Origin of the sequence: Clostridium saccharoperbutylacetonicum N1-4(HMT) (assembly GCF_000340885.1) — a bacterium.
In the GTDB taxonomy this organism is placed as follows: Bacteria; Bacillota; Clostridia; order Clostridiales; family Clostridiaceae; genus Clostridium; species Clostridium saccharoperbutylacetonicum.
In genome coordinates, this window is the sequence record NC_020291.1 from 4784332 (window position 1) to 4842002 (window position 57671).

37 protein-coding genes (2 of these 37 only partly in view) are annotated in these 57671 nt (G+C 30.1%); 7 read left to right on the plus strand and 30 right to left on the minus strand.

Going from position 1 to position 57671, the window contains the following annotated elements; genetic code table 11:
* Positions 1-2764: the 5' portion of an N-acetylmuramoyl-L-alanine amidase family protein gene (locus tag CSPA_RS21375; protein WP_015394466.1), read on the minus strand. It extends 377 nt beyond the left edge of the window; only the first 2764 of its 3141 coding nucleotides appear in the window; it begins with the start codon at positions 2762-2764; its stop codon lies off the left edge, out of view.
* Positions 2765-3133: 369 nt separating this feature from the next.
* Between CSPA_RS21375 and CSPA_RS21380 the strand changes: the two genes are divergently transcribed.
* On the plus strand, positions 3134-3979 hold the full coding sequence (locus CSPA_RS21380; protein ID WP_015394467.1) for a PHP domain-containing protein: 846 nt from the start codon (positions 3134-3136) through the stop codon (positions 3977-3979).
* 91 nt (positions 3980-4070) lie between these two features.
* Here CSPA_RS21380 and hprK read toward each other — a convergent pair whose 3' ends face one another.
* Positions 4071-4976 carry an HPr(Ser) kinase/phosphatase gene (gene hprK, locus CSPA_RS21385; protein WP_015394468.1) on the minus strand — a complete coding sequence of 302 codons (906 nt, stop codon included), beginning with the start codon at positions 4974-4976 and terminating at the stop codon, positions 4071-4073.
* Positions 4977-4982: 6 nt separating this feature from the next.
* Complete coding sequence (locus CSPA_RS21390; RefSeq protein ID WP_015394469.1) at positions 4983-5180, minus strand: DUF896 domain-containing protein; 198 nt, start codon at positions 5178-5180, stop codon at positions 4983-4985.
* Between the two features lie 307 nt (positions 5181-5487).
* Here CSPA_RS21390 and CSPA_RS21395 point away from each other — a divergent pair, with 307 nt between their 5' ends.
* Complete coding sequence (locus CSPA_RS21395; protein ID WP_015394470.1) at positions 5488-5700, plus strand: hypothetical protein; 213 nt, start codon at positions 5488-5490, stop codon at positions 5698-5700.
* Between the two features lie 417 nt (positions 5701-6117).
* On the opposite strand, the gene CSPA_RS21400 is transcribed toward CSPA_RS21395, so the two are convergent.
* The 3 genes from CSPA_RS21400 to CSPA_RS21410 all read right to left on the minus strand — a co-directional run bounded on the left by CSPA_RS21400 (position 6118) and on the right by CSPA_RS21410 (position 7588).
* Positions 6118-6516: a hypothetical protein gene (locus CSPA_RS21400; RefSeq protein WP_015394471.1), complete on the minus strand. Its 399-nt coding sequence runs from the start codon at positions 6514-6516 to the stop codon at positions 6118-6120.
* A gap of 21 nt (positions 6517-6537) precedes the next feature.
* The gene (locus CSPA_RS21405) at positions 6538-6783 is read right to left on the minus strand and encodes a DUF1292 domain-containing protein (RefSeq protein ID WP_015394472.1); all 246 of its coding nucleotides are present in this window, start codon (positions 6781-6783) and stop codon (positions 6538-6540) included.
* 253 nt (positions 6784-7036) lie between these two features.
* A complete protein-coding gene (locus CSPA_RS21410) occupies positions 7037-7588 on the minus strand; it encodes a hypothetical protein (protein WP_015394473.1) in 552 nt (183 codons plus the stop codon).
* 239 nt (positions 7589-7827) lie between these two features.
* On the opposite strand from CSPA_RS21410, the gene CSPA_RS21415 reads away from it, so the two are divergent.
* Entirely contained in the window at positions 7828-8631 is an 804-nt protein-coding gene (locus CSPA_RS21415; RefSeq protein WP_015394474.1) for an MBL fold metallo-hydrolase, read from the plus strand.
* A 65-nt stretch (positions 8632-8696) separates the two neighbouring features.
* Here the strand turns inward: CSPA_RS21415 and CSPA_RS21420 are convergent, their stop codons facing one another.
* Complete coding sequence (locus CSPA_RS21420) at positions 8697-9905, minus strand: NADP-dependent isocitrate dehydrogenase (protein ID WP_015394475.1); 1209 nt, start codon at positions 9903-9905, stop codon at positions 8697-8699.
* 361 nt (positions 9906-10266) lie between these two features.
* Positions 10267-10413, minus strand: coding sequence for a hypothetical protein (locus CSPA_RS30325; protein WP_015394476.1), 147 nt, complete (start codon positions 10411-10413; stop codon positions 10267-10269).
* Between the two features lie 438 nt (positions 10414-10851).
* Here CSPA_RS30325 and CSPA_RS21425 point away from each other — a divergent pair, with 438 nt between their 5' ends.
* The gene (locus CSPA_RS21425; protein ID WP_015394477.1) at positions 10852-11865 is read left to right on the plus strand and encodes an MBL fold metallo-hydrolase; all 1014 of its coding nucleotides are present in this window, start codon (positions 10852-10854) and stop codon (positions 11863-11865) included.
* 87 nt (positions 11866-11952) lie between these two features.
* Here the strand turns inward: CSPA_RS21425 and CSPA_RS21430 are convergent, their stop codons facing one another.
* The gene (locus CSPA_RS21430; RefSeq protein ID WP_015394478.1) at positions 11953-13890 is read right to left on the minus strand and encodes an aconitate hydratase; all 1938 of its coding nucleotides are present in this window, start codon (positions 13888-13890) and stop codon (positions 11953-11955) included.
* Positions 13891-14035: 145 nt separating this feature from the next.
* On the minus strand, positions 14036-15346 hold the full coding sequence (locus tag CSPA_RS21435; RefSeq protein ID WP_015394479.1) for an SLC13 family permease: 1311 nt from the start codon (positions 15344-15346) through the stop codon (positions 14036-14038).
* Between the two features lie 453 nt (positions 15347-15799).
* Between CSPA_RS21435 and CSPA_RS21440 the strand changes: the two genes are divergently transcribed.
* A complete protein-coding gene (locus tag CSPA_RS21440) occupies positions 15800-17776 on the plus strand; it encodes a sigma-54-dependent Fis family transcriptional regulator (RefSeq protein WP_015394480.1) in 1977 nt (658 codons plus the stop codon).
* A gap of 557 nt (positions 17777-18333) precedes the next feature.
* Here the strand turns inward: CSPA_RS21440 and citX are convergent.
* From citX to CSPA_RS21475, 7 genes are all read right to left on the minus strand, one after another.
* Entirely contained in the window at positions 18334-18855 is a 522-nt protein-coding gene (gene citX, locus CSPA_RS21445) for a citrate lyase holo-[acyl-carrier protein] synthase (protein ID WP_015394481.1), read from the minus strand.
* A 19-nt stretch (positions 18856-18874) separates the two neighbouring features.
* Positions 18875-20416: a citrate lyase subunit alpha gene (citF, locus tag CSPA_RS21450; protein WP_015394482.1), complete on the minus strand. Its 1542-nt coding sequence runs from the start codon at positions 20414-20416 to the stop codon at positions 18875-18877.
* Complete coding sequence (gene citE, locus CSPA_RS21455) at positions 20409-21308, minus strand: citrate (pro-3S)-lyase subunit beta (RefSeq protein WP_015394483.1); 900 nt, start codon at positions 21306-21308, stop codon at positions 20409-20411. The genes citF and citE overlap by 8 nt, the downstream gene beginning before the upstream one ends.
* Entirely contained in the window at positions 21308-21604 is a 297-nt protein-coding gene (gene citD / locus CSPA_RS21460) for a citrate lyase acyl carrier protein (protein ID WP_015394484.1), read from the minus strand. The genes citE and citD overlap by 1 nt, the downstream gene beginning before the upstream one ends.
* Positions 21605-21648: 44 nt before the next feature.
* Positions 21649-22674, minus strand: a complete 1026-nt coding sequence (citC, locus tag CSPA_RS21465) for a [citrate (pro-3S)-lyase] ligase (RefSeq protein WP_015394485.1) — start codon at positions 22672-22674, stop codon at positions 21649-21651.
* A gap of 78 nt (positions 22675-22752) precedes the next feature.
* Positions 22753-23940 carry an NAD(P)-dependent malic enzyme gene (locus CSPA_RS21470; protein WP_015394486.1) on the minus strand — a complete coding sequence of 396 codons (1188 nt, stop codon included), beginning with the start codon at positions 23938-23940 and terminating at the stop codon, positions 22753-22755.
* A 286-nt stretch (positions 23941-24226) separates the two neighbouring features.
* Entirely contained in the window at positions 24227-25570 is a 1344-nt protein-coding gene (locus tag CSPA_RS21475; RefSeq protein WP_015394487.1) for a 2-hydroxycarboxylate transporter family protein, read from the minus strand.
* Positions 25571-26369: 799 nt separating this feature from the next.
* Here CSPA_RS21475 and CSPA_RS21480 point away from each other — a divergent pair.
* Positions 26370-27275, plus strand: a complete 906-nt coding sequence (locus CSPA_RS21480) for a sugar-binding transcriptional regulator (protein WP_241393374.1) — start codon at positions 26370-26372, stop codon at positions 27273-27275.
* A 285-nt stretch (positions 27276-27560) separates the two neighbouring features.
* Here the strand turns inward: CSPA_RS21480 and pckA are convergent, their stop codons facing one another.
* The 9 genes from pckA to glnA form a co-directional block, all read right to left on the minus strand.
* Positions 27561-29138 (minus strand): phosphoenolpyruvate carboxykinase (ATP), encoded by a 1578-nt coding sequence (gene pckA / locus CSPA_RS21485; RefSeq protein ID WP_015394489.1) that lies wholly within the window; start codon positions 29136-29138, stop codon positions 27561-27563.
* Positions 29139-29580: 442 nt separating this feature from the next.
* On the minus strand, positions 29581-30921 hold the full coding sequence (locus CSPA_RS21490; protein ID WP_015394490.1) for a 2-hydroxycarboxylate transporter family protein: 1341 nt from the start codon (positions 30919-30921) through the stop codon (positions 29581-29583).
* Positions 30922-31521: 600 nt separating this feature from the next.
* Complete coding sequence (locus tag CSPA_RS21495; RefSeq protein WP_015394491.1) at positions 31522-33615, minus strand: glutamine synthetase III family protein; 2094 nt, start codon at positions 33613-33615, stop codon at positions 31522-31524.
* A gap of 376 nt (positions 33616-33991) precedes the next feature.
* Entirely contained in the window at positions 33992-34279 is a 288-nt protein-coding gene (locus CSPA_RS21500; protein ID WP_015394492.1) for a hypothetical protein, read from the minus strand.
* A 176-nt stretch (positions 34280-34455) separates the two neighbouring features.
* Positions 34456-35367, minus strand: a complete 912-nt coding sequence (locus CSPA_RS21505) for a CPBP family intramembrane glutamic endopeptidase (RefSeq protein WP_015394493.1) — start codon at positions 35365-35367, stop codon at positions 34456-34458.
* A 182-nt stretch (positions 35368-35549) separates the two neighbouring features.
* Complete coding sequence (locus tag CSPA_RS21510) at positions 35550-37025, minus strand: glutamate synthase subunit beta (protein WP_015394494.1); 1476 nt, start codon at positions 37023-37025, stop codon at positions 35550-35552.
* A 13-nt stretch (positions 37026-37038) separates the two neighbouring features.
* On the minus strand, positions 37039-41616 hold the full coding sequence (gene gltB, locus CSPA_RS21515) for a glutamate synthase large subunit (RefSeq protein ID WP_015394495.1): 4578 nt from the start codon (positions 41614-41616) through the stop codon (positions 37039-37041).
* Positions 41617-41795: 179 nt separating this feature from the next.
* The gene (locus tag CSPA_RS21520) at positions 41796-42356 is read right to left on the minus strand and encodes an ANTAR domain-containing response regulator (protein WP_015394496.1); all 561 of its coding nucleotides are present in this window, start codon (positions 42354-42356) and stop codon (positions 41796-41798) included.
* Between the two features lie 41 nt (positions 42357-42397).
* Positions 42398-43729 carry a type I glutamate--ammonia ligase gene (glnA, locus tag CSPA_RS21525; RefSeq protein WP_015394497.1) on the minus strand — a complete coding sequence of 444 codons (1332 nt, stop codon included), beginning with the start codon at positions 43727-43729 and terminating at the stop codon, positions 42398-42400.
* Positions 43730-44335: 606 nt separating this feature from the next.
* On the opposite strand from glnA, the gene CSPA_RS21530 reads away from it, so the two are divergent.
* Positions 44336-45649: an aspartate kinase gene (locus tag CSPA_RS21530; RefSeq protein ID WP_015394498.1), complete on the plus strand. Its 1314-nt coding sequence runs from the start codon at positions 44336-44338 to the stop codon at positions 45647-45649.
* A 144-nt stretch (positions 45650-45793) separates the two neighbouring features.
* Here CSPA_RS21530 and CSPA_RS21535 read toward each other — a convergent pair whose 3' ends face one another.
* The 4 genes from CSPA_RS21535 to CSPA_RS21550 all read right to left on the minus strand — a co-directional run.
* Positions 45794-54073, minus strand: a complete 8280-nt coding sequence (locus CSPA_RS21535; RefSeq protein ID WP_015394499.1) for a non-ribosomal peptide synthetase — start codon at positions 54071-54073, stop codon at positions 45794-45796.
* 403 nt (positions 54074-54476) lie between these two features.
* Entirely contained in the window at positions 54477-56687 is a 2211-nt protein-coding gene (locus CSPA_RS21540; RefSeq protein ID WP_015394500.1) for an ABC transporter permease, read from the minus strand.
* Between the two features lie 91 nt (positions 56688-56778).
* Positions 56779-57477 carry an ABC transporter ATP-binding protein gene (locus CSPA_RS21545; protein WP_015394501.1) on the minus strand — a complete coding sequence of 233 codons (699 nt, stop codon included), beginning with the start codon at positions 57475-57477 and terminating at the stop codon, positions 56779-56781.
* A gap of 12 nt (positions 57478-57489) precedes the next feature.
* A protein-coding gene (locus CSPA_RS21550; protein WP_015394502.1) for an HlyD family secretion protein crosses the window boundary here: on the minus strand, positions 57490-57671 show its end. Its footprint extends 1237 nt past the window's final position; 182 of the gene's 1419 nt are visible here — the last part of the coding sequence; its start codon lies beyond the right edge, outside the window; it ends in the stop codon at positions 57490-57492.

Genomic DNA, 57671 nt, shown 5'->3' on the forward strand with positions numbered 1-57671 from the left:
TATTAACTTTATCTATTTTAACTTTATCTGTTACTTTTACATATTTATTTAGTTGTGGTACAAATTTATAAACTTCTGCAACTTCTCCAATAGCTGTATCTAATTTAATAGTTTCTAATGGACTAGACTTCTCAACTGCTATTACTAAACCTGTATTTTTACCGTTATTAGCCAAAGCCGTTAAAGATAATTTATTTCCATCTGAAGTTTGTACTTCCTTAGAGGTGCCAACTTGTGTTCCTTCTCCTAAAATTGAACTTAATTTAGATATTACTTGTTTTTCTATCTCTTTATTAGCCAAAGCACTGCTACTTTGTCCAACAGTTAAATCTGCTTCAGTTGTTTTTGCAATATCTGTTTTTGAGTTTACAGCTGTACCATAATCATTAGTTACATGATTATGGTGATGCCCACCAGATGAATTATTACTTATCACTGGTTCATTAACTGGATCCATATAATTAGGCCAAACTATTTTACCAGTATCATCTCTGTAAATTGCTTTTGGCATTTCAACACTTTTAAAGTAATCTTTTGTAATCTCTGTACCACCCTTATTTATTGATTTTACACCATCGCAGAAGTAGTTGTTATCACTAAGGACCATATCTGGAATATTATCTTGTTCTCCTGCCACGGTTCTAAATGAAATATCATTTTTCAAATCATAATCCAAAACTGCACCAGTATAGTAATCTAATCCATAATTAGCATGCTTATTATCTACTGAAGTAGAATTTTCCACCACAGCAGCTGGATTACTATTTCCAGTAATGCCTACCGCATTATTATTAAAGGATAACGAATTTTTCAAAGTATGTTTGATAGCTATTCCTTCTCCACCTAGTTTAAACCCATTACCATCACCTTTAGTAACTGTACCATCTGTAAGAGTACCATTTCCGTAAGCTATACAATTTTCTATAGTTACTGCTCCGATTTTTCCATTTTCAAGCTTTGAGTATAAATCCCAACCATCATCGCAGTTATTATGAGAAACACATCCTCTAAACACATTACCATATCCGCAAGAAATTTTAGCTGCAAATCCATCAGCATTGTTCATAGCTGCATCCATATTATCGTAAGATTCACAATTTAAAATAAGATTGTTGTTTGGCCAATTAGCTATTTTATCATTAATGTCTCCACTTATTTGTAAGCCTGAATCTCCATTTTTATAAGTCTTTACATTTTCCACTAAATTATTACTTCCTGAAATAGTAATTCCATGTTGTTTATCCAAAGTGTTAGTAACGTCTATTCCATATATCCTCCAATAATTTGCATAGGTTGTGAGTCCTCCAGATTTTTTACCAAAATCAAATATTGGTCTTTGTCCATCATAAGCTGTAAGAGTCTTCATTTTATCTTTAGTTCCACTATTAGTATTATCTATTATGATTGGACTTGTAAGATTGTATATACCACCTTTGACCTTTATTGTTTGTCCTGCATTAGTATATTTAATTGCTGAATATATGTCTAATGGACTATCTTCAGTTCCTTTCCCGGCATCTGTTCCATTAGGTGAAACATAAACCTCACCATTTTCAACCCCATAAGTTTTCATGTTTACTGTTTGAGTTTTGTCAATAACTGCTGCTCCTGCTTGACTAGGTGTATATTTTATATCAAAAATATTATCTCCATTTCCTAAAACAGAAGGAATCTTTAAAGGTACACTATTTTTAATTTCACCATCATATAATATCCTTCCACCAAGTTTAACGTTAACATTCCCATCAATATTAGATTTTAATGTTAAATCATAATTTGATGTTCCAGAAGTAGCTGAAGAGGTTACACTTATCGCTGGTGTTATTACTATAGGCGGCTCTTTCACTCCTTCAGGATCAGTAGCTACATTTGACTCTCTCAAATCTATATTTGAAACTGTTATTGAAGCTACACGAGCTGCAAAGAATCCAAGGTAAATCCTATTACCATCTAAAACTTCTAATTGCTTTGGTCTGTAATAAGTAACCTCTTCTCCATCATTTACCGAAGCAATATATCCGGTATTAGTCTTTTTTAGTTTTAATTTATAAGTTGCAGTACCATCATTTGCAGGACGATTCCCAAATTTATGGCAGCCTTCCATTACTATTGGCTCACTAAAATCTTTAGTTACCCCGTTTCTAAATACAGATTGAACAAGTCCATTATATCCTCCTACCAAACACATATTTGATGGAGATATAGATGAATCATTTTCTGTTCCTATAGTATCTCTTGCCATTATTCCAAATCCTGCTTGATTATCAGGTTTTGCTTTTTCAAAAAAGTTTACTTTTACATCTGCTGAAAGTTCAAAATTCTGAGAGGGATCTATTACAGTATAATAATAAGACATTCCATCTTGTGCTCCTGTAACTTTTCCTCCTGTAGCCTTACCATCTTTACTTCCTGCTATCAATGTAACTGTTTTATTTGCACTATCTACACTTATAGTATTATTTTGTAGTGATGTAGTAGTACCAAATCTAGTAGATTTCCATTCAACTTGTTCAGCAACATTACCTATTGATACTGCTGATCCAGTTGTTGTAACTGCTGGTCCTGTTGTTCCACCTATACTATTTTCAATTGATGATAAAGTGTCTTTTGTGGTACTGTCACTTGCCGTTAATAAAGTATTTTCATTAATATTTTTAGCTGCAGACTCTCCAGAATTTTCTCCATTTACCGCAGCAGAAATAACTGATAATTGTGATGTAGCTACTGCTGTAGAAATTAATATTGATAAAACCTTTTTTTTCATTTACTAGCTCCCCTTTTCTGTTAACGTTAACAAATAAATGTTAACGTGTTCATTTCTAAAATATACTTCACTAATCCAAAATCGTTTTCATCTATATATTACTATTCATAATTTATTTATGCAATAGTATTTTCTAATTTTTTCATTATTCTCCATAATAATAATTAATATGGAAAATAAAAAGCATATTATTTAATATATATATTTAATTCAAATTAATAATATGATATTATCTTGTTTATAGATGTCTAAAAAGCAACTCTATTAACAATAACAACTTGCTCATAGCAAATTAATAAAAAGGTATAATTTCAAACTTGTTTATTTATACTTATTATAAAAAATTAAATACATTAGGGAGTGATTTATGTGGTTAAAGTAGACTTTCATGTTCATACTAACTCTTCAGATGGAATTCTTTCTCCCTCGGAGGTTGTTAAGAGAGCTTACAAAAATAACGTTAAATATTTATCCATAACCGATCATGATACAGTAAGTGGCTTAAGTGAAGCTATTGATGAAAGCCTTAAGTATAATATTACTTTAATTCCTGGAATTGAACTATCAACTCAGCATAATAATGAAAGTGTGCATATTTTAGGTTTCTTTAATGATAACAATTTCAGAAATGATAATCTTATAAAAGAATTAGCTAAAATAACTAACCATAGGGTAGTTAGGGCAAAAAAAATGATTAGTAAACTTAAAGAAGAATTTAATATAGAAATTAATTTCGAAAAAATTTCCAAAGAAACTAATGATACTATTGCAAGACCACATATTGCTAGAGAAATAGTAAAATCTGGCTACCCTTACACCCATAATGAAATATTTGATAATTTTATTGGTAAAGGCTGCAAAGCTTATGTACCGACCTTAAAATTATCAACTATAGATGGTTTAAAGCTATTAAAAGACTATAATGCCACAGTGTTTTTAGCTCACCCAAAACTAATTAAGAACACTAAGATAGAAGAGTTTCTTTCAATGGATTTTGATGGTATAGAAGCAATATATTTTCAAAATACTCCTGAAGAAAATCAAAAATTTATAAAAATAGCAAAGGATAATAATCTTCTTGTTTCTTGTGGTTCTGATTTCCATGGAGATTTAAAAAATGATGATCGACACGGTGATATCGGTTCAATTGAATTGCCTTTTGAATATTTATCAAAACTTCTTAATACCTTAGACATAGAATTTACCTATTCATAAAATTTCACTTTTGATTATCTACATAAAAATAAAGTGTACTCTAGAAGAAATGATTCATTTTATTGAACAATCTTCTAGAATACACTTTTCTTTAATTAATATCATTCATTCTACTCTCAATTACATCAACTGGTGTAACTTTTGACATTAAAGCATGTCTATAATTTACTGCTGCTGCTTCAATAATTACAGCAATATTTCTTCCTGGCCTAATTGGAACTGTTAACTTTTTCACGTTTATACCTAATATATTCATGTATTCATTATCTATTCCTAATCTGTCATAGTCATTATCATCTTTCCAGTGTTCAAAATGCATAATTAATCTAATTTCTTTTTCCTGAACAACTGAACTTAATCCATATAAAGTTGTGACATCTATAATACCAAGCCCTCTAACTTCAAGCATTCCAACTGTAATACTAGGTGATCTTCCTATTAATTGACCATCAATTTCCTTTATGTCAACAGCATCATCTGTAACAAGTCTATGTCCTCTTTTTATTAATTCTAATGCAGTTTCACTTTTACCAATTCCACTTTCTCCAGTAATTAATATCCCTATACCAGAGACATCAACCAATACCCCATGTAGTCTTGTTTCAGGTGCAAGTTTATCAGCTAGATATACTGTGGTTTTACTTATAAAATGCGTACTTACTAGGTTGCTTCTAACAAACCAGATATTATGTTTTTGAGCTTCTTTTATAAATTCCGGATGTGGTTCAAGCCCTCTAGTTATAATTAAACAATTTATATCAAAACTAAAATACTTTTTAACTCTCTTTTTTCTAAGCTCAATCTGCATATCATCTAAAAAGCTCCACTCAGCTTTTCCTATAACTTGTATTCTTTCTGGAGCAAAATAATTATAAAAACCAGCAAGTTGAAGTCCTGGCCTATTTATATCATTAACGGATATCTCAACATCTTCTTTACCTTCAACTAATACTTCCAAATTCAAATCATCTACTAGTTTTTTTACTAAAACACCCATTTCATACTACCCCTTTGTACTTTTTTTAGGTTCTATTTGATCCAACTGCGCTCTAAAATTTCTTTTAACATTATCTATGTATCTTTTTCTAAGTTTCTGTTGCAATTCCTTTTCTTCATCAGTAAGTCCTCTCTCCTGACTAAGCTTGTATAATAAATTTATCTTCTCTACAACTTCCTCTATTTTAGCGTTTTCAATATCCATTTATATTGTCATCCTTTCTACTTATATATCAATAATTTTACCATTTAAATTAATATAATCAACATGAAATAATTCGACATAAAATAAAACATAATAAAATACCTGTCGAACGTTTTAAATGTAAAATATATACATTTCTGTTATCATATGGTGTATTTTCTTTAGAAATATTTGTTTTCTCATACATTCTTCCAATATCTTGCTGCTTGTTGTCATTAATTGTTATATGAAATATTTTTACAAATTCTTCTTTGTTGTTTATAATTATTATATATTAAAAACCAGCTATGGTGAAAGAGGTGTAATTATGAGGACTTGGTTTATTTCTAAATTAAAATATAATGTTATGATTAGGACACATCTACTTAATCTATTATTATTGTTTTTTTCTCCAAGGAATAAATTTATAATTGCTTTATCTCAAAATTTGGACAAATACATTGTTTTATATCAAGAAGAATTACTTTCTTTACATCATAAGCAACATAATTCCAAAGCTGTTGATGAGATTGCAGCTTAGTCATTCTTAATATACAAATTTGTTACTCCTTTATTTGAAAATAACAGTATATTATAATATATAATTAATTATAAAATATTAAAGGTTTCTGAATTAAAATCAAAAATCACATATAAATAATTGATTTTGTCAATACAAAAACACCTCATTACTGAGGTGTTAAATCCAATTAATAGTTCCCAACATGCCGTTCACTTATATATTCAAATCCTGCGCCTCGCAGGTGGGTTAAACTCAATTCACTCCTGCCTTCTACTGCCACATTTGTGATAAAAGAAGCCTGACATTTATGAATATGTTGTAAATCCCGATAATGTCATGTAGGTTGAATATCATAAGCTTTGCGCACATCTCAGGAATTCTATGTCTTTATTATATCATAAAACACCATATTTTCAATAGTATTTTATGGGATTTTTACTTATGGTAATCGTTTAAAACATCTTCCATTTCTTCATCTGTTAGTTCATCTGAAAAGACTGCAATAAATTTATAATACCCATTCTCTACGTTTTCCATTCCAAATTCTTTGTACTTACCTTCTATCTCTAATTCATCAGATATTTCATCTATAATTGATTCAACATTATCTACAGCAATATCTCTTAAATATGGAATGTAGCATTCATTATACCATTCGTCAGTTTCAGGTTCAAAATCACTTTCTTCAGTTGAATAAGCTTTTGCAGCACTTATTTCTTCATTATCAAAATCATAATAAAATTTTATTATTACATAATTACTTTTTTGCTTTATCTCCTCTACATCAGCTAAGTCATTATCTTCTAAATATTCTATTATTTCAGAACTCTTCATAAAATCCGTGCCCCCTTAAACTTAATATAATAATTTTTTATATTCTTTTTTAATTTCTTCAAATTCCTTGTCATCTTCAACAAGATTTAATTCTTCATTTCCTTCTTCATTTATGTCTATTCTAAAAGCAAACATATCATCACTTTCTTCATCAACTGGTGATAATAATAAATAGCCTTGTTCTTCTAAATATATTTTTGCTATAGCTTCAAAGTCTACCTTGTTTCCATCTTCATCTCTAAAGGACATTATTTCTTTTTCTTCCAAATTGTTCACCTCATCTTAATATTTGCTTACAACCATGCAGTTGCAAACTCAATAATTTCGTTAAACTTTTATTCGTTAACTTTCAAATTATTATATCCTTATTATATGATATTTCATACTTTTGTCTATAGATTTTAATAATTTTCTATAAGTTTTACTACTACGCTGCAAAAAGCTCAATGCATTTTAAAATTATACATTGAGCTTTAAAATCTAAGAATATTCTATTATTTATTATAAAAAAAATTCCTTACTATACTGAACTATATTGATGTTTGCTTTTAAAATCCCCAAAAACATTATAAATACTTTTCTTACTAGCCTTTGCAACTGCTTTAACTATTGCATAAGCTATGATACTATCTGCTGTATGATGTATTATTGCTCCAACAACTGTTGTTATCAAAGATATATAAACAGCTGGTCCAAATCCTACAAATGGAATTGTTACTAGCGCTTCTAATATTCCATGAATAGGTGCTGTTACAGCTACTGCTTTAACATAACTTTTATATTTTAAAATCATCATTGCCCCAACATATCCAACAATAATATGTGTTGCAGCTCTTGCAACTACAGGTAAAGGCAATCCAGCCATTAAAAAGCCAATAGTTGAACCTATTCCAACTACAACTGCCACAAATGGTGATATTAACATTGATAACATCATTGGTACATGCGCTGCTAAAGTTGCTGTATAATATGGTGGAATAACTATTCTTAAGATTCCAAATTGAATAGGAATTATAATTGCCAGTGCTGTAAGCAATCCTGCATATACCATTTGCCTAATTTTATTATTCATTTATTATTTCCTCCTCTTGTCTTGCTGTATATACACTAGTATATACCATGCGCACACATAAGTAAATGCTCTATTTAAATAATCTTAAGACACATTTTTGCACAATAAATAACTTTTTCTTTTCTAACCATAAACTTGTTTTTATTTCATATAACTTTTATAATAAAACTTAGCATGACTATACATGACCTTTACTTATATTATCTTTAAAATTCTTATATTTATTCAAGGAGATTACAATGGAAAAAATACATATACTCGGAACAGGATCAGCCATGGTTACAAAATGTTATAATACTTGCTTTACTTTATCAAAGGATGATGAACATTTTCTAGTCGATGCTGGTGGAGGAAATACTATTTTAACTAATTTAGAAAAATCAAATATATCCATTACACAAATACATAACATGTTTATATCTCATAATCATAATGATCATATTCTAGGCAGTGTTTGGGTAATTCGTGCAGTCACACAAAGTATATTAAACGAAAAATATATTGGAAATTTAAATATTTATTGTCACAATGAATCCATTACTGCAATAAAATCAATTTGCTCTTTTGTTTTACAAAAGAAATTTTTGAAATTATTCGATTCTAGAATCATTTTTAATGAGATTAATGATGGTTATAAGCTAAAAATATTGGACAGAGAAACTACTTTCTTCAACATTCATAGCACCAAGGATTTGCAACATGGTTTTAAAACCATACTTAGTAATGGTAAAACACTAACTTTTTTAGGAGATGAGCCCTATAGAGAAACTGTAAAAAATTATTGTGAAAGTGTTGATTACTTATTTCATGAAGCCTTTTGCCTTTATTCTCAAAAAGACATCTTTAAACCTTATGAAAAGCATCATGCTACTGCAAAAGACGCATGTAAAAACGCTAAAGATTTGAATGTTAAAAATGTTATTTTATATCATACAGAAGATAAAAATTTAGACAATAGAAAAGAACTTTACATTAATGAAGGACTTAAGGAATTTGATGGTAATATATTTATGCCTGATGATTTAGATATCATAGAATTGTAGAAAAAAAGAATGTACACTTGAGTAAACCTTTTGTGTACATTCTTTATATTACTTTTATATTATTCTTAAAGCATTTCTGTTAATGTAGCTCTAATTGCTTTTATAAAATCAAATGTGTTTAAAGTTTGAATATTATCATGTTCTGCAAGTACTGACAAGTCACCTGTCATTTTCCCATCTTCAATAGTTTTTATCGAAGCTTTTTCTAACTTATCCGCAAATTCCACCAACTCTAAATTATTATCAAGTTCTCCTCTTTTTCTTAATGCTCCAGACCATGAAAATATTGTTGCTACAGAATTAGTTGATGTTTCCTTACCATTTAAATGACTATAATATTGATCCTGCACTGTTCCATGCGCTGCTTCAAATTCATAATTTCCGTCTGGCGAAACTAATACTGAAGACATCATTGCAATTGAACCAAACGCAGCTGCTACCATATCACTCATTACATCTCCATCATAATTTTTACAAGCCCAAATAACTCCACCTTCACATTTCATTATATTAGCTACTGCCGCATCTATTAAATTATAAACATATTTAATCCCAGCTTCTTCAAATTTTATTTTATATTCATCATCAAATAATTTTTGAAAAATTTCTTTAAAGGTAGTATCATATTTCTTTAATATTGTATCTTTGCTTGAGAACCATAAATCTTGCTTAACATCTAATGCAAAATTAAAACAACTTCTTGCAAAATTTTCGATAGAATCGTTTAAATTATGCATTCCCATGACAACACCAGCTTCTGAAAAGTTGTGTATTAATTCTCTCTTTTCTTCACCATTTTCAGACGTAAGTACAAGTTCACATTTGCTTTTCGCTTCTACTATCATTTCTTTAGATTTATAAATATCACCATATGCATGTCTTACTATTGTAATTGGCTTCTTCCATGATCTAACATATGGCTTTACGCAATTAACAATGATTGGAACTCTAAAAACAGTCCCCCCTAAAATTGATCTAATAGTACCATTAGGACTTTTCCACATTTCTTTTAAATTATACTCTTCCATTCTTGCTACATTTGCTGTAATAGTAGCACATTTTACCCCAACTTTGTGTTTCTTAATAGCTTCTGCAGAATCTATAGTAACTTGATCACAAGTTTCATTTCTGTGCACCAAACCAAGATCATAGTATTCTGTTTTCAAATCAATAAATGGTTCTAATAATTCCTTTTTAATTTCGCCCCAAACAATTCTTGTCATTTCGTCTCCATCCATTTCAACTATTGGATTAGACATTTTTATTTTTTGCATGTTTTTGCCCCCTTGTATTGCTTATATCCACTTTAATTAGATAATAACATTATACATCACCATTATATTTTTTTCAACTTTTTTGCATGATTATTCAATATAACTTGCAAAATTTTAAACTTTTCCTATATTTTCATAACACAAGAGTTGTTTACAACCAATTTAATGCAACAGCTTTATATTTGCAATTCAATTTTCTCTTTACCGAACAAAAGTTTTTTCACTCTGCATTTATTATGATATAAATTGTTAATTTTTTAGATTTTATTAAACTTCCAAATCTATAATATATAAATAAAAAAATCTGAAAGATATGATGCAGATTCTTTTCTACATTAATCTTACAGAGTAAGATAGTATATTAAAATTTTAATTTTTCTCCTTCGAAGTTACTTCCACTAATCATAATTGCACGTAGATACCAAAAATCATTTTCTCCAACCTCAAGCCTTTCAGGACAATCTACTTTTAATTCCATAATTAATTCTGCATCTAATTTAGTAATCATATTTTAACCTTCTTTCTTGATTGAAATAATGTTATAATCTCCTCTAAATAAACTTTTATGGTATAGTGTTTTAATCAAAAATCACTATACCATAAAGTAATGATTTGATAATGGACTAATCTTTCCTCATATCCTAAAGGCCTCATATTTATTATAATATTATCCAATTTCAAAACACTTGTTTTGTCTTCAAAACACTTGTACAACAAAAAATATAATGTTTTAGATTAAAAATTCATTCTATACTTTTATAATCAATTTTTACGCGTGACTTTATGCTTGCATTGACAAACTTCTTACTATATTCCATAAAATTAAATAACAAAAATACACACTTTGGCATAAATATTGCTTTAAAATAATAATGGAATCAACTTAATTTTCTAACAGTATCGTCAATCACTTAGAAAGATTAAACTTATTTAGGAGGAAAATTTTATGGAAAAAGAAATCAATTCGTTAAACAATGAAACGATAAATAAAAATCAAAAAGTTAAAGCTTCTGAAATTCTTGATAAAGATATGGCTATATCTACTTGGGATGAAAATTCGCTGCCTTCAGTGCGTATCAAATGGAATGGTTATGCTTTCAATGAAATCAAACTTCCAAATGGTAAAACTATTGTTATAGATCCTTACTATCACAATGTAGATAATAAATATGTACTTGATAAAACAAAAACTGCTGCTGATATTGTTGATAGTTGTGACTATGTGCTATTTACACACACTCACTTTGATCACAGCCAAGACTTTCCATACATATTAAAAAAATACCCATTGGTACCAGTTGTTATGCCTGAATCAGCTATAACTCCATTTAACTATGTCTATGAGATCATGAGTTTAAATTATAATGTTCAAGGTGTTTCAAATAATGATAAACTTGAATTTCCTGATTTCACTCTAGAAACCTTCTTAGGAAAACACACAACTAGAAAGGATATATCTAAAGATCCTAAAACTATTCCAATTTATTTCAACAAGGATGGAGAATTTGATCCCTTTGTATTTGAATTTTTCGAGACAGGAACTATTGTATTGAACTATAAAATAACAACAAAAGAAGGTTTTACTATACTTATTTGGGGTGGACAACTACCATCTGAATATAGAAAATACAATTATTTAGGAACTAATCCTGATTTAATGTTCTATCAAATGGCAGCTAATAATCTAGGGGATGGAACAACCTTTAACACTGGTAATAGAGAAAATCCAGTAGCTACTATGCTTGGCGATTTTATAGCTTCTGTTAATCCTAAAGCAGCTGTACCTTATCATCAAGAAAAATTTAGTATGGATGATCTTAATTCTATTGGCAAGCAATGTGCCGAACGAGGAAATTTAAAAGGTACAGCAACTAGCTTTGTTTCACCTAAAACTCATAAATGGTACCGCTTCGCTAAAGATCCATCTAACAATGTAATTGTAACTTCCGTAGAAAAATAAGACTTATTAATAAAAAAATATAAATATTATGTAAAAAGAGCCGTAGCACTAAAAATTAGTGTACGGCTCTTTTTAATTATTTATTAACTACAGTAACTTTTTGATATAGTTTAATTGACCACCATCTAACAGCACATCTTTTTGTCTATCTGAAAGTGTTGCATAAGCTTCTATTTTTGCATTCTTCGTTTTATTTATAATTATAAATTCACCATTTCTAAGTTGATCCTTTGCATTTTCAATAACTAAAACATCATCTTGGCTAATATTGTCATAATCAGATTGATCCTTAAATCTTAATGGCAATATACCGTAGTTTATTAAATTATCATGATGAATTCTTGCAAATGACTTGGCCAAAATAGCTTTTACTCCAAGATACATAGGTGCAAGTGCTGCATGTTCTCTAGATGATCCTTGTCCATAATTAACTCCACCAACAACAATTCCGCCATTGTTTTCTTTAGCTCTTTGAGCAAATGCAGTATCTATGCCATTAAACACATATTGAGATATTGCTGGCACATTTGATCTAAGTGGAAGAATTTTCGAACCGGCTGGCATAATATCATCAGTTGTAATATCATCTCCAACTTTCAATAATACTTTACCCCCAATCTCATCTTCCATTTCATCTCTCACTGGTAATGGTCTAATATTTGGTCCTCTTCTTACAACAATATCCTCTGTATTTTCTACTGGTGCTTGTATCATTCTATCATCTATGATACGCTCTTCTGATTCTTTAACTTCCTTTAATTTCTCTACATTAAATCCGTCTAAATCTCTAGGGTCAGTAATTACTCCAGTTATAGCACTAGCTGCTGCAACTTCTGGACTAGCTAAATAAATTTGACCATCAGCAGTTCCACTTCTTCCTATAAAGTTTCTATTGTTTGTTCTTAGGGATACTCCACCAGATTGAGGCGATTGACCAATTCCAATACATGGTCCACATGCACTTTCTAGAATTCTCGCTCCTGCTGAAATTAATTTTTGAAGTATTCCATCTCTAGCTATCATTTCAAAAACTTGTCTTGATCCTGGTGCTATACAAAGACTCACATCAGGATGAACAAACTTTCCATCTAAAATGATTGCAGCTTTAGCTAAATCTGAATAAGATGAATTCGTACAGCTTCCAATGAATACTTGAGTAACTTTTACATCACTTGCTTCTTTAACTTTAATTACTTTATCTGGCATATGAGGCTTAGCAACCATTGCATCTAATTCGTCAAGATTTATTTCAATTAATCCATCATATTCTGCATCATCATCTGCTTTAAGTTCTGTCCAATCAACTTCTCTGCATTGAGACTTCATAAATTCATATGTAAGCTTGTCACTTGGGAATATTGATGTAGTAACCCCTAGTTCTGCTCCCATATTAGTTATAGTACATCTTTCAGGTATACTTAGTGTTTCTACACCTGGTCCTGTATACTCTATTACTTTTCCTACTCCGTTTTTAACCGTCATTCTTCTTAAAAGTTCTAATATTATATCCTTAGCTGCAACACCAGCTCTTAACTGTCCAGTTAATCTGACATTAATTACTTCTGGCATAACTAATGGAAATGGTTGACCTGCCATAGCCATAGCAACACTCATACCTCCAGCACCTATAGCTATCATTCCCAAAGCACTAGATGTAGGTGTATGACTATCTGATCCTAAAAGAGTTTTTCCTGGTACTGCAAATCTTTCTGAATGTACCTGATGACATATTCCATTTCCAGGCCTTGAACAGTGTATACCATATTTTGCAGCAATAGTTTGTAAAAATGCATGATCATCTGCATTTTCAAAACCTGTTTGTAAAGTATTATGATCTATATAACTTACCGACACCTCTGTTCTAACTCTTGGAAGTCCTAATGCTTCAAAAGATAAATATGCCATTGTACCAGTAGCATCTTGTGTTAATGTTTGATCAATTTTTATTGATATCTCTTCTCCAGCAATCATATTACCTTCTACTAAATGACTTTTTAAAATTTTTCTAGTTATATTTTCTTTCATTATTAATTTCCTACCTTTCGTTAAAGAATATAATATATATCAAACAAATTTGAACATTTAAATTTCAAAACTTGTTTTAAACTAATTCATATAAAATATTCTGATTTTTTATTTATCAGAAAAGCATATCTTAATCAATTTTCTACTATCTAATAACTCCAAATACAAATCCAATAAGAATAACCAAAATATTTGATATTGTTTGTACCGGAACCGCTAACTTACAATATTCTTCAACATCCATTTCTAATAAACTTGCTCCTACATGAGTAGTTGGAGTTAATGTTGAAGACCCTGTTGCAAAAGCTAAATTAGTTACAAAAGGCGCAATAATTATTATGCCATCTAATCCAAAAGACGCACCAATAGAAATTAAAAGTGGGTATAGCGAATTGTAAAGTTGATATGGCACAAATCTAATGACAATAACACATAGCGCTAATAAAATCAAATGCATATATCTCGCTAAAAATCCCGGAAAAATCCATACTATGAATTGAGAAATACCTTTCACCATTCCTGTTGAATTAAAGATACCAACAAAAATTGAAATACCTATTAACATAAGTAATGTATTATAAAAAGTATGTCCAGATTTTTCCCATATAGCTTTATAATCCTTTGGTTTTGGATAATTAATCAAAGTAGTAATAAGTGTCGCAAAAATAAACACTATATATGAAGGAATCAAGAAATATGATAGTGCGACTACAGATCCAATAAATACAATCAAATTAATCCAAAAAAATTGCGGTCTTTCATTTGATTCCACATTATTTTTATCAGATTCTATAGTATTCTCTGTACCATCTTCTACTTCCACAAACGCCCCTACTAATTTCTTATGACGCCTTCCAAAATATATCCATTGCAATATAATTACTGGAATAAAACATAAAGAAATAGGAAGAACTCGCTGTGATAATTGTAACGGATCTACCTTTGCAAAAACAGACGAATTTGCTATTCCAATTCCCCATGGCAAAAAACTCATAGCAGCCACTGTAGTTTGGACAATAATCATAGCAGCTTTTCTATCAAAGTTGAATCTTTTATATAACGATAACATAACTGGGAATACAATTAAATAACATGAAACTGGTGTTGCTGTTGCCATTCCTATCGCAGCTACAATTGTTGTCATAATCATAAGAGTATAAACATTAAATTTACCTCTTGTTAATTTCATTATTCCCTGAACAATAACATTAAACATACCTGTTTCTGATAATAAAGTAAAATACATCAAACCAAATAACAGCATATATCCTACAGACTTCATAGTATTATTAGTTTGTTCTATCATAGCATTACTTAAGTCAGTTAATTTAACTCCTAAAAGCAAAGCGCAAATCATTGGAACAACTGCTAATACAAACTGAATCGGAATTTTTTTCAAAAATATACATACAATAATAATACATAACATAACAATTGCCATAATTGTTGTTGTCATTGGTAATTCCCCCTTTTTTTAAGTAATTCAACTATTTGCCTTCGGTTCTATCTACTAACTCGTATGTGTATAACAATATTATTAATATAACAAGTTGTACACCAACTTTCGATACTTTATCGAAAGTATAATTTTAGTAGATTTATTTACTATTATTTTTACTTCTATATAATCCCACCCACTTTTCTAACATTAGTAATTAACTTCAAAATAATAAACGTTTTCCTCTAACGCCCATTCATTTTTTACTATACTAAAATTTATATAGCAAGATTAATGCCAACTTTCTGGTCTCTATATAAATAAACTTTCACATAGATAAATCAAAGCTTTTTCAGTTCAATATTTTATTATTTCGTGTTCATTGTGTTTCCTTTTATAAACAATATTTGATTTTTCGAAATAAATGTTTTAAAATACAAATATATCTATAGAAATCGGAGTGGTATATTCATGGCAAAAATATTATTCATTGTTCCAACACAAAAAATCAAAGCTATTATTTATAATTACATAGAAGAATATTCAAATTACTATACTTCAATGTTTAATGAGAAACAACATTCAGAAATAGAAATAATCGTCTCCCCATCTTTAGAAAAAATTGATCTTCTTATTTATAATGCTGATATTTTTGTTGCTCGTGGAGCTACAGCTATACAAATAAAAAAGCTTTATCCTAATACTCCTGTTGTAGAAATCCCCGTTACAACTATGGATGTTGTATCATCTGTTATATCGCTACAAAAAGAAAACACTAACAATTCTCCAATTGCATTGGTGGGCTTTGGTAATATTTCATATCAATCACATTTTGCAAGTCAACTTTGCAATACACCTGTAATTCCTTTTCATTTTTCATACCATGACATTAGCACTAACCATATTTCAAAATTGTTAGATAAAATAGATTCTGATGGATTTAAATATATTATAGGCGGCATAAGAATAATAAATATAGCTCAACAAAAAAATATAATTTCTACTTGTCTGCACTGGGAAAGAGAAGCCATTTGGATTGCAATAAGGGAAGCACAACACACATCTGGCATACGTCACCAAGAACGTAAACGTGCTGTGTATTTCGAAAATATTCTAAATCATTCTCACGAGGGTATAATTTCAACAGATGCAAACAATAAAATTATACATATAAATTCATCTGCCGGGAAAATCTTAGATATTAATCCTCCTTTATGTACAGGTGAAAATTTAGAGACTATCATTCCAGATTCCAAATTTAAATCAATTCTTAATAATACTGAAGATTACTCAGACGAGTTAATAAAAACAAAAAATATTAATATTATATTAAACAAAGTTAACACTTCCCTGGGAAATGAAACGCTTGGTAATGTTATAACCTTTCAAAATGTTAACAATATATACAATACAGAATTAAAAATTCGAAAAAAACTCTATAACAAAGGTCTTATAGCTAAATACAATTTTACAAATATAATCGGCCACAGTGCTGCATTACAAGACGCAATAAAAAAAGCTAAAACCTTTGCAAAAACACCTTCAAATATATTAATTACAGGAGCCTCTGGAACTGGTAAAGAACTTTTTTCACAAAGTATACATAATTACAGCACAAGAAAAAGCGGATCATTTGTAGCTGTAAACTGTGCTGCGATTCCAGAAAATCTTATGGAAAGCGAATTTTTTGGCTATTCAGGAGGTGCTTTCACTGGCGCTTCCAAAGACGGAAAAATGGGATACTTTGAACTTGCTCACGAGGGAACAATCTTTTTAGATGAAATTTCTGAAATCCCATTAAACTTACAAGGTAAATTGCTTAGAGTAATTCAAGAAAATGAAATTATGCGTATTGGAGATGACAAAGTAGTTCCAATAAATATCAGAATTATTTGTGCAACAAATAAAGATTTGAAAATGCTTGTAAACCAAGGAAAATTCAGAGAAGATTTATATTATAGACTATGTGTCTTGCAATTACGCCTCCCTCCTCTTCGTGAACGTGGAGAAGATATTTTAAAAATTGCTAATCATTATATAGACCAATATGCTTATACAATTGCACAAAAACCTCCACTTTTATCTTCAGAAGCTGGCGAGCTATTTTTAAAATACTCTTGGGATGGTAACATTAGAGAACTTCGCAATATTTGCGAACAATTAGTAGTTTTAAATGAAACAGGAATAATATCTGATAAAGAAGTATCAGCTATACTTCCTATTGATACAAGTAAAGATATTGAAGAACCACTCATATTTAAAACACCTATATCAGATGATCTTTCGGCTAATAGAAAGAATTTTGAAAAAGATTTAATAATAAAAACTCTTGAAGAATGTAATTCAAATAAAACTAAAGCTGCTTCAATTCTTGGCATAAGCCGCTCTACTTTATGGAAAAAATTAAAGTATTACAATATAAAATCTAATACCACTTTTAACAAATAGCTCAATTTTCACAGATAAAATCAGCTTAAACTCTTTTATTTTAAGCTATAGGTATCCAACGCAAGAATTAAACTTATGTGGTGACTTACCGAAATCAGATACATATTCATTCCAGCGGACTAATGAAATTTTCGCTGGATGAGTTCTAAGTGGAAGGTTGCACCCATTTCTGCATGTTCCTAAAGTAAATTTATGACAAGCAGAAAGTGGAACAACCTTCCACTAATAACCATCACAGCTTAATTTCATATGCCGCTTGCACAAATATGTATCTAATTTCTAGTGTAATGTTACGATTATAATTTCTCGATAATGCATACATATTCCATTTATAAGTTTGATTATTAATTTGGATGTCTATAATAAAAATAGCAACATTTTACTTTTACATAGAAATATTTTATTATAAATCTCAAATTCATAAAATTTGAGATTTACTTTTTACACAAAAAGAGCTGTACACTAATTAGTGCACAGCTCTTTCTTTATAAATTAAATATTAATATCTTTAATTTATATACTTCCCTAGAAAAGTTTTTATTATGTTTAATCATTATTTAATCAATAGCGGAGGAGTTAATTATATATTTGACCTTATTCATTAACTCCTCCATTGAATGCTCTCTGCTTCTGGCACATGCTTTGGCACTATTGCTGCAAAGTAAACATCTTCTGGCATGAAGGCCTATTCCAATTCTACTAGTCAGTTCTCCATTTTCATTAAATACATCAATATCAAATAATCTTCCCAATCTATGATTTTCTTCAATAGATGTAGTTATCCTTTTTGTGCACCATGAACCTGCATCAACAACTAGGAATGCTTCATCACCACCCGCTGCAACTCTAACTGTTTTATGAAGCACTTTTATGTTTTTCTTTTCTAATTCTTCTTCTAATAATTTAATGCCCTTTTCATGAACTTTAGTAAAAGTCGAATTACACTTTTCTGTTCCTGGAATATTTAATGTAAAAGAAATCAAAGTATTTTTATAAGTTTCAATTAAATTCCGCTGCATTTCTGCTCGTTTTTCTCTTGCGTTAAGTATTTCTATAAGTACTTGGTTTTCTTCTTTCATATTAATTCCTCATTTTAATTTATTTTACTTGCTTTATAACGTCGATGATTGTTCCATCTCTGTATTCTACTAAACCAACTATCTTATCAGCAAATTCAATAGCCTTAGGCTTTCCAACAACACTTTCTGCCTTTTCTTTTAATTCTTCTATTGTGCATAAAGGTAATTTAGCCTTTGTGAATTTTTCTATTAAATCTTTTCTTAATGGATTTACTGCTATTCCTCTATCAGTTACTACTACATCAATAGTTTCTCCTGGAGTTATTACAGTAGTTACCTTTTCAACAATAGTAGGTATTCTTCCTCTGATTAATGGGCAGACTATCATTGCAAGTTTTGCTCCTGCTGCAGTATCACAGTGTCCACCAGAAGCACCTCTAATCACTCCATCAGAACCAGTAATTACATTAACATTGAAATCTGTATCTACTTCTAAAGCACTTAAGATAACTATGTCTAATTTATTAACAACACATCCTCTATTATGTGAATTAGCATATAAAGATGCACTAATTTCATAGTGATCTGGATTTTCCCCAATTGATTTTGCCGCTGTTAAATCAAAACCTTGAACATCACAAATCTTAGAAATCAATCCTTCTTGCTGCATTTCTACGAATTGTCCTGTTATTCCACCTAGTGCAAAGCTAGCCTTAATATCTTTTTCAATCATTGTCTTCTTTAAGAATCTTGCTACTGCAAGTGATGCTCCACCAGTACCACTTTGAATAGAAAATCCTGGTTTGAAATATCCCGAAGCTTCAATAGCTGATGCCGCGTTTTTAGCAATCAAAAGTTCTCTTGGATTCTTTGTATATCTTGTTGCTCCAGATACTATTCCATTTGGATCTCCAATTGCATCTACTGTTACTACATAATCTACATTAGTTTGTTCAATACTTGCAGGTACGTTTGGATATGGTACTAAGTTATCTGTAATAAGTACTACCTTATCTGCATATTCTGCATCTTGCTTAGCATATCCTAAAGAACCACAGAAAGATTTTCCGCTGTATCCATTAGCATTTCCGTATTCATCAGTACTAGGTGCACCTAAGAATGCTACGTCTATTTTTAATTCTCCTGATTCTATTGCTCTTGCTCTACCACCATGAGAACGGATTATAATTGGTGTATCTAAAATCCCACCTGATATAGCTTCTGCTAAAGCTCCTCTAACACCACTAGTTGTAATTTTGCTTATTACTCCGTTTTTAATATGCTCTACTACTGGTGCATGTACTCCACTTAAAGAACTCGGAGCTAATGTTAAGTTCTTGATTCCAAGTTTAGCTATAACATCTAGTACCATATTTAAAATATAGTCCCCTTCTCTTAGGTGGTGATGGAATGATATTGTCATGCCATCCTTAAGTCCAGTTGCAATTACAGCCTTTTCAATACTATCTAATAATTTACTATCTCCTGGTTTTGTTTGTGCTATTTGTCTTCCAAATTTACGAGTTTCAGGTTCATAGCTAAATGGTCCATTATAAGGTTTTAACTCCCCAATTCCTTCTACAACTTCTGGTACTTCTCTTCCAACTTTATTCTTAAGCATTTTCGTCCCCTCCTTCATTTACATATACGCCTGCAGCTTCTGCTAACATCAGTGCTCTTTGAGCTCTTTCTATTATTGGCTTATCTACCATTTTTCCGTCTAGAGACACAACCCCAGATCCTCTTTTCTTAGCTTCTTCAGCTGCTTTTATTACTCTTATTGATTTATTTATTTCTTTTTCTGATGGTGTATATATTTCATGAACTGGTCCAATTTGTCTTGGATTGATTACTGATTTTCCATCAAAACCTAATTGCTTAATTAATCTAACTTCATTTTCGAAGCCTTCTTCATTGTTTACATCTGAGTAAACTGTGTCAAAAGCATATATTCCTGCCGCTCTTGCTGCAAGTATTATTTGGCTTCTTCCAAATAATAATTCTATTCCTTCTGGTGAACGTGTTGTCTTTAAATCAGTTACATAATCTTCTGCTCCAATTGCTATACCCATAAGTCTTTTGCTAGCTGTTGCTATTTCTCTTGCATTCATTACTCCTAATGCACCTTCAACTGCTGCCATCATCTTTGTCTTTCCTACTGGGATTCCAGCTTCTTTTTCTATTCTTGCTATTTCATTTTCTACATCTATAATATCTTGTGCACTTTCTGTCTTTGGAAGTCTTATAACATCTGGCTGTGCTCTAACTATAGCTTCTAAATCTTCCATTCCACATGTGTCTAATCCATTTATTCTTACTACTGTTTCAACACCTTCATAATCTATAGTCTTTAATGCATTATATACTAAAAATCTAGCAGCATCTTTTTCATTTATTGATACAGAATCTTCTAAGTCAAACATTATTGAATCTGCTCCATAAATGTGTCCATCCTTTATCATTCCTGGGTTATTTCCTGGTATATACATCATTGTTCTTCTTAACTTGTACATTATTTTTCTCCTCCCCAGTTAAAGTTAGTTTCTTCTGCTGCTCTTAAAACTGCTGTTTGTACTCTTGCTTTTATAACGCAATCTAAAGCACCTTTGTCATCTGCTTTAACAGTAGCACTTTCAACATTCAGCTCTTTCAAAGTATCTGAAATGACCTTCTTTATTTGGTCACCATATTGCTTTTCTACAGAACTCTTTAATTGTATCATTATGTTTTTTTCTTGATTTGGCTCTATTACTACTGCAATATCGCTAGATTCTAATGTTCCAGCCATAGCCACTTTTTTAATTTCCATAATTGACCTCCTATGTTTTATTTCTAATTATTTATATATTAATTTTAGATTTTGCTGATTATATCTTTGCCCTCTGCAGACATCAAAAATTTATATGTTGTTTCTGGAACCATTTTTTTAACACCTAAAAATTTTTCTTCCATAATAAGCTGCCTAACTTTTGATGCACTTGTTATATATCCACCATAAGCAACCCTTGGAACCTCAATAACTTCTACATTATAATAAGGCATCCTTTCTTTCATAGTCTCATTATAAGTTCTGGTTACCTCACAGGTTGGTTCCTCACCTACATACCTTCTATTAATCCCCAATGCAGGCACTATGTATTTTGCGAAAATTTCAATATCTAATAATGTATGACTTTTTACTACTTCATCAGGCTTTTTTATAAAATATGATGGAAATGTCGCATTTGAAATAATATAATCTCCACATTTATGTAATACTACATTGTTTAAATGGCTTGTTCCTTCCTGAACTAATCTATATCTTACTTCTGCTGGGAAAATAGATCTGTCCTCAGAAACTACGAACACATGAACCACATCACTTTCTCTTGAAGCTTTTTCTATTAATGCTTTATGCCCCAAGGTAAAAGGATTACAATTCATGACCACACTAGATATTATATTTCCATCCACTTTCTTAGACTTTATCCCATCTACAAAATCACTTATACCAAAAGGATTGTTTTCAAGCAAAACTACTTTATTAGGCACTTCTGCTATTTTATAAAAGCCTAAATTTTTAAATATCTCTTGATTCTTTGGCTTTGTATAAACAAATAAGTGCATGTTTCCTCTTCTATATTGTTCACTTACTAAAGTAGATACTATTTTATTTGAAATTCCCATTCCTTTATAGCAACTATCAACAGCTATACACTTTAATATTTTTCCATCAAAAGAACCAGTGCCTATGACTTTATCATCGTCATATAAGGCAACTGTATACTGTATACTCTCATCAAATTTTAAATCCTGATCCTCAAGGAAATCCTTAACTTCATCTATTTCTTTAGAACCCATATCTTCAATAATTATTTCTTCTAAGTTAAGACATTCCATAAATATCACTTCCTTGTTTGTAACATAATAAATTTCTCTTATCTAATTTATGTTAGGTATAATAACAAAACTTTTTCGCTATCTTACCATTAAATATTCTCTAGTAAATCCTTGTTCGTTAGCTATATCAACAACCGCCTTTGAAACAGCTTCACAAACTTCTTTATTGAAAACACTAGGTATTATATAATCTTCTTTTAATTCATCTTTTGATACTAAATTAGCAATTCCTTTAGCTGCTGCAATTTTCATATCATCACATATTTCTTTTGCTCTGACCTTCAAAACTCCATTAAATATTCCCGGAAAAACTAGTACATTATTAATTTGATTTGGAAAATCTGATCTTCCTGTAGCTACAACCTTAGCTCCTCCAGCCTTTGCCTCCGCTGGCATTATCTCTGGAACAGGATTTGCTAATGCAAATACAATGCTATCTTTATTCATTGTTTCAACCATTTCCTTTGTTAATACATTTCCATCTGAAACTCCAACAAACACGTCTTTATCCTTTATAACATCTGATAAAGAGCCTTTTTCAAAGCCTCTATTAGTTACTTTTGCTATTTTTGCTTGAGCTTCATTTAAAGTGTCATCACCTTCAACTACTGCTCCATTTAAATCGCATAAAACTATATTTTGAACTCCAGCTGACATTAAAAGTTTCGCTACAGCAATTCCAGATGCTCCAGCACCATTTATGACAACTTTAATATCTTTTATATCCTTCTTAACTAATTTTAAAGCATTATATAAACCTGCTAACACTGCAATCGCAGTTCCATGCTGATCATCATGATAGACTGGTATATCTAATAACTCTTTTAATTTATCTTCAATATAAAAACATTCTGGTGCTTTTATATCTTCTAAATGAATTCCTCCAAAGCCAGGCGAAATGTTTTTTATAGTATTTACTATATCGTCAGGATCAATTGAATCTAAGCTTATTGGAATAGCATCAACATTACCAAACCTCTTTAATAACAGCGCCTTACCTTCTACTACAGGAAGTCCTGCTTCTGGCCCAATGTTTCCAAGTCCAAGAACCGCTGTCCCATTTGTTATTACTGCCACAGTTTTTCCTTTAATTGTGTACTGATAAGCATTATCTTTGTTTTTAGCTATCTCTAAACAAGGTTCTGCTACACCTGGAGTATAAGCTAGTGCTAAATCTTCGCCATTCGTTATTGGCATTGTACCTATAATTTCTAATTTACCTCTTTTTTCTCTATGCAATCTTAAAGATTCTTCCCTTACATTCATAGCTTTCTGCCTCCACTTTCCTTCCTTATTATAATAATATACTATCAGTTTTTTTGTTTTTTGTCAAAACATTTGTTATATTTTTAAACATATGTTTAAAGCATTCATTAGATTTTAACTTATTCATCGCAATATAGCTATTAATTATCGCATTAATATAAAAGTAGTCCATAAACATATGTTATTAAATTTTACATATGTTTATGGACTGCTTTGTTTTCATTTATGTATTTCAACAAATCCTACTATTATAAATTCTTTATTAACAAAAAATTTTATAAAGTTCTTACTTAATCATCTTAAGTAAAGCTATAGCTAATGTTACAGTTACTGCTCCTCCAATTCTTGTAGCAAGTTGACCAAAAGGCATAAGTTCTAATCTGTCACCAGATGTAAGTATAGATACAACTCCTGTTCCTCCTTGACCACTATTACATGCTGTAACCATAGCTGCTTCAACAGGATTCATTCCAACTAACTTACCAACAAACCATCCAACAACAACAATAGTAATAACTGTACATGTTATCACTATTAAATATCTAGGATTAGTAAAAACAACTACAAGGTTTTTCCATGGCGTCATAGCTACACCAACTCCAAACAACAAAGGTGTTGTTACACCTGTTACAATAAACCTAAAAAGTGAATATCCACCTTTTTCAATACTACTTGGAATAACTCCCACTACTTTAGCCATAACAACAGCAATAAGCATAACAATTGGTGCAGGCAATCCAACTAAAGAATTCACATATACACCAGCCATATAAAGGGCAAAAGATAAAATACCAGCAACTGTTAGTTGTGCCAAATCATGATGTGTATTAGCTTTATCTTTTTCGCCTTGTTGTGCAAGTTCTAGTATTTCATCATCTCCTCCAACTTTCAGTAATGTACCATTACCTGAATATTGAGGATATTTTTCTCCGATTCGCTTCAATAAACCCGCAAGAAGTATAGCCACCAAGCTTCCCAACATTACACACGGAAGAACCTGAGCAAACAAACCATCTTGGCTCTGTTGTAATACTGCTGAGTATCCCATAGATAAAGGCAATGCTCCTTCACCTACTCCACCCGCCATAACTGGTGCAATTATGAAAAAGTACGCTTCATAAGGACTAATCCCACACACAAAAGCTACAGCTATACCAACAAAAGATCCAATTACTAAAGACGAAACCATAGGTATGAATATTTTTACAAAAGCCTTCATTAAAACCTTTCTATTCATACTAAGAATACTTCCAACTATTATACATGCAATAAAAACATATAAAAAATTAGTCTGTTTCATAAATGTTGTTACTGAATCCGAAGCCATTTTAGGTATAAGATTAGCATACACCATATAAGATGGCAAAAATGTCGCCATAATAACCTTACCACCAATATGTTTGATTATAGGTATTCTTTTGCCTATTTCTTCACAAGTGAAACCATACAATATCATAATACATGCTGCCCCCAACATATCATTGGGTAATATATTCCTCGACAGCAACGCAATTACAACCACCAAAAGTGACAAATACACTCCAAGTGGCATAACTCCAATTTTCACACTAAAGATTCTTTTAAAAATCCTATGTTTTTCTACATTTCCTTCACTAACAAAACTAGCCATATCAAAGCCTCCAAACTCATTATTAATTAACTGATAAGTTATAATATTTAGTTTTAAAATCAATGTTAACATTAAATTTATTTATACCTTCATACCGTAAATCTTCAATACCATTATATATGATATCAATTTTTTTCAGATAAGTCAAAACATTTGTTAAATTACAACACAAATGTTAAAGGTATTTCTAGAATCTATTTACACTTTAAAGCCTTTTCAGAGGAAATGTCAGCTATTTTTCATAATAGTCATAATTTCTTCATTCAAATGTCTTTTCAAACACTTAACAAATGTTTATATATTAAACATTTGTTGATAACTCTGGTTCTACTTACTCTAAATAAACAATAACTGTTATAATTCTATAGCTTCATCATTGACTTTATTTTTTTACTTTTGATCAATTATTTTTTATATATTATTAATTTTTTTGAATTTTGCATAAAAACCTTTATTATTTTTTTCATTTTTCAGAATATTGCAATGCAATGCATTTTATTATACATTGCAAACACTCCTGCTCTTTAAGCAGTCTTACTCGAATTTAATCCTTTTTATTTCATCACAAAAAAATACATATATATAAGAAAAAAAGATTTTACGCCAATCTCTGATCATCATTTTATTGAAATACAACTTGAAAATACAATAATTTTACTCTATAATTAATATTATTTTACATTTGAAGAACTACTCACACAATATTTGGAGGTACACTATGTACGAATACGAAAAAATGAATGAGACAGAAAAATTAAACTTTCTAGCACAACTCTCCAATCTGTACTACGAATTAAACATGACACAATCAGAAATAGCAAATAAATTTTCAACTTCACGTTTCAAGATTTCAAAACTCTTGCAAGAAGCTCGTGATAGAAATGTAGTTGAAATAACTATAAACAATCCACACACTAGAGTAAACGAATTAGAGAATCTATTAAAAAGCAACTTTAATCTAAAGCACGTTATTGTCTTAGACAACAAGTCCCTTCCTTTAGAAGAAACTTTATCTTCTCTTGCCAAGTTGGGAGCAGAATATCTAGATTCAATAATTACTGAAAACTCAATAGTAGGAGTTTTATGGGGAAAAACAATTTCTAATGTAGTAAAACGGCTCAAACCCAAGAAAAAGTTACCTATAACTGTTGTTCAGGTTATGGGTGCAGCAGCTAAAGACGACCCATTAATTGATGCTCCAGAACTTATTCGTAAATTCGCAAATTCTTATGGAGGCAAGTATAAATACCTTTATGCCCCTTTATATATAGATAATGATTATGCAAGAAAAGCAATACTGCAGGAACCTGTTATTAATGATACTCTTTTTTTTGCTAACAAAGCAGACATAATACTAACCGGAATAGGAACTGTAGATGCTGTATTCGCTTCTACTTTGTGGTCAAAATATGTACTAGCAAATCAGCACAGTAGCAATTTAGCTTCATCAAAAGCTGTTGGTTGTGCCTTCGCACGCCTATACGACAACTCCGGTCAGGAGGCTGTTATTGATGTGAATTCAAAGATAGTAGGTATAGATTTAGAAGCAATTCATGCTGCAAATCATGTGATAGGTGTTGCAGCAGGAAAATTTAAAGCTGAAGCTATTTTAGGTGCACTTAGAGGCAAGTACATAAATGTACTTATCACAGATGATGACACAGCATTAAAAGTACTTTCCTTGGCTCAAATTGAAGTTAAATAAGTTTCCACACAAATATCTTTTTGCAGCTGCTTCACTCCAAGTCAAAGCAGCTGCGTTATACCTTTCAGACTCACCTTTCAATTAATAAAATTCTATCAACCTTCCTCAGTCCCCCTTTTTCCAACATAGTAGATTTCCTCAAACCATCAATTTACTAAAAACAATGCCTTTTTGTACAAAAAGAAGATCTAACAAAGTCCTATTTCTAACTTCATTAAATCTTCTCTATTTCTATAATATCTATTCTTCTTTCAGCTTGTCAATCTAGTACAACTGATACTTTGTTTATACTAGAATCTTATTCAATCCTGCTTCTAAGATATTTTCTGGCACATTATTGAATTTGCTAAAGTTTTCTTCAAATTTATCTGCCAACTCAAATGCTTTTCTATCATAAGCATCTTTATCTTCCCATAATTCTCTAGGATTTAATACCTCATCCGGAACACCAGGGCATTGCTTTGGTATTAATAAATTGAATACTGGATGCTCATAATATTCAACTTTACCAAGTTCACCAGAAATTATGCCTGTAACCATAGCTCTAGTATATGACAAGTTAATTCTCTTTCCTATGCCATATACTCCACCTATCCAACCTGTATTTACAAGGTATACTTCAGTGTCATGTTTATCTATTTTTTCCCCTAACAATTTAGCATAAACTGCTGGATTCAAAAGCATGAAAGGTTCTCCAAAGCAAGCTGAAAATGTAATCATAGGTTCTGTTATTCCTCTTTCTGTTCCAGCTACTTTACTTGTATATCCAGACATAAAGTGATACATTGCTGCTTCTTTAGTCAACTTACTTACAGGAGGCATTATTCCAAATGCATCTGCAGTTAAGAAAATAATTTTACTTGGGTTATTTCCAGTACCACTAACTTTAATATTATCTATAAATTCTATAGGATAAGCAGTTCTAGTATTTTCAGTCAGACTTCCATCTTTGTAATCTGGGACACCATTTTCATCCACTACAACATTTTCAAGGACAGCTCCAAATTTAATAGCGTTATATATTTCTTTTTCTTTTTCTTTATCCAATCCTATAGTCTTAGCATAACAGCCACCTTCAAAGTTAAACACTCCATCTTCACACCAACCGTGCTCATCATCACCTATAAGTTTTCTTTCAGGATCTGTAGATAAAGTTGTTTTTCCCGTTCCAGACAACCCAAAGAATACAACTGTCTGTCCATCATCACCTATATTAGCTGAACAATGCATTGGTAATACTCCTTTTTGCGGAAGTAAGAAATTCATTACCGAAAATATAGACTTCTTAATTTCACCCGAGTATGCAGTTCCACCTATAAGTATTATTTTCTTAGAAAAATTCATTAATACAAACGCTTCAGAATTCACTCCATCCTCTACGCCATCAGCTTTAAAACCTGGTGCAGAAATAACATTAAATTCCGGTATATGTTTTGCAAGTTGTTCCTCAGTAGGTCTTCTAAACATTTGTGTCGAAAACATAGCTTGATAAGCACATTCACACACAACTCGTATAGGCATTGAATATTCTTCCATAGCTCCTACATAACCATCAAATACAAACAATTCTTTTTCTTCAATATATTTTACAACTTTATTATAAAGTTTATCAAATACATCTTCTCCTATAGGAAGACATACTTCTCCCCAATTAACTGTATTTTCTGTAGTCTCATCTCTTACAATAAATCTATCTTTAGGAGATCTTCCTGTATACTTCCCTGTATTAACCACTAGAGCTCCCTTATCAGAAAGAGAAGCTTCTCCTCTAGCTAAAGCAAATTTCACTAATTCAGGTATTCCAGCATTTCTATATAATCCATTATGTTTCTTAATATTCAAGTAATCTAAACTTATATTCATAAAGTATTCTTCCTCCTCAGTCACATTTCTTATTTTTAATCACACTTATACAATTGTTAGTATAAGAATATCAAATAGCATTTACTTTGTCAAACATTTGTTATTATTACAAACATTTGTGCAGGATATTTTTTCTTTCAATCAGAAGTACTTTCCTTATATACAAATTAGTTTAATTATCAATTGTGGCTTATTAGAATTCTATATCCAGCATCTTTTTAATTACATTTGTCTTTCATTTAAACATATGTTAACAAAAAAATTGTTTTGCATAAAATAATACAATTTATTTTATTGTATTTTGCGAAAGTTCTTTATCATTGATATTCTTGTACACACAGAAAAAAACAAATCCTAAAAGTTAGCTTAATGCTCTTAGGATTTGTTATAACTTTAGCTTAACAATTATTTAATATATCACCGTATCTGATGCTCATTATTATTAGTTCAACATTCTCAACAATGAAATAGCTAAAGTAACTGTAGCTGCTCCTCCAAGTCTTGTAGCAACTTGAGCAAACGGAAGAAGTTCCAATCTATTTCCTGATGTAAGTATAGCTATATCCCCTGTTCCACCTTGTCCACTGTTACAAGATGTTACCATAGCAGCTTCAACCGGATACATTTTCATCGCTTTACCAACAAACCATCCTGTTACTACTACTGTTGTAACTGTACATACTATTACTATTAAATATTTTGGATTAGTAATAACTGCAACAAGATTTTCCCATGGTGTATTAGCAATACCAACTCCAAGTAACAACGGTACTGTAACAGCTGTTGTTATAAATTTAAATAGTGCATATCCACCTTGTTCTATATTGCTTGGAATAACTCCTGCTGCTTTAGCTATTACAACTGATAATAACATAACTATAGGTGCTGGTAATCCAATTAAAGAGTTTACGTATACTCCTAGCAAGTAAAGTGCGAAAGCTAGTACACCTGTTGCTGCCATTTTAGATATATCGATTTTTATTTCTCCTTTGGCTTTATTTCCTGCTTTTGCTGCTTCTAATACATCATCATCTCCAGATTTCAATAAAGCTCCATTACCTGAATACTCAGGATATTTTTCACCTATACGTTTTAACACACCAGCATAAATTATAGCAGTTAAGCTTCCTAACATTACACATGGAAGAACTGATGCAAACAAAGCATCTTGTTCTTGTCCTAAAACAGCTGCATACCCCATAGACAAAGGAAGTGCACCTTCTCCAACACCACCAGCCATAATTGGTGCTACAATAAAGAAATATGTTTTATATGCTCCAATCCCAAGTATCATCCCTACTCCAACGCCTACTACAGTAGCTGCAACCGCGCTTATAATAAGTGGTACAAACATTTTAAAGAAAGCTTTAATAAGAACCTGTCTGTTCATACTACAAATACTTCCTACTATTATGCATGCAATAAAAACATATAAGAAATTAGTACCTTTCATAAAAGTAATAACCGCATCACTTGCTTGCTTTGGTATAAGATGCGCATATAGCAAGTATGAAGGTAAAAACGTCGCCATGATAACCTTACCACCAATATTCTTAAAAATAGGTATTCTTTGCCCTATTTCTGCACAGCCATAACCATAAAGTACCATGATAGCTGCTGCTCCAATCATATCCTTAGGGAATATTTGTTTTTGAAGCAATCCTGTAACAATAAGTAATAAAATTCCATACACTCCTAAAGGCATAAATGCAATTTTGTAACCTAATACCTTTTTTAACATAGACGTTTGACTTGTGTTTTTTTCAACGTTTGAAATATCCATTTTGGATCCTCCCCTTGTTATTTCTGAATTTTTTATCTTCTTTTCGCAATGTTTAATATCATCATTTAACCTAAACGTTTTCCATATATTTAGTTATAAGCCGCAAACTATTAAAGCACCATATTTATTATTCATGAAAATATTTATAATTTCAAATTCAACCCACAGTGTTAATGTTTACATGCGTTACATAAAAACCTTATATTAAATAAACGATAATTTCATCACTACTCCTTTAAAGTATTTTGTACTATCATGTTATCATCTTTTTTTTACTTTGTCAAACAAATGTTAAAAATTATAACAATTGTTTGAATTATTATTCTATTTTTTTATTTTTATTAAGCTAAAGCAGCATATTAATTATCTGTTATACTACTTTCTTTAACATCTTTCTTTACATATGTTACTTAAATAAACATTTGATTTATTTTCTTGATATTTATTCTACTAATTATTATTATTTGATTAATCTATTCCTTACCCTGTCTTTATTTAATAGATATACTGTATCTTCTTTTGACTTCTAAAATTTAAATATTTAAAACAAAAAAATGAAGCGCTTTATTTCTAAAGCACTTCATTTATTAAAACTATATATTAAACATTGAATAACATATCACTATAAGTTGGTAATGGCCAGAAATCTTCATCAACTATAGTTTCAAGCTTGTCAGCATCTTCTCTTAAAGTATTCATTTGTTCAAACACTTCGTATCTGTACATCATTCCTAAGTCGAATATATCGCCTTTGAAGTTATCAGCTTTTCCAACTAATTCTTCAAGAAGTTTTACATTTTTACTCAATGAAGCTGTTAACTTAGAAACTTCAGTTAATAATTCAGTTTGAACAGATACATCAGCACCTACGCCAGTAGCTTTAATAGTATTTATTGATTCAGCTAGACTTGTAGTAAATTGAATTACTGCAGGTATAATTTGGCGTTTTGCCATTTCAAGTGTTGTTAAAGCTTCTATATTTATAATCTTATTATAGTTTTCAAGAGTTATTTCATAACGAGATTCTGCTTCAACTTTTGTTAATACTCCATGTTTCTCAAGAACTGCTTGGTTCTTTTCAGAAATCATAGCTTTAGCAGCTTCTACAGTAGACTTAATGTTTGGAAGTCCTCTCTTTTCTGCTTCAACAACCCATTCATCAGAATATCCATTACCATTAAAGATAATTCTCTTATGTTTTTTAACGATATCTGTTAAAATTGCTTGAATTTCAGCATCTAAATCAGTAGCTTTTTCTAATTTTTCTGCAATTTCAGATAAAGTTTCAGCAACGATTGTATTTAATACAAAGTTACATCCAGCAATTGAAGCTGATGATGGAACCATTCTGAATTCAAATTTGTTTCCAGTGAATGCAAATGGAGATGTTCTGTTTCTATCAGTTGCATCTTTTGGAAGCGCTGGTAAAGTATTAACACCAATTGTTAATTCACTTGCAGATTTAGAGCTTGTAGCTGGTCCCTTTTCAATTTGTTCTAATACGTCTTCTAATTGATCTCCTAAGAATATTGAGATTATAGCTGGAGGAGCTTCATTCGCACCTAATCTATGATCATTTCCAGCATTAGCCGCTGATACTCTTAATAAATCTGGATATTCATCAACAGCTTTTATCACAGCACATAAGAATAAAAGGAATTGTTGATTATCGTGTGGATTCTTACCTGGTTCAAGAAGGTTCATTCCATCATCTGTACCCATTGACCAGTTATTGTGCTTACCAGATCCATTTACACCAGCGAATGGTTTTTCATGAAGCAAGCAATATAAGTCGTGCTTTGCAGCAATTTTCTTCATTAATTCCATTGTAAGTTGATTGTGATCTGTAGATATATTTGTTGTACTGAATATAGGAGCTAATTCATGTTGAGCAGGAGCAACTTCGTTATGCTTAGTTTTAGCTAAAATACCAAGCTTCCAAAGTTCTTCATCTAACTCTTTCATGAAATCAGAAATTCTTTGTTTTATTGTTCCGAAATAATGATCTTCAAGTTCTTGACCTTTTGAAGGTTTTGCACCAAATAAAGTTCTTCCTGTTAAGATAAGATCTTTACGAGCATCATACATTTTCTTATCAATTAAGAAATATTCTTGTTCAGGACCTACTGTTGTAATAACTCTTTTAGTAGTTGTATTACCTAACGCTCTTAAAACACGTAAAGCTTGAGTATTTAAAGCTTCCATCGAACGTAATAATGGAGTTTTCTTATCTAAAGCTTCACCATTATAAGAACAGAAAGCTGTTGGTATGCATAAAGAACCATCTTTAATAAATGCTGGCGAAGTACAATCCCATGCAGTATATCCTCTAGCTTCAAAAGTTGCTCTAAGTCCTCCTGAAGGGAATGAAGATGCATCAGGTTCACCCTTAATTAATTCTTTACCTGAAAATTCTAATATAACTTTTCCATCTGAAGTTGGACTGATAAAAGAATCATGCTTTTCTGCAGTAATTCCAGTCATTGGTTGGAACCAGTGAGTAAAGTGAGTTGCACCTTTTTCAACAGCCCAATCTTTCATTGCTGAAGCAACTACATCAGCAACATCTGCTTCAAGAGCAGTTCCTTTTTCAATTGTCTTTTTTAAAGCTTTATAAGTAGCCTTTGGAAGACGTTCTTTCATTACAGCATCACTAAATACATTTGAAGCGAAAACTTCGTTGATTTTGTTCATTAATAAAATCTCCTTTCAGATACACAACATTATTTGAATTGATATTAACTACTTGAAATAATTAATAATTTTATAAAAATTTTAGAATATAAATATTAAATTGTCAACAATAAAAACATAAAATAATAGTAAAATTCCTACTTATAAATACATATTTACCACAAAATGTATTTATAAAAAAATATGGAATCAAAGAAACAAATAATATTCTTTAACTCCATTGCTAAAATCATAATTAAATTATAATATACTTTTTATTACTACTATATACCATAAAAACTGCCATAGTCTTATCTTTGGTACTGCTTAATTATACTATATTTTTACCAATTATTCAACACTGAATTAATTTTTACAAATAAAATTTTATAATTGATTATTTTTTACTATCTACATCTTCATATTCAACATCGATAACTTCACCATTAGTATAATCATCACTTTGAATGTCATAATCATATTTTTCATCTTGGGCATTGCTAATCTTGTCAGAATTACTCGCTTCATTTCTCCCTTTGATAAATCGAACAACTTTTGTAATAATATAAATAATCCCACCTGCTAATAAGAGCCATGGAAAAATTTTTACAAATATTTTAAATACAAAAAATAATAATAAGATTGTACCTATAATATAAATGTACTTTTTTAATTCTCTGTTCATTTCACTCAACCTCTACTCACTAAGTTTTTAATATATTCATCCAAATTTTTAATATGTTACAATTCTTAAATAACTATTTTCTAATCAAATTATAAGCCTTTAAATCACTTACGAACTAATTCATTCAGTTCAAATTATACATCAAGAATATAATATTTACAATGTACTGATAGCAACTAAAATCTTGCATCTGTAGGTAGAAATTTATATATTAAGAAGATGGTTATTAATAATAAAAACGTAACTATAATTCCACCTTCTGGTCCAAAACTCCCACCATTAATTATACTAGGTACTAATGTCTTTACAGAATATATTGAATCAGTAATATTTCCACTTACTAAAAATCCAAAGACATCTCCTTGAAAGTAATTCCAAGTTATGTGATAACCTATGCATATCCAAATACTTTTGGTTTTTATAAAAATATACCCCATTGTAATTCCAAACAAAAATAAATTAATATATGCTACTACACTTATTCCACTATTCATAGAATGCATTAATGAAAAAATTATCGAAGATACTACTATAGGAATCCAGGTTATTTTAGTTTGCTTTAATACAGTCATACAATATCCTCTGCAGAAAAGTTCTTCATTTATTCCAACAAAAATAAAAATTATTAATTGAATGATTAAAGACTTTGAAAAATGTGGATTAATAAAACCATTTATAAGAACCACCGATTTACTTAAAATCAATATTAAAGCAACTATTGTAAACGAAACAGCCCCAATGAACAATCCAACACATAATTGTTTCCAACTCTTTTTTAAATTTGTCAGCCCAATATCTTCAAGTTTACCATTGTCACCCTTCTTCCAAAATAGAACTACAAGAATAATTAAAGTTATACACTGAATTAAATATAGACATATGCCCGGAAAATAGTTCATACTAGAAAATTGTTTATCTATTAAACCAACATCAAGATATGCTTGAGGATTTTTACTAAATAATAGTATAGAATATATCAAACAAAAAATTCCTGATATTATGATTGTTAAAATAAAATATATTAGATAGAGAGATGCTATTTTCCATCCAGATCTAACTACATTATCACTGTTTTTAATTATTTTCATTCTTTTATTTTAACCCTTCCTTAATAATATTTAAAGCAGTTATCAAAACCATTTAACTTTACTAATTATTATAACTTTTTACTTAATAAAATTATATTAAAATAACCTTAATTTTATCCTAATTAAATGAAAATCTTTTATAAAAAAATACCTCCAGAAAGTTTCCGGAGGTATTCTTTATATTATTCTGTTCTCAAAAATCTGTCAACTGCTATAGCAGATTGCATTCCTTCACTTATTGCAGTAACAACTAGTGATTGACCACGTCTAGCATCACCTGTTGAAAATACTTTAGGTACATTTGTCTTGAAGTCTATATCATTTGCTTTAACATTGGTTCTTGCATCTGATTCAACTCCAAAAGCTTCTTTAATATAACTTTGTGAACCTGTGAAACCCATTGCTAGCAATACAAGTTCAGCCTTCCAATTCTTTTCTGAACCTTTAACTGGTATTGGTCCAAATCTTCCATTTTCATCTTTTTTCCATTCAACCTTTACCGTATCAACACTTTCAAGATTTCCATCCTTATCGGCATGAACAGCTGTAACTGTTGTTAAATATTCTCTTGGATCTTTACCATATAAAGCCATAAATTCTTCTTGGCCATAATCAACCTTAAGAACCTTTGGCCATTCTGGCCATGGATTATTTTCAGCTCTTTCTTTGACTGGTTCACCCATTATTTCAAATTGAACTAACGACTTACATCCATGTCTAAGGGAAGTTCCAACACAGTCTGTCCCTGTATCTCCACCACCAATAACTATTACATTTTTACCTTCTGCTGAAATATATTCCTTATCCCCATGTTTAGAATCCAAAAGACTCTTAGTGTTAGCCTTTAAGAAATCAACTGCAAAATGAATGCCTTTAATCTCATTTCTTCCTTCTACATTAATATCTCTAGGTTCAGATGCTCCTGTAGCAAGGACTACTGCATCAAATCCATCTAAAATTTGTTTTGCATCATAGTTGTCTCCAACATTTGCATTAGTAACAAACTTTACACCTTCTTCAGCCATTATGCTAACTCTTCTCAAGATAACTTCTTTATCAAGCTTCATATTCGGAATTCCATACATTAATAATCCGCCTGGTCTATCGCTTCTTTCAAAAACAGTAACTTTATGTCCACATTTATTTAAGGTATCAGCAGCAGCAAGCCCTGCTGGCCCTGACCCAATTACAGCAACGGTTTTACCAGTTCTTTTTGCAGGAGGGTTTGCTTTAACATAACCATTTTGAAAAGCAACATCAATTATGCTTCTTTCATTTTCTTTTATAGTAACTGCTGGGCCATTTAATCCAGCAGTACATGCAGATTCACATGGAGCTGGACATACTCTTCCTGTAAACTCTGGGAATGGATTAGTCTTATTTAATCTTTCATAAGCCAAGTCCCATTTATCTCTGTACACTAAATCGTTCCATTCAGGAATTAAATTATGAAGCGGACATCCTGACACCATACCTGAAAATAATACTCCAGATTGACAAAATGGAATTCCACAATCCATACATCTAGCACCTTGGATACATTGCTTTTCCAAAGGAAGTCTTGAATGAAATTCATTATAATCTTTTAATCTTTCTTTAGGTTCTCTATTTGTTCCTACTTCTCTATCATACTCTAAAAATCCAGTTGGTTTACCCATTTGCCTAACCCTCCTATATTCCTTTGATTTCTTGGAAAGTTTTTATTAATGCATCGTCCTCATTACATCCAAGATTTTTATACTTTTCAACAGTTTCTAATACCTTCTTATAATCTTTAGGTATTATTTTGTGGAATTTAACTTTTTCTGTTTCAAAGTTGTATAATATTTTATTTCCTTTAGGAGAGCCTGTGACTTTTACATGTTCTTCAATTAAGTTCTTTAATTCTTCTTCATCTTCTAAGCTTAACTCTTCTAATAAAATCATTTCTTCATTTAAATTTATTCTGAAGTTCGGATCTTCTTCGTAAAGATAAGCAATTCCTCCACTCATACCAGCTGCAAAGTTTATACCTACTTTTCCTAAAACAACTACTTTACCACCAGTCATGTACTCCAATCCATGCGCTCCTACTCCTTCAACAACAGCAGTTGCACCAGAGTTTCTAACGCAGAATCTTTCACCAGCAATACCATTAATAAATACTTTTCCCGAAGTGGCACCATATAAAGCAACATTACCTATTAAGATATTCTCTTCTGCAACAAAGGTTGATTTCTTTGGAGGATATACTACAAGCTTACCACCTGATAATCCTTTTCCAAAATAATCATTTGCATCTCCTTCTATTTCAAAAGTTAAGCCTTTTGGAATAAAAGAACCAAAACTTTGCCCTGCTGCTCCATTACATTTAATTGTAATTGTATCTTCTGGTAATCCTTCTCCTCCATGCACTTTTGTCACTTCTGAACCTAAGATAGTACCAAGAGTTCTATCAGTATTAGTGATATCAACCTCTAGACTTACCTTTTCACCATTAGTTATAGCATTTTTGCATTTATCTAAGAATATTTTCTCATCCATTACTTTATGTAACTTAAAGTCATATTTCTTAGTAGCATCGAATTTAACTACTTTACCTCTGTATTTATCTGGAGTATGAAGTATTGAACTTAAGTCAATGCTCTTTGCCTTCCAGCCATGAGCATTTTCTCTTTGTTTAAGTCTATCTACTCTACCAATCATCTCATCAAGTTTTCTATAGCCAAGCTTAGCCATGATTTCTCTAAGTTCTTCTGCTATGAAGTACATAAAGTTAACAACATATTCTGGCTTTCCTTTAAATCTCTTTCTAAGTTCTTCATTTTGAGTTGCAACTCCTACTGGACAAGTATCTAAGTTACAAACTCTCATCATAACACATCCTAATGCTACAAGCGGTGCAGTTGCAAATCCAAATTCTTCTGCTCCAAGTAATGCTGCAATAGCAACATCACGTCCACTCATAAGCTTACCATCAACTTCTACTCTAACTCTTTCTCTTAAATCATTAAGCAATAAAGTTTGATGAGCTTCAGCTAATCCAAGCTCCCATGGAAGTCCTGCATTTTTAATAGAGTTCTTTGGTGATGCACCAGTTCCTCCATCATATCCTGAAATTAATATTACTTCTGCTCCGCCTTTTGCAACACCAGCAGCAACAGTACCAACTCCACATTCAGAAACTAATTTTACTGATACTCTAGATCCTGTATTAGCATTCTTTAAGTCATAAATTAATTGAGCTAAATCTTCTATTGAATAAATATCATGATGCGGTGGTGGTGATATAAGACCAACACCTGTAGTTGAATGTCTAGTCTTTGCAACCCATGGATAAACCTTAGTTCCTGGAAGTTGTCCTCCTTCACCAGGCTTTGCTCCTTGCGCTAGTTTTATTTGAAGTTCATCTGCATTAACTAAATATTCAGAAGTTACTCCAAATCTACCAGATGCAATTTGCTTGATTGAAGACCTCTTTGAATCTCCATTTTCATCTACAGTCCATCTTTCACTGTCTTCTCCACCTTCACCAGTGTTAGATCTTCCACCAATTCTATTCATTGCAATTGCAAGTGCTTCATGAGCTTCCTTAGAAATCGATCCATAAGACATAGCACCTGTCTTAAATCTCTTAACTATTTCAGCAACTGGCTCAACTTCATCTAAAGGAATTTCTTTAGAGTTATAATTAAAATCTAATAAGCCTCTTAATGTTATTTCTGCTTTTTCATCATCAATTAATGAAGTACATTCTTTAAATAACTCATAATTACCAGTTCTTGTTGCTTCTTGAAGTTTATGAATAGTTAATGGATTATATAAGTGCTTTTCTTGACCATCTTCACCAGATCTTAATTTTTCATATCCTGGTGAATCTAATGCAAAGTCAGCAGCATAAGTTTTGTCTTTAAAGCCTTTTTCATGATTTATTTCAGCTTCTTTTTGAATTTCCTTTAAGCTTATTCCTTCAATTCTACTGATAGTATTAGTAAAGTACTTGTCTATAACTTCTTTTCCAATACCTATAGCTTCAAATATCTGAGCTCCTTGATAAGATTGTATTGTTGAAATACCCATCTTAGAAAGAATCTTTATGATTCCTTTAAGTACCGCTTTATTATAGTTATAAACTGCTTTATGATATTCTAGAATTAATAATCCTTCTTCAATTAAGCCCTTTAATGATTCATAAGCCATATATGGATTTATAGCTGATGCACCAAAACCAATCAGGGTAGCAAAATGATGGATTTCTCTTGGTTCTCCACTTTCTAATACTATTCCAACTGATGTTCTAGTTCCTTTTTTAACCATATATTGATGAAGAGCTGATACTGCAAGTAATGATGGAATTGGAATTTTTGCTTCAGATACATTTCTATCAGATAAGATTAATATTGTATAACCTTTTTCATATGCATCTTGTGCTTTTTCAAAAATATCATTTAATGCAGTTTCTAAAGAACTACCTTTATCAAATACTATATCAATAACTTTTGATTTTAAATTTGCATCATTAAGTGCTTTAATTTTAGCAAATTCTTCATCATTGATTATTGGTGAATCAAGTTTAAGTAATTCACAATTAGAAGGCTTGTCTTCTAATATATTTCCTTCTGGCCCTATGTAAACATTAGAAGCTGTAATTATCTCTTCTCTAATAGCATCTATAGGCGGATTAGTTACTTGAGCAAATAATTGCTTAAAGTAATTAAATAATGGTTGTGCTTCTTTAGATAATACAGCAAGCGGAACATCTACACCCATTGCTGCAAGAGGTTCTGCCCCTGTTTCAGCCATTGGAAGCATAGTTGTTTTTACTTCTTCATATGTATATCCAAAAGTTTTTTGTAATCTTCTTCTTGTTGCTCCATCATATTCAATTTTGAATTTTTTACTTTCTTTTAGCTTGTCTAATGTAACTAAATTTTCGCTTAACCATTCTTCATATGGATTTTCAGTTGCATAAGCTTCTTTTAATTCTTCATCATCTATTACTTCTTTTTTAACTGTATCAACAAGTAACATTCTACCCGGTCTTAATCTATCTTTCTTTTCAACAATTTCAGCTGGAATATCCAACGCACCAACTTCTGATGAAAGAATTAATCTTCTATCTTTAGTTATATAATATCTTGATGGTCTTAAACCATTTCTATCTAGAACTGCACCAACTTTTTCACCATCAGTAAATACGATAGCAGCTGGACCATCCCATGGTTCCATTAATGTGGCATTATATTCATAAAATGCCCTTTTTTCTTTACTCATAGTTTTACTCTTATACCATGGTTCTGGAATTGCCATCATAACCGCTCTAGTTAAGTCCATACCATTCATATATAAGAATTCTAAATTATTATCAAAGATTGCAGAATCTGAACCTTCTTTATTTATAATAGGTAATACTCTATTTAAATCTTTTCCTAATGCTCTAGATTTAACATTTGTCTCTCTAGAGTAAACTCTATTTACATTTCCACGAAGTGTATTAATTTCACCATTGTGAATCATAAATCTATTTGGATGAGCTCTTTCCCAGCTTGGGAAAGTGTTTGTACTATATCTTGAGTGAACTAACGCTAATGATGTTTCTACTCTTTCATCTTCTAAATCTTTATAGAATTCTCTTAATTGTGTAGATAAAAGCATTCCTTTATATACGATTGTCTTTGAAGAGAAAGATGCTATGTAGAAAGTTTCATTCAAGAATTTACTTATCCATCCAGCTCTTTTTTCTATATTTCTTCTAACTATATATAATTTTCTTTCGAAATCTTTTCCTCTTTTTATGCCATTAGGTTTCTTAACAAAAGCCTGAGCAATAAAAGGCATTGCTTCTAAAGCAGCTTTTCCAAGAATCGAAGAATTTGTTTGAACTTCTCTCCACCCAATCAGTTCAAGGTCTTCTTCTTTAGATATATCATCAAAAAGGCTCATAGCTTCTTTTCTTGCCTTTTCTTCCTGTGGTAAAAATACCATAGCAACAGCATAATCACCTTCATTACCAAGAGTCATCCCCTTAGCTTTCAATTCTTCTTCAAAGAATTTATGAGGTATATTAAATAATATTCCTGCTCCATCTCCTGTATGTTCGTCAGCACCAGTTCCACCTCTATGTTCTAACTTTTCAAGTATAGTCAAACAGTCTGATAATATTTCATGAGATTTCTCGCCATCAATGTTTACTATAGTCCCAATTCCACAAGCATCATGTTCAAAACATGGATTATATAGCCCTTGCGCATTCGGATTATTGTTTTCCATGAAAATTCCCCCTTGAGATAATAATATATTTCTTCTTACTTTTTACTTATTACATAAATCTATAAATTAAATCTTAATAATCTTAAGATATAATTATCGCATTAACTAGTGTCAAAATACGAGTAAGAATATCCTTTAAGAGATATAATTACTCGCATATTTTACTTTAATTTTGAAAACTATTGTGTTTCACTTAGTATTAAACTAGCAATATCTCTCATTCTTCTCCCAGAATCCATGCTTATCTTTTGCATATATCTGAACGCTTCATTTTCTGTCAGTCCAGAAGTAGCCATGAGTTGACCTTTAGCCTTTTCAATTAGCTTTCTATCTTCAATAGTATGTTCCAACTTTTCAACTTTTTCTCTAAGCTTCTTAATTCTCTTTTTACTTTGAAATATCAAATCAATAGCATTAGTTAAAAGCACATTAGAAATTTTAGTACCAATACAATATATATCCGTATCTTCTTCAATAAAGGACTTATACGGTTCATTTACGATAGCTAAAAAGCTAGTTACATCTACTAAAGTTTCGTAGACATCTAGTAAACTCATATCTTTAAACTTATATCCAACCAAGACAAGGTCTGGGGAATATTGCATAACTAATCTAATCAATTCATTTCCTGAAGTACATAGGGCTATTATTTCGTAACCTTCTTGTATCAGTAAACTCTTTAATTTTTGTGCTGTCTCAATATTGCTTAAAGCTATTATAAGTTTTCCACCTTGAGCCATTGCAATCCCCACCTTAATTATTAGCAATTAGTATTACTAGATTAATATCTACTAAGATAGTGTTCTAATTCCCAATCGTGTACTTTCGTTCTGTAATCATCCCACTCAGCAGCTTTTCCTGCAAGGTAGTTTTCATATACATGGTCTCCTAAAGCTTTTTTTGCTAACTCACTTTCTTGCATAAAGTTAACAGCTTCATATAAATTATTTGGTAAATTATCTATTCCATTGTCTTTTCTTTCTTGTTCAGTCATTGCAAAAATATTTGCTTCAACTTCATCAGGTGCTGTTAAATTATTCTTAATTCCATCTAACCCTGCTTGTAAAAGTACTGCTAATACCAAATATGGATTAGAACTTGGGTCTGGACATCTTAATTCAACTCTAGTACCTGCTCCTCTTGCTGCTGGTACTCTTATTAATGCAGTTCTGTTTTTACAAGACCAAGCCAAGTAAACTGGTGCTTCATATCCTGGAACTAATCTCTTATAAGAGTTAACTAATGGATTTGTTACTGCTGCAACACCTTTTACATTCTTTAATAATCCTGCTATAAATTGATATGCAACTTTACTTAATCCGTTCTTGTCATTTTCATCAACAAAAGCATTTTTTCCATCCTTAAATAATGACATATTTACGTGCATTCCTGATCCATTTATTCCAAAAATTGGCTTTGGCATAAAAGATGCATGTAATCCATGTCTTTGAGCAATTGATTTAACAACTAGTTTAAAAGTCATAATATTGTCAGCTGTTGTTAATGCATCACCATACTTAAAATCAATTTCATTTTGACCTTCAGCAACTTCATGATGAGATGCTTCAATTTCAAAGCCCATCTCCTCTAGAGCCAAAGTCATATCTCTTCTAGCATTTTCGCCTAAATCTGTAGGTGCTAAATCAAAATATCCACCTTTGTCTTGAGTGTTAGTTGTTGGATTTCCGTTTTCATCAGTTTCAAATAAGAAAAATTCACATTCTGGTCCAACATTCATTGTATATCCAAGTTCAGCTGCTTCTGCAATAGCTTTCTTTAATACGTACCTTGGATCTCCTTCAAAAGGTGTTCCGTCAGGTCTATAAACGTCACAAATTAATCTTGCAACCTTACCTTGTTGCGGTCTCCATGGAAAAATTACAAAACTGTCTAAATTAGGTCTTAGATTCATATCTGATTCTTCAATTCTTACGAACCCATCAATTGATGATCCATCGAACATGCACTCATTGTTTAGTGCCTTTTCTAATTGTTTGTCTGTGATTGCTACATTCTTTAAAGTTCCAAAGATATCTGTAAATTGAAGTCTAATAAATTTAACTCCATTTTCCTTTACTAAGTTAATGATATCTTCTTTTGTATACTTTGCCATTTTGTACTCCCCCCTTTTTTTGTTTAAAAAAAGGCGAACAATAGTAACATATGCTATCTATTGAACGCCTTTGCTCAATCCACTTAATGATAAAATTATATATCACTAATCACAATAAATCAATAGATTTTTTTAATATAATAAATATTTTCGTGGTAAAAACTTTAAATTTTAAAGTTTTTGTTTTATTTTTCTTTATTATGTTAACCAAACATCTTTAACTACATTTTTTATTGTTAATAAAATAAGCTCTGCAGAAAACTATTTTATATAAAACAAAAAAACGAACTCATAAAGAATAATTCATCTCATGACTCCGTTGCCAAAATGTATTTGATTTATGCTTTCATTATACAAATGAAACCTTGTTATGTCAACGGAAACCCATGCTTAATTGTCAATCGTTACTGAACAACATTCAATTACCACTAAAAGATATTAATTAATAATCGAAAATTGAAAACTTACAATTTCGAAAAAATTTCTTCCTTTATTTATACTATTCCCTTTTAAATTATAAATTATTCTCTTGAACATTTTTAGATAAATTGCTACAATCTTAGTTGTAAATTTATTAAAATAGATTATAATATGGGGGCTATTATTATGAACACAATTGTAACAAAATTTGGTGGAAGCTCATTAGCAGATGCTAATCAATTCAAAAAAGTTAAAGAAATTATATCATCTAATCCTGAAAGACAATACGTTATTCCTTCAGCACCTGGTAAAAGAAATTCTAAAGATTCCAAAATAACTGATTTATTATATCTTTGCCATGCTCACGTATCAACAGGAATAGCTTTTGATGATGTCTTCAACCTTATAAAGGACAGATATTGTAATATCATTAAAGATTTGGAGTTAAATTATGATATCGCCGAACATTTGAATACTATAAAGAAAGATCTTGAAGAAGGGGCTTCAAGTGACTATGCTGCTAGTAGAGGAGAGTATTTAAATGGATTAATCCTTGCAAATTATTTAGGCTTTCAATTTGTTGACGCTAAAGATGTTATTATTTTTAATATCGATGGTTCGTTAGATTCTGAAGCAACAAATTATGCACTTAATTCAAAATTATCAAAAATCAAAAATGCAGTAATTCCTGGATTTTATGGAGCAGATAAGGAAGGAAATATAATCACCTTCTCAAGAGGTGGTTCTGATGTAACTGGAGCTTTAGTTGCAGCTAGCATCAATGCTACACTTTATGAAAACTGGACAGATGTATCAGGTTTCTTGATGGCTGATCCAAGAATAGTTCAAAATCCAAAGCCAATAAGTAAAATAACTTACTCTGAGCTTAGAGAGCTTTCTTATATGGGTGCATCAGTACTTCATGAAGATGCAATTTTCCCAGTGAGAGAAATCGGAATTCCTATAAACATTAAAAATACAAACAAGCCACAAGACGAAGGTACCTTTATAGTAAAGGACACAGATGGTTCTATGAAACCAACAACTGTCACTGGTATAGCTGGTAAAAAAGATTTTACCGTAATTTCAATTGCAAAAGCATCAATGAATTCAGAACTTGGTTTCTGTAGAAAACTATTATCAATTCTTGAACAGCATAATATTTCATTTGAAAATATGCCTTCTGGAATAGATACAGTATGTCTTGTAATTTCAGATTCTCAATTAAAGCATAAGAAAAATGTAATAATAGAAGAAATCAAAAGAGCTTGTAACCCAGACACAATAGAAGTTCACCCAAATTTAGCTATGATTGCTACTGTTGGTCGTGGAATGGCTAAACAAAGAGGTACAGCAGCTAAAATTTTCACAGCTCTTTCAAATGCTGAAATCAATATTAGAATGATTGACCAAGGTTCAAGTGAAATGAATATTTTAGTAGGTATAGAAAATGATGATTTTGAAAAAGGTATAGCAGCAATTTATAATGCTTTTAATTAATATAATTGTGATTAAACTATTCGATCTGTTAATAAATTAAATTGATAGAATTAAAAATTTGAATTTATAAAGTTAAAGTAGGGTTTGATATACAAACCCTACTTTAATTTAAGTCACAGTAATGTTCTTTACAATATTTTATTTTTAAAACTCTATTTTTTCAAAAATGTTAAATATAACATTTGCATTTTTATCAATGTTCTCATCATTAAGCATATCTTCATGTCTTCCAAAACCTTTGTACGTAATCACATCTTTTGAAATTTGCTTCCATCCAGCATGTATTTCTTCATTTTTAAGATCCCCCTCTTCTCTACATTCATCTGGTATTAAAATCAAATGTAATTTTGAAGTAACGTCCTTTACAGTACTAGGTGAATTATAATATTCTAAATACTTTGTCATTTTCTCTTCTGCCTCATTATCATTCTCTATAAATTCCAAATATTTAGGCATATCTTGCGAAACACGTTCCAATACTTCCGCCATATTTTCAGCCGCAAATTGAGCTTCTCTTTCTTTTGATATTTTATGACTATTGTTGTCATCTGCTGATATCTTATTAAAATTTAAAGGCATAGTATCTAATAATACTACATCTGTAACATCATAACCCATCTTATTCATTTTATCTGCAATTTCAACTGCTAACTTACCTCCAGCAGACCATCCAAAAAACACAATTTTTTTTGCATCACTTAAGCTTAAAATTCTATTAACATAATCTTCAATCAAATTCTCACTGTAAATAAAATTATAACTATACATTTTATAATCTTTAACTCTTTCGGCAATTCCATTATAGAAGAAACCATATGCCATATATGGCGGAAAACAAATAACCGTCTTTTTAGCCTGCTCATTAAAGACAATATAATCTTCACAAGCATATTCCCCCTTATCAATACACTCACTTAATTCCCTAATAGTAAGTTTAGCAAACAACACATTAAGTGGTATTTCTATATTTAAGTTTTCTTTTATCTTACTCTTCAATAATGCACCTTTTAACGAATGACCACCAAGTTCATAGAAATTATCATCAATTCCCACCTTTTTTACATTTAGTAAGTCTTCCCAAATAGCTACTAATTTATCTTCTATTTCATTTCTAGGTGGCTCATATTCCCTTTCAGACATTTGAGTAACAGCTAATTCTGCAAGAGCTTTTCTATTTACTTTTCCATTTTGTGTTATTGGTAATTTATCCATTTGTATTATATGATTTGGTATCATATAAACTGGCAATTCTCTTGAAAGTTGATCTTTTATCGAGGCAACTTCCAATTCTTTCTCTGCAGCTACATATGCCAAAAGCTGCTTATCTAAATTATCATTTCCATTAGCTATTACAACAGCCCCATTTATTCCTTCAATCTTTAAAAGCTGATTTTCTATTTCTCCTATTTCAATTCTAAAACCTCTTATTTTAACTTGATTGTCTATTCTTCCTAAATATTCTATATTTCCATTTGGAAGCCATCTAGCTAAATCGCCTGTCCTATATATCTTTGTACCTTCCTCAAAGGGATTATCTACAAATTTTTCTCTTGTTAGCTCAACTCTATTTAAATATCCTCTTGCTAATCCATCTCCTGATACACATAATTCCCCTGTAGCACCTATAGGCATTAAACTATTATTTCTTCCTAATATATATATTTTCGAATTGCTTATAGGCTTTCCTATTGGTATATTCTTATAGTTTTTATCCACTTTAAAGCTCGTTGTAACTACAGCATTTTCTGTTGGACCATAATTATTAATTAACTCATAAGTTTGTTCTTTATAGTAATTTAGTTTATCAGCTCCAGTTAATAATTTTCTTAAGGATTTATTCTTTAAATTAATAAATTCTTCACACATTTGAGTAGGTAAAAACCCTATAGTTATTTGATTTTTTTCATAATATTTATTTAATTGATCTTTATCCAGCATTATAGCTTTCTCTACTATATATAATGCTGCTCCTGATATAATGTAAGGGAATATTTCCCACACTGATGCATCAAAACCAAAACCAGCATATTTTGCTGCTCTATCTATTTCTGTTACTTCATAGTATTCATTATGCCATAAACATAAATTCACAAGTGCTTTTTGCTCTACCATTACCCCTTTAGGTTTTCCTGTTGTCCCTGATGTATATATAACATATGCCAAATCATTAACTTTTCTTACAATTCTTATATTACTTTTTTCTTTTTCATATAAGTTAGCAGCCTCTAAATCTATTGTTTCTCCTTCATAATTTATATTTTTTAATAATTTATTTTGTGTTAAAAGAATTCTTGCTCTACTATCTTCTAACATATATTTTATTCTATCTTCAGGATATTCAGAATCTATTGGCAAATATGCTCCTCCAGCTTTTAATACTCCCATTATTCCAATAAGCATTTCTAAAGATCTATCTACCATTATTCCAACTATTGTTTCTGCCTTAACACCTTTTTTTATTAAGATCCTTGCTAAAGAATTAGATTTTTCATTAAGTTCTCTATATGTTAACTTCTTTTCCTTATATACTGCAACTATATTATTAGGAGTTTTCTCCACTTGCTTTTCAAATAAATCTATTATTGTGGCATCGTTAGGAATATCCATTCTTGTGTTATTATATTCTTTTAATAATTTATTTTTTTCATCCGAACTTAATATATCTATGTCTCTTAACTTAATATTAGGATTTCCAATCACGCAATTTAATTCAGTATATAAATTATTAATTATCTGTTTTATAGTTTCTTTACTATAAACATTTCCATTATATTTTATTTTAAAAGTAAGATTATCACCAGGTATTACAAGTAATGCAAAGTCATAATTTATTTGTTCGAACATTTCTACATCATTAATTATTTTAATTCCTGATTCATCAGATATATAAGAATTCAACATATCTCTATCAATAGGATAATTCTCAAATGCAACAATATTATTAATAAGATTAGTTTTCATGCTTGTTAAAGCTTGTATTTCTGCCAAGGAACAATAACTATGTGAATTAACTTCAATAAAATCTTCATTCATTTTCTTTGCAATGTCAATAAACTCTGCGTTATCTTCTGCTTTTACTCTAACAGGAACAGTATTTATAAATAGTCCAACTATATTTTCTATACTATTAATTTCACTTGGCCTTCCAGAAACAACAGAACCAAATACTACATCATTTGCATCATTATATTTCTGTAATAATATTCCCCAAGCTGTTTGTATAACAGAATTTAAAGTTATTGAATTCATTTCTGCCATTTTCTTTAATTTACAGGTTAAATCTTCACTAATTATGATTTTTTCCTCTTCATTAATAAAGTTCTTAACTTCAGTATTGAATTTAGGAATACTAACTTCTTGCTCATATTCTGAAAGGTAATTGCTCCAATAGTTTAACTGGTATTCTTTATCTTGTTTATCTAACCATTCTAAATAACCACTATACTCTTCTGTTTCATCAAACATTACCTCTTTATTTTTAGATATTAACCGATACATATCTATTACATCTTTTATTATTATTCCTAGACACCAACCATCCATAATTATATGATGAAAACTATAAATAATTTTAAAAATATCTTTACCCGTCTTTATTACAGATACCCTAATTAAGCAATCATTTTTTAAGTCAAACCCTCTGTCTTTATCCTTATTTTTAAATTCTTCTAAATACTCTTCCTTATCAACTGCTAAATCACTTATGTCATTATAATATATCTTTAATTCTCTCTTACCTAAAACCACTTGCTTAGGTTTACTTATATTTTCATTTAAAAAGGTTGTCCTTAATATTTCGTATTTTTCAATAAGCTTATTAAAAGCTTTGTTTAATATTTCTATATCAAGTAGTCCGGTCACTGTAAATACACTTTGTTCAAAATATGCGTGAGAGTCACTATCAATTATTGAATTATATAATATACCTTCCTGCATTGGTGTTAGAGAGTGTATTTTTGTTATTTCCTTTTTGTAAGATATTATTTTATTCAAATCCTCTATCTTTAATTCTTTATCTCCGTAATCCCAAGGTGTTCTTTCTACTTCTTTTATAAGTTCACAATGTTCTATAATTTCAAGCAATTTTTTTCTATACAATTCAGTTAATTTTTCTATAGTCTCTTGTTTATATTCTTCTATACTATAGTTAATTATGAATTTTAGTTCACCATCTATTACAAATCCATTTATCTCAATACTATTTATTTTTTCATTTTGTTCTGAAATAGCTTTTCCACTTGATAAATCTGAAAATTTAAATAAAGTCTCATCACTATTTTTACCAAATTCCCCTAAATAATTAAAACCTATTTCAGGATTTAACTTCAAGGAAATATCCTTCTTATTCTCAAAATTAGTTAGATATTTCAATATTCCATATCCTACACCTTTATTTGGTATATGTCTTAAGGTTTCTTTTGTATATTTTATCGAATACCCAATATCGTCACTGTTTTTCATATCCAATATAACTGGACAAGTAGATGTAAACCATCCTATCGTCCTATTTATTGAAACCTCCTCTATTATTTCTTCCCTTCCATGACCTTCGAGTCCTATAAGAATTTCATCATTTTTGCTCCACTGCTTAACAGCTAATCCTAAGGAACATAGAAGTATATCATTTATATCTGTATTATAAGCTTTATTGGTCTTCCTAAGTAATCTTTCAGTTTCACCTCTCGATAGACTTATAGTAATATTCTTACTATTACCTACAATACTTTTAGACTTATTAAAATCCTTTGGAAGTTCTTTAATGTCTACACTTTCTAAATTACTCCAATATTCCTTTTCTCTATGAAGTTCTTTACTATTAGAATATTCATAAAGGTTTTTCACCCAAGCTTTATATGAAGTGGTCTTTTGAGGAAGTACTACTTGTTTCCCACATTTAATACTCTTATAAGCCTTTTCCAAATCTTCAAGTAATATTCTCCATGAAACACCATCAATAATCATATGATGTATTGCTATAAGCAAATGGTCGCCTTTATTTGTTTTGAACACCCCAAGTTTTACCAAAATACCTTTTTCTAAAGAAAGACCTTCCTGTATTTTATTTGATAAAGCTTCTACTTCTTTTTCACAATTTTCCTCATTTTCAATATTATATATATTTAACGTGAACATATTTTGTATATCTTCTATATTTCTATTTATTTGATTTATTTTATTATCTTTCTTTACATAGCTCATTCTCAAAGCATCATGATGCTTCATTATTTCTATAAAAGCTTGCTTTAATATTTGTTCATCAATACCATTTTTTATATCAAAACTAAAGGCCTGATTGAAATGATTTTGGTTAGCAAAGTTATTGTCTAAAAACCACTTTTGTATTGGTGAAAAGTATACTTCTCCTTCTATTATACCTTGTTCTACTTTAACCTGATTATACTTAACCCTCTTACTTAATTCCTCTATTGTTTGATACTTCATTAAATCTTTTATTTCTAATTTAATACCACTGTTATGTAACGCTGATACTATCTGTATTGATTTTATTGAATCTCCACCCAATTCGTAGTAATTATCATTAATTCCTATTTTATCTATTCCTAAAACTTCTTTCCATGCTTCTACTAAAGCATCTTCTATTTCGTTTCTAGGTGACTTATATTCTGTATTTACTATTTCAGATATATCAATTTCCGGAAGAGCCTTCTTATCAACTTTTCCATTCGGTGTCAACGGAAGCCGATCTATCTTTATTATATATTTTGGCAACATATAATCTGGAAGTTCTTTGGCCAATTCCTCTTTCAGCTTTGCCACCTCTAATTCCTTTTCCATTGATACATATGCACACAAATATGTATTTTCGTTTTTATCTTTTTTACCTATTACTACAACTTCATTTATTCCTTCTATTTTCAAAAACTGATTTTCAATTTCTCCAATTTCAATTCTAAAGCCTCTTATTTTTATCTGATTATCTATTCTTCCTAAATATTCGATATTTCCATCTGGAAGCCATCTCGCTAAATCTCCTGTTCTATACATCTTTAATCCTTTTTCAAATGGATTATCTACAAATTTTTCTTTTGTTAAATCATCTCTATTTATATATCCTCTTGCTATACCATCTCCTGAAACACACAATTCTCCCACTACTCCAATTGGCATTAAACCATTATCGATTCCTAATATATAAATTTTACTATTATTTATCGGTTTCCCAATTGGTATGTTATTATAGTTTTTATTTACCTTAAAACTTGTTGTAACTACTGCATTTTCTGTTGGACCATAGTTGTTAACTAATTCATACGTTTGTTTCTTAAAAACTTTTAATTTATCTGCTCCAGTTAGCAGTTTTCTAAGGTATTTATTTTCTAAATTCATAAATTCTTCACACATCTGAGTAGGTAAAAAACTTATTGTTATTTGGTTTTGCTCATAATATTTATTTAGTGAAAATTTGTCAAGCATTATAGTTTTATCTATTATATATAAAGCTGCCCCAGCTATTATGTAAGGGAATATTTCCCACACTGATGCATCAAATCCAAACCCTGCATATTTTGTTGCTCTATCTTTTTCTGTTACTTCATAATATTCATTATGCCATATGCATAAATTCACAAGTGACTCTTGCTCCACCATTACGCCTTTAGGTTTTCCAGTTGTACCCGAAGTGTATATAACATATGCCAAATCATTTGAGTTTCCTTTAATATTGACGTTGCTATTTTCCATTTCATATACACTACTGTCATCCAAGCTTATTACTTCTCCAAAGTAATTTACTGTTACTAACAATTCATCTTGTGTTAAAAGAATTTTAGTTTTACTATCTTTTAAAATATACTTAATTCTATCATCTGGATATTCAGGATCTATTGGCAAATATGCTCCTCCTGCCTTTAATATTCCTATTATTCCTATAAGCATTTCTAAAGATCTATCTACCATTATTCCAACTACAGTTTCCGCTTTAACACCTTTTCCTATTAAAAACCTTGCTAAAGAATTTGCTCTTTCATTAAGCTCTTTATAGGTTAACTTTTTATTTCTATATACTACAGCTATATTATTAGGGGTTTTCTCAACTTGTTCCTCAAATAGTTCCTTTATAGTTGTAACTTTATTATACGGAAAATTAGTAACATTAAAATCTTTTAGTAAAACTTTCTCTTCTGTCCTATCTACCAACTTAAGGTCTTTAACACATATATAGATATTATCAACTAATTGTTCTAACATATTATTAATGCACTTGCACATAATTTTGATTTCATTTTCGCTAAATTCACTGATTCTATATTGAAACTCTAACTCTAAATTTGACTCACTAAAATCTTTTAGAATTAAATTTAAAGGAACGCCTACTTGTTTAGACGTTATTTCTTCTACCTGTATTTCACTATTATTCATAGGATATCTAAAAGAATCATTATAATAATTAAAAACAATTTTAAATAATCCATCATACCCTTTTGCAGGTAACTTTAAATCATTAACTAATACATTATATGGATAACTTTGATGCTTGTAACAGCTTCTTAATTTACCATTTAACTCTTTAATAAAATCTTTAAAATTAAGTTCATTATTAATTTTAAAATTTACTGGCACTGTACTTACAAACATACCTATAGCTTCTCTCATTCGTTTACTAATCCTATTGTAAACAGGCATTCCAATTACTATATCTTTTTCTCCTGTCTGCTTATAAATATATAAATATAGTAAGGACATAAAAAATGTGCTTCTTGATATATTATTTTCACTTAATAACTTATGTAATTTATCAATTAGTTCTTTTGAAATTTTATATTTATAGCTATTTCCTCTGGAATCATAAGTTTCTTTAAATAAAAATTCTTCATTTAGATTAGAAAACTCTTCATTCCAAAATTCCTTATCCCTTAAAAATTTTTCAGATTGCAAATAGTCCCTCTCCGATTTAATATATTCAGAATAAGGGACTGTAATTATTTCTGATTCTCTTATGTTTAACAAATTATCATAAATTTTTCCTACTTGTTTTCCTATTGTTGCTAGTGAATATCCATCTGAAATTATATGGTGACATTTAGCTAAATATCCTTTTCTTTTATCATCTAGCTTAAATAAAGCAAACTTATATAAAAATTTGTCTGACACACTCATAGACTCATCAAAAAACTGTCTACTCCACTTATTAAATTTACTTTTATCATTATTAAAATCAATAAATTCAATTTCATTTTGTTTAATTTCATTTTGTTCTTGATACACCTGCCCATTATCTTTTTTAAACTCAAACTGGAAAATTTCATTTTTCTTTACAACTCCAGCAATTGCTTTACCTAATGTCTTAAAATCAACATCTCCTGGAACATAACATATGCCTCCAATATTTGATATTGATGAATTTTGATATAAACTATCAGCATTTAAGATCCTTCTTTGTGCATGTGTTAATTCATATTTCATATTGTAAGCCCCTTTCATTTACAATCTTTTGAATAATTATTTATACTAATTTTTTGATTTTTAATATTTACATTGGGATATGTCAAATACATTATATCTATCGAATTTTATCATTTTATGCTTTACATTTTTGGAATTAAAAGTCGAATTTAGGGAATAGAAAGAATATTTTCTGTGTAAAAAGTGATTACAACCTTACCACATATATATGCTTGATGTAGTTTCTGTCCGTCAGACCAGAAATTTGCCTCCAGCTTACTTAAGATTCCTCGTCGCCGAGGAAACCCTTGCTCTTAGCTATGTGTTTAGGGCACTATCAACCCACGCTCGGGACTTTCACCCGTTAGATTGCGCCATGCTGGGCACACAATAAAAAAAGCCGCTGAATTCAGCGGCTTTCTATCTAATCCCTATTTTTAAGAGCTTCACTTAATGATATGGAGCTAATATGTCTTCTCAATAATATCATACATATAAAATACGAAAACATTATTACAAATATTATAAAACAATAATCTTTTACCCCAAGTATGACTGAAACATAAACTTGAACATTTGCTATTGCACGTGGATAAATTATTCTTGTAATTTTTAGAGCCAAAGGAATTGAAATCATTGCAGATACAAATACTGTATACAAGGAACTTCCCAAATACAACTTATTTATTTCTTTTTTATTAAATCCAAAAATCTTAACTAAAGAAATACTCGATAGACTTTTATCAATCATTAGTTTCAACAATAAATACATGCTTAAAATAAAAAGAACACATGAAAATACTATCAAAATTAAAACTATTGGTAATATACCTGAAGTCATACTTTTAGCTGCTTTAATAGTATCAGCTGCTGTGGTTTTTGAATATACATAATCATCATTAATATTCAGTTCTTTATTAGATAAATACCCATTAAAATAAGCTTTATCCTCCTTTAATAATTTATTTAATTGAGCTCTATTCATGAATATATTGAGTGATGACTTATAATCTACAATTCCATTTATCTTCAAAGTAATTATTTTATTTTCACTTTTATCCTTTAAATTAATTGTATCTCCAATATTTAAATGAAATTTATTCTTTACACTATCCGAAATGTATATACCTGGATCATCTTCTGCTATGCTAAAGGAATAAAAATTTGATTTCTCATTAATCCCTTCTAAAGTTATATCCATATCTCTATTAATGTCTTCAAAGTTAAAAGATAAATTTTTAATAGTACATTTTTCAAGATTATTACTCTCTACAATTTCAATTGGAAGCTTTAAAGTATACATATAACTATATTGGGTTTCTTTCTGTACTTCTTTTATGTACTCATTTATTGCTGAATTTATAGAAACACCAAAAATAAGCAAAAAAGTTGAAATAAAAATTCCACCAAATAAAATAATATTTCCTCTGATTTCTCTAAGAAATTCCCTTAATCTAAACTTAGTAACAAAACTAAAAAAATTTATTTTTATTGTATTTAATTTACTTGCCTTCTTTTCTCTTTTCAATAATTGAAGTGGGGTACTGTTAAGTTTTCTAGAAATAATAAAATAGTTAATTAAAAACACTATTATTATTGGAACTACTACTCCTACAGCAATCAAATACAGAGGAAATATGCCTTCAATATTGGGAAGAACATAGTTTTTTATAGTAGCTTCTCCTATTGATTTTTCTATAAAAAATCCTAAACCTGTTCCAATGATAGAACCTATACTCACAATTACTGTAGGCAAAATCATAAAATGTCTCAATATTTCTTTTTTTACATACCCTAAGGAATATAATGCTCCTACTATTGGACTTTCTTCTTCTATCGAACTTATACTAGACATTGAAATCATAAAACCGCTCATTATATTTAACACTATACCAATTATTATTGATATATTTTTATTAGATCTGCTGTCATCCAAATACCCTATAGCTCTTGAATTATCAGAAGTTTTAATAAATTCTGTAACACTAGAATTATTGAAAACTATATTCTTAACCTTATCGACTGAAACTCCATTCAATTTATATGAGTAAGAATACGATATATTCTTTAGACTTTTGAACTCCTCCTCTCTAATAAAACCAATACCAAAACTTTTTGGATTAGGGAGTATATCACTTGACTTTTGAAGAATTTTCGTACGGTCTGGAGCAGATCCATATCCAACAATTTTATAATTTTTATTTTGAATAGTTAATTCACTTAAAATCTTATAGTTATTACTTTTTCCAAAATGTGAATCTATAACAATTTGATTTTCATAACTCAAATCACTGCCTTGAGTTATTGAAATTTTATTTATATTTTTTCTTTCCTTATATATTCTAATTGTTTGATTATCGTAAATTTTATAATCTACATAAAAATTTTCTTCTATTGTGACTCCCAAAGCTCTTATCTTTTCAAGGGCTATACTATTTAATTCATCATTGACATAAAATTCCCCATCTTCAAGATTATTTTCTAATGCAGCTTTTTCTCCTGTAAATATAATAGAATCTGCCGAATCTGCAAATCCAACTATTAACATAGAACTTATTAAAACTAATAGTATTAATCCTAAATATCTTGCTATATTTTCTTTAAATTCTCGGAAAATTCTCTTATTTAATATCATTTATTCATCCCTTTCAACTTATAGCTCAGTCAAAAAATAATATAACAATTGTTCATATAATTTTTTCATATTTATGATTTTACTATTATATCTACCATGTAATATCCTTGGCTTTCATTATAGTATCATTTTCATATTCTTCTTCAATTCGTCCGTCTCTAACTTTTACAACTTTATGAGACATATACTTAATGGCATCATTATGAGTTACTATAATCATAGTCGTACCATACCTTTCATTAACTGATTCTAAAAGTTCAAGTATTTCCTTTGACGTCTTATAATCTAAAGCACCAGTTGGTTCATCACAAAGTAACAGTTTAGGGTTTTTAATAAGTGCTCTTGCTATAGCTGTTCTTTGCTGTTGCCCCCCTGATAAATGCCTTGGAAATTTATCCTGATGTTCTAATAAGCCCAAACTTGCTAATAATTCTTCTTTATTTAAAGGATCATCTGTAAGATATTCACACACTTCAATATTTTCTTTAACTGTAAGATTAGGTATTAGATTATAAAATTGAAATATAAATCCTAATTTTTCTCTTCTATAAGCCGCTAATTCCTCAGAATTAAGACTAGAAACCAAAATGTTATCTATATTCACTTCACCTACATCTATCCCCTCTAATCCTCCAATAACATTTAATAAAGTTGATTTCCCTGAGCCAGATGGACCTAGAATAGTGCATATTTTACTTTCTTCTAAAGTAAAAGTTGCCCCTTTTAGTACTTGAACCTTACTTTCACCTTCTCCATATGCTTTTTGAGCATCCATAACTTTCAAAAACATTTCAATACTCCTTTATTTTTCGTTAATTTTTATTACACTGCCAAGCTCATAATCTCCTGGTGAATTTAACATGATTACTCCATCTTTAATATTATCACCATAGATTTCTGTCTTAGAATCTGTTTCAGTTCCTCTTGTAATTTGAAGTTCTTTAACAACGTAATCTTTTCCTTGTTTTTCAGCTATGTATATAC

Coding starts and splice junctions, on each gene's coding strand:
- hprK (WP_015394468.1), bottom strand. CDS start 4,976: ATGGGTGTTTTAGTAAAAAAACTAGTAGATGATTTGAATTTGGAAGTA.
- CSPA_RS21390 (WP_015394469.1), bottom strand. CDS start 5,180: ATGGATATTGAAAACGCTAAAATAGAGGAAGTTGTAGAGAAGATAAAT.
- CSPA_RS21395 (WP_015394470.1), top strand. CDS start 5,488: ATGAGGACTTGGTTTATTTCTAAATTAAAATATAATGTTATGATTAGG.
- CSPA_RS21400 (WP_015394471.1), bottom strand. CDS start 6,516: ATGAAGAGTTCTGAAATAATAGAATATTTAGAAGATAATGACTTAGCT.
- CSPA_RS21410 (WP_015394473.1), bottom strand. CDS start 7,588: ATGAATAATAAAATTAGGCAAATGGTATATGCAGGATTGCTTACAGCA.
- CSPA_RS21415 (WP_015394474.1), top strand. CDS start 7,828: ATGGAAAAAATACATATACTCGGAACAGGATCAGCCATGGTTACAAAA.
- CSPA_RS21420 (WP_015394475.1), bottom strand. CDS start 9,905: ATGCAAAAAATAAAAATGTCTAATCCAATAGTTGAAATGGATGGAGAC.
- CSPA_RS30325 (WP_015394476.1), bottom strand. CDS start 10,413: ATGATTACTAAATTAGATGCAGAATTAATTATGGAATTAAAAGTAGAT.
- CSPA_RS21425 (WP_015394477.1), top strand. CDS start 10,852: ATGGAAAAAGAAATCAATTCGTTAAACAATGAAACGATAAATAAAAAT.
- CSPA_RS21430 (WP_015394478.1), bottom strand. CDS start 13,890: ATGAAAGAAAATATAACTAGAAAAATTTTAAAAAGTCATTTAGTAGAA.
- CSPA_RS21435 (WP_015394479.1), bottom strand. CDS start 15,346: ATGACAACAACAATTATGGCAATTGTTATGTTATGTATTATTATTGTA.
- CSPA_RS21440 (WP_015394480.1), top strand. CDS start 15,800: ATGGCAAAAATATTATTCATTGTTCCAACACAAAAAATCAAAGCTATT.
- citX (WP_015394481.1), bottom strand. CDS start 18,855: ATGAAAGAAGAAAACCAAGTACTTATAGAAATACTTAACGCAAGAGAA.
- citF (WP_015394482.1), bottom strand. CDS start 20,416: ATGCTTAAGAATAAAGTTGGAAGAGAAGTACCAGAAGTTGTAGAAGGA.
- citE (WP_015394483.1), bottom strand. CDS start 21,308: ATGTACAAGTTAAGAAGAACAATGATGTATATACCAGGAAATAACCCA.
- citD (WP_015394484.1), bottom strand. CDS start 21,604: ATGGAAATTAAAAAAGTGGCTATGGCTGGAACATTAGAATCTAGCGAT.
- citC (WP_015394485.1), bottom strand. CDS start 22,674: ATGGAATGTCTTAACTTAGAAGAAATAATTATTGAAGATATGGGTTCT.
- CSPA_RS21470 (WP_015394486.1), bottom strand. CDS start 23,940: ATGAATGTAAGGGAAGAATCTTTAAGATTGCATAGAGAAAAAAGAGGT.
- CSPA_RS21475 (WP_015394487.1), bottom strand. CDS start 25,570: ATGGCTAGTTTTGTTAGTGAAGGAAATGTAGAAAAACATAGGATTTTT.
- CSPA_RS21480 (WP_241393374.1), top strand. CDS start 26,370: ATGACACAATCAGAAATAGCAAATAAATTTTCAACTTCACGTTTCAAG.
- pckA (WP_015394489.1), bottom strand. CDS start 29,138: ATGAATATAAGTTTAGATTACTTGAATATTAAGAAACATAATGGATTA.
- CSPA_RS21490 (WP_015394490.1), bottom strand. CDS start 30,921: ATGGATATTTCAAACGTTGAAAAAAACACAAGTCAAACGTCTATGTTA.
- CSPA_RS21495 (WP_015394491.1), bottom strand. CDS start 33,615: ATGAACAAAATCAACGAAGTTTTCGCTTCAAATGTATTTAGTGATGCT.
- CSPA_RS21500 (WP_015394492.1), bottom strand. CDS start 34,279: ATGAACAGAGAATTAAAAAAGTACATTTATATTATAGGTACAATCTTA.
- CSPA_RS21505 (WP_015394493.1), bottom strand. CDS start 35,367: ATGAAAATAATTAAAAACAGTGATAATGTAGTTAGATCTGGATGGAAA.
- CSPA_RS21510 (WP_015394494.1), bottom strand. CDS start 37,025: ATGGGTAAACCAACTGGATTTTTAGAGTATGATAGAGAAGTAGGAACA.
- gltB (WP_015394495.1), bottom strand. CDS start 41,616: ATGGAAAACAATAATCCGAATGCGCAAGGGCTATATAATCCATGTTTT.
- CSPA_RS21520 (WP_015394496.1), bottom strand. CDS start 42,356: ATGGCTCAAGGTGGAAAACTTATAATAGCTTTAAGCAATATTGAGACA.
- glnA (WP_015394497.1), bottom strand. CDS start 43,729: ATGGCAAAGTATACAAAAGAAGATATCATTAACTTAGTAAAGGAAAAT.
- CSPA_RS21530 (WP_015394498.1), top strand. CDS start 44,336: ATGAACACAATTGTAACAAAATTTGGTGGAAGCTCATTAGCAGATGCT.
- CSPA_RS21535 (WP_015394499.1), bottom strand. CDS start 54,073: ATGAAATATGAATTAACACATGCACAAAGAAGGATCTTAAATGCTGAT.
- CSPA_RS21540 (WP_015394500.1), bottom strand. CDS start 56,687: ATGATATTAAATAAGAGAATTTTCCGAGAATTTAAAGAAAATATAGCA.
- CSPA_RS21545 (WP_015394501.1), bottom strand. CDS start 57,477: ATGTTTTTGAAAGTTATGGATGCTCAAAAAGCATATGGAGAAGGTGAA.